At 64.5% G+C, this 57,671-nt stretch carries 49 protein-coding genes (1 of these 49 cut by a window edge); 21 read left to right on the forward strand and 28 right to left on the reverse strand.

From position 1 onward, the window contains the following. Positions 1–224: 224 nt before the first annotated feature. The 4 genes from NO347_RS15800 (at position 225) to NO347_RS15815 (ending at position 3,625) form a co-directional block, all read left to right on the forward strand. A complete protein-coding gene (locus tag NO347_RS15800) occupies positions 225–1,355 on the forward strand; it encodes a LolA family protein (protein WP_256290636.1) in 1,131 nt (376 codons plus the stop codon). Between the two features lie 91 nt (positions 1,356–1,446). Continuing rightward, entirely contained in the window at positions 1,447–2,319 is an 873-nt protein-coding gene (locus NO347_RS15805) for a geranylgeranylglycerol-phosphate geranylgeranyltransferase (protein WP_256290637.1), read from the forward strand. A 209-nt stretch (positions 2,320–2,528) separates the two neighbouring features. Next, positions 2,529–3,140: an RAD55 family ATPase gene (locus tag NO347_RS15810; protein WP_256290638.1), complete on the forward strand. Its 612-nt coding sequence runs from the start codon at positions 2,529–2,531 to the stop codon at positions 3,138–3,140. Between the two features lie 56 nt (positions 3,141–3,196). After that, positions 3,197–3,625: a CoA-binding protein gene (locus tag NO347_RS15815; RefSeq protein WP_256290639.1), complete on the forward strand. Its 429-nt coding sequence runs from the start codon at positions 3,197–3,199 to the stop codon at positions 3,623–3,625. A gap of 40 nt (positions 3,626–3,665) precedes the next feature. Here the strand turns inward: NO347_RS15815 and NO347_RS15820 are convergent, their stop codons facing one another. The 4 genes from NO347_RS15820 to NO347_RS15835 all read right to left on the reverse strand — a co-directional run bounded on the left by NO347_RS15820 (position 3,666) and on the right by NO347_RS15835 (position 8,031). Further along, a complete protein-coding gene (locus tag NO347_RS15820; protein WP_256290640.1) occupies positions 3,666–4,028 on the reverse strand; it encodes a DUF5798 family protein in 363 nt (120 codons plus the stop codon). A gap of 94 nt (positions 4,029–4,122) precedes the next feature. Then, complete coding sequence (locus tag NO347_RS15825) at positions 4,123–5,190, reverse strand: ABC transporter permease (protein ID WP_256290641.1); 1,068 nt, start codon at positions 5,188–5,190, stop codon at positions 4,123–4,125. Further along, on the reverse strand, positions 5,183–7,012 hold the full coding sequence (locus tag NO347_RS15830; protein ID WP_256290642.1) for a PrsW family intramembrane metalloprotease: 1,830 nt from the start codon (positions 7,010–7,012) through the stop codon (positions 5,183–5,185). Before NO347_RS15830 ends, NO347_RS15825 begins: the two co-directional genes overlap by 8 nt. Further along, on the reverse strand, positions 7,009–8,031 hold the full coding sequence (locus NO347_RS15835) for an ABC transporter ATP-binding protein (protein ID WP_256290688.1): 1,023 nt from the start codon (positions 8,029–8,031) through the stop codon (positions 7,009–7,011). The genes NO347_RS15830 and NO347_RS15835 overlap by 4 nt, the downstream gene beginning before the upstream one ends. Before the next feature lie 180 nt (positions 8,032–8,211). Here NO347_RS15835 and NO347_RS15840 point away from each other — a divergent pair, with 180 nt between their 5' ends. Both NO347_RS15840 and NO347_RS15845 read left to right on the forward strand, forming a co-directional pair. Further along, complete coding sequence (locus NO347_RS15840; protein ID WP_256290643.1) at positions 8,212–9,276, forward strand: helix-hairpin-helix domain-containing protein; 1,065 nt, start codon at positions 8,212–8,214, stop codon at positions 9,274–9,276. Positions 9,277–9,485: 209 nt separating this feature from the next. Continuing rightward, a complete protein-coding gene (locus NO347_RS15845) occupies positions 9,486–10,388 on the forward strand; it encodes a class 1 fructose-bisphosphatase (RefSeq protein ID WP_256290644.1) in 903 nt (300 codons plus the stop codon). 152 nt (positions 10,389–10,540) lie between these two features. Here NO347_RS15845 and NO347_RS15850 read toward each other — a convergent pair whose 3' ends face one another. The 3 genes from NO347_RS15850 to NO347_RS15860 all read right to left on the reverse strand — a co-directional run bounded on the left by NO347_RS15850 (position 10,541) and on the right by NO347_RS15860 (position 13,874). Further along, positions 10,541–12,025 carry a sodium:solute symporter family protein gene (locus NO347_RS15850; protein ID WP_256290645.1) on the reverse strand — a complete coding sequence of 495 codons (1,485 nt, stop codon included), beginning with the start codon at positions 12,023–12,025 and terminating at the stop codon, positions 10,541–10,543. Between the two features lie 9 nt (positions 12,026–12,034). Next, positions 12,035–12,310, reverse strand: coding sequence for a hypothetical protein (locus tag NO347_RS15855; RefSeq protein ID WP_256290646.1), 276 nt, complete (start codon positions 12,308–12,310; stop codon positions 12,035–12,037). An 85-nt stretch (positions 12,311–12,395) separates the two neighbouring features. Next, the gene (locus NO347_RS15860) at positions 12,396–13,874 is read right to left on the reverse strand and encodes a DUF3179 domain-containing (seleno)protein (protein ID WP_256290647.1); all 1,479 of its coding nucleotides are present in this window, start codon (positions 13,872–13,874) and stop codon (positions 12,396–12,398) included. Between the two features lie 136 nt (positions 13,875–14,010). Between NO347_RS15860 and NO347_RS15865 the strand changes: the two genes are divergently transcribed. Next, complete coding sequence (locus NO347_RS15865) at positions 14,011–17,097, forward strand: FAD-binding and (Fe-S)-binding domain-containing protein (protein WP_256290648.1); 3,087 nt, start codon at positions 14,011–14,013, stop codon at positions 17,095–17,097. Between the two features lie 75 nt (positions 17,098–17,172). On the opposite strand, the gene NO347_RS15870 is transcribed toward NO347_RS15865, so the two are convergent. After that, on the reverse strand, positions 17,173–18,375 hold the full coding sequence (locus tag NO347_RS15870) for an MFS transporter (protein WP_256290649.1): 1,203 nt from the start codon (positions 18,373–18,375) through the stop codon (positions 17,173–17,175). Between the two features lie 257 nt (positions 18,376–18,632). Between NO347_RS15870 and NO347_RS15875 the strand changes: the two genes are divergently transcribed. The 4 genes from NO347_RS15875 to NO347_RS15890 all read left to right on the forward strand — a co-directional run bounded on the left by NO347_RS15875 (position 18,633) and on the right by NO347_RS15890 (position 22,904). Continuing rightward, entirely contained in the window at positions 18,633–20,132 is a 1,500-nt protein-coding gene (locus tag NO347_RS15875) for an aldehyde dehydrogenase family protein (RefSeq protein WP_256290650.1), read from the forward strand. 1 nt (position 20,133) lies between these two features. Next, positions 20,134–21,033, forward strand: coding sequence for an SDR family oxidoreductase (locus NO347_RS15880; protein WP_256290651.1), 900 nt, complete (start codon positions 20,134–20,136; stop codon positions 21,031–21,033). Between the two features lie 127 nt (positions 21,034–21,160). Next, entirely contained in the window at positions 21,161–22,039 is an 879-nt protein-coding gene (locus NO347_RS15885; RefSeq protein WP_121570199.1) for a fumarylacetoacetate hydrolase family protein, read from the forward strand. 160 nt (positions 22,040–22,199) lie between these two features. Next, positions 22,200–22,904: an ABC transporter ATP-binding protein gene (locus NO347_RS15890; RefSeq protein WP_256290652.1), complete on the forward strand. Its 705-nt coding sequence runs from the start codon at positions 22,200–22,202 to the stop codon at positions 22,902–22,904. 172 nt (positions 22,905–23,076) lie between these two features. Here NO347_RS15890 and NO347_RS15895 read toward each other — a convergent pair whose 3' ends face one another. From NO347_RS15895 to NO347_RS15930, 8 genes are all read right to left on the reverse strand, one after another. After that, positions 23,077–24,099 carry a branched-chain amino acid ABC transporter permease gene (locus NO347_RS15895; RefSeq protein ID WP_256290653.1) on the reverse strand — a complete coding sequence of 341 codons (1,023 nt, stop codon included), beginning with the start codon at positions 24,097–24,099 and terminating at the stop codon, positions 23,077–23,079. Further along, a complete protein-coding gene (locus NO347_RS15900; protein WP_121570202.1) occupies positions 24,099–24,980 on the reverse strand; it encodes a branched-chain amino acid ABC transporter permease in 882 nt (293 codons plus the stop codon). The genes NO347_RS15895 and NO347_RS15900 overlap by 1 nt, the downstream gene beginning before the upstream one ends. Before the next feature lie 34 nt (positions 24,981–25,014). After that, positions 25,015–26,331: an ABC transporter substrate-binding protein gene (locus NO347_RS15905; RefSeq protein ID WP_256290654.1), complete on the reverse strand. Its 1,317-nt coding sequence runs from the start codon at positions 26,329–26,331 to the stop codon at positions 25,015–25,017. 177 nt (positions 26,332–26,508) lie between these two features. Next, positions 26,509–27,585 carry a cupin domain-containing protein gene (locus tag NO347_RS15910; RefSeq protein ID WP_256290655.1) on the reverse strand — a complete coding sequence of 359 codons (1,077 nt, stop codon included), beginning with the start codon at positions 27,583–27,585 and terminating at the stop codon, positions 26,509–26,511. A gap of 147 nt (positions 27,586–27,732) precedes the next feature. Then, positions 27,733–27,930, reverse strand: a complete 198-nt coding sequence (locus NO347_RS15915; protein ID WP_256290656.1) for a hypothetical protein — start codon at positions 27,928–27,930, stop codon at positions 27,733–27,735. 274 nt (positions 27,931–28,204) lie between these two features. Next, positions 28,205–28,606 carry an acyl-CoA thioesterase gene (locus tag NO347_RS15920; protein WP_256290657.1) on the reverse strand — a complete coding sequence of 134 codons (402 nt, stop codon included), beginning with the start codon at positions 28,604–28,606 and terminating at the stop codon, positions 28,205–28,207. After that, positions 28,606–29,313, reverse strand: coding sequence for an acetate--CoA ligase family protein (locus tag NO347_RS15925; protein ID WP_256290658.1), 708 nt, complete (start codon positions 29,311–29,313; stop codon positions 28,606–28,608). Before NO347_RS15925 ends, NO347_RS15920 begins: the two co-directional genes overlap by 1 nt. After that, positions 29,306–30,715, reverse strand: coding sequence for a CoA-binding protein (locus tag NO347_RS15930; protein WP_256290660.1), 1,410 nt, complete (start codon positions 30,713–30,715; stop codon positions 29,306–29,308). The genes NO347_RS15925 and NO347_RS15930 overlap by 8 nt, the downstream gene beginning before the upstream one ends. A 201-nt stretch (positions 30,716–30,916) precedes the next feature. Between NO347_RS15930 and NO347_RS15935 the strand changes: the two genes are divergently transcribed. Beyond that, positions 30,917–31,666: an ABC transporter ATP-binding protein gene (locus NO347_RS15935; RefSeq protein ID WP_121570207.1), complete on the forward strand. Its 750-nt coding sequence runs from the start codon at positions 30,917–30,919 to the stop codon at positions 31,664–31,666. Positions 31,667–31,780: 114 nt separating this feature from the next. On the opposite strand, the gene NO347_RS15940 is transcribed toward NO347_RS15935, so the two are convergent. Beyond that, the gene (locus NO347_RS15940) at positions 31,781–32,416 is read right to left on the reverse strand and encodes an MBL fold metallo-hydrolase (protein ID WP_256290661.1); all 636 of its coding nucleotides are present in this window, start codon (positions 32,414–32,416) and stop codon (positions 31,781–31,783) included. A gap of 133 nt (positions 32,417–32,549) precedes the next feature. Between NO347_RS15940 and NO347_RS15945 the strand changes: the two genes are divergently transcribed. Further along, on the forward strand, positions 32,550–33,959 hold the full coding sequence (locus NO347_RS15945) for an SLC13 family permease (protein ID WP_256290662.1): 1,410 nt from the start codon (positions 32,550–32,552) through the stop codon (positions 33,957–33,959). A gap of 88 nt (positions 33,960–34,047) precedes the next feature. Here NO347_RS15945 and NO347_RS15950 read toward each other — a convergent pair whose 3' ends face one another. Beyond that, positions 34,048–35,601, reverse strand: coding sequence for a class I adenylate-forming enzyme family protein (locus NO347_RS15950; RefSeq protein WP_256290663.1), 1,554 nt, complete (start codon positions 35,599–35,601; stop codon positions 34,048–34,050). A 206-nt stretch (positions 35,602–35,807) separates the two neighbouring features. Between NO347_RS15950 and NO347_RS15955 the strand changes: the two genes are divergently transcribed. Further along, positions 35,808–36,716 (forward strand): UbiA prenyltransferase family protein, encoded by a 909-nt coding sequence (locus NO347_RS15955; protein ID WP_256290664.1) that lies wholly within the window; start codon positions 35,808–35,810, stop codon positions 36,714–36,716. 17 nt (positions 36,717–36,733) lie between these two features. On the opposite strand, the gene NO347_RS15960 is transcribed toward NO347_RS15955, so the two are convergent. Further along, positions 36,734–37,501, reverse strand: a complete 768-nt coding sequence (locus tag NO347_RS15960; protein ID WP_256290665.1) for an IclR family transcriptional regulator — start codon at positions 37,499–37,501, stop codon at positions 36,734–36,736. A 286-nt stretch (positions 37,502–37,787) separates the two neighbouring features. Continuing rightward, positions 37,788–38,300 carry a gamma carbonic anhydrase family protein gene (locus NO347_RS15965; protein WP_256290666.1) on the reverse strand — a complete coding sequence of 171 codons (513 nt, stop codon included), beginning with the start codon at positions 38,298–38,300 and terminating at the stop codon, positions 37,788–37,790. A 212-nt stretch (positions 38,301–38,512) separates the two neighbouring features. Between NO347_RS15965 and NO347_RS15970 the strand changes: the two genes are divergently transcribed. Beyond that, a complete protein-coding gene (locus NO347_RS15970) occupies positions 38,513–38,920 on the forward strand; it encodes a universal stress protein (protein WP_121570212.1) in 408 nt (135 codons plus the stop codon). 68 nt (positions 38,921–38,988) lie between these two features. Here the strand turns inward: NO347_RS15970 and NO347_RS15975 are convergent, their stop codons facing one another. Beyond that, entirely contained in the window at positions 38,989–40,344 is a 1,356-nt protein-coding gene (locus NO347_RS15975; RefSeq protein ID WP_256290667.1) for a methyl-accepting chemotaxis protein, read from the reverse strand. Positions 40,345–40,486: 142 nt separating this feature from the next. Further along, positions 40,487–40,930 (reverse strand): MaoC family dehydratase, encoded by a 444-nt coding sequence (locus NO347_RS15980; RefSeq protein WP_256290668.1) that lies wholly within the window; start codon positions 40,928–40,930, stop codon positions 40,487–40,489. Between the two features lie 141 nt (positions 40,931–41,071). Between NO347_RS15980 and NO347_RS15985 the strand changes: the two genes are divergently transcribed. After that, positions 41,072–41,395 (forward strand): hypothetical protein, encoded by a 324-nt coding sequence (locus NO347_RS15985; protein WP_256290669.1) that lies wholly within the window; start codon positions 41,072–41,074, stop codon positions 41,393–41,395. 147 nt (positions 41,396–41,542) lie between these two features. After that, a complete protein-coding gene (locus NO347_RS15990; RefSeq protein WP_256290671.1) occupies positions 41,543–42,790 on the forward strand; it encodes an FAD-dependent monooxygenase in 1,248 nt (415 codons plus the stop codon). A gap of 162 nt (positions 42,791–42,952) precedes the next feature. Here the strand turns inward: NO347_RS15990 and NO347_RS15995 are convergent, their stop codons facing one another. The 6 genes from NO347_RS15995 to NO347_RS16020 all read right to left on the reverse strand — a co-directional run bounded on the left by NO347_RS15995 (position 42,953) and on the right by NO347_RS16020 (position 50,403). Beyond that, positions 42,953–44,104 carry an acyl-CoA dehydrogenase family protein gene (locus NO347_RS15995; RefSeq protein WP_256290672.1) on the reverse strand — a complete coding sequence of 384 codons (1,152 nt, stop codon included), beginning with the start codon at positions 44,102–44,104 and terminating at the stop codon, positions 42,953–42,955. A 52-nt stretch (positions 44,105–44,156) separates the two neighbouring features. Then, the gene (locus NO347_RS16000; RefSeq protein WP_256290673.1) at positions 44,157–45,782 is read right to left on the reverse strand and encodes a long-chain fatty acid--CoA ligase; all 1,626 of its coding nucleotides are present in this window, start codon (positions 45,780–45,782) and stop codon (positions 44,157–44,159) included. After that, positions 45,779–46,279 (reverse strand): Zn-ribbon domain-containing OB-fold protein, encoded by a 501-nt coding sequence (locus NO347_RS16005; RefSeq protein ID WP_256290674.1) that lies wholly within the window; start codon positions 46,277–46,279, stop codon positions 45,779–45,781. The genes NO347_RS16000 and NO347_RS16005 overlap by 4 nt, the downstream gene beginning before the upstream one ends. Further along, positions 46,276–47,469, reverse strand: a complete 1,194-nt coding sequence (locus NO347_RS16010) for a thiolase C-terminal domain-containing protein (protein ID WP_121570220.1) — start codon at positions 47,467–47,469, stop codon at positions 46,276–46,278. Before NO347_RS16010 ends, NO347_RS16005 begins: the two co-directional genes overlap by 4 nt. 1 nt (position 47,470) lies before the next feature. Beyond that, positions 47,471–49,417 carry a 3-hydroxyacyl-CoA dehydrogenase/enoyl-CoA hydratase family protein gene (locus NO347_RS16015; RefSeq protein ID WP_256290675.1) on the reverse strand — a complete coding sequence of 649 codons (1,947 nt, stop codon included), beginning with the start codon at positions 49,415–49,417 and terminating at the stop codon, positions 47,471–47,473. Between the two features lie 224 nt (positions 49,418–49,641). After that, complete coding sequence (locus tag NO347_RS16020; RefSeq protein WP_256290676.1) at positions 49,642–50,403, reverse strand: IclR family transcriptional regulator; 762 nt, start codon at positions 50,401–50,403, stop codon at positions 49,642–49,644. Positions 50,404–51,111: 708 nt separating this feature from the next. Here NO347_RS16020 and NO347_RS16025 point away from each other — a divergent pair. The 4 genes from NO347_RS16025 to NO347_RS16040 all read left to right on the forward strand — a co-directional run. Further along, the gene (locus tag NO347_RS16025; RefSeq protein ID WP_256290677.1) at positions 51,112–53,058 is read left to right on the forward strand and encodes an archaea-specific SMC-related protein; all 1,947 of its coding nucleotides are present in this window, start codon (positions 51,112–51,114) and stop codon (positions 53,056–53,058) included. Between the two features lie 58 nt (positions 53,059–53,116). Beyond that, the gene (gene rdfA / locus NO347_RS16030; RefSeq protein ID WP_256290678.1) at positions 53,117–53,734 is read left to right on the forward strand and encodes a rod-determining factor RdfA; all 618 of its coding nucleotides are present in this window, start codon (positions 53,117–53,119) and stop codon (positions 53,732–53,734) included. A gap of 861 nt (positions 53,735–54,595) precedes the next feature. Next, positions 54,596–55,993 carry an SLC13 family permease gene (locus tag NO347_RS16035; RefSeq protein WP_256290679.1) on the forward strand — a complete coding sequence of 466 codons (1,398 nt, stop codon included), beginning with the start codon at positions 54,596–54,598 and terminating at the stop codon, positions 55,991–55,993. A gap of 96 nt (positions 55,994–56,089) precedes the next feature. Next, positions 56,090–57,671: the 5' portion of an aldehyde ferredoxin oxidoreductase family protein gene (locus NO347_RS16040; protein WP_256290680.1), read on the forward strand. The gene runs 89 nt beyond the window's last position; the window shows 1,582 of its 1,671 coding nt (coding positions 1–1,582); the start codon lies at positions 56,090–56,092; its stop codon lies off the right edge, out of view.

Genomic DNA, 57,671 nt, shown 5'->3' on the forward strand with positions numbered 1-57,671 from the left:
GGCGCACGCTCGCTTGCTTCCGAGGGGGGTGATTCGTCGGCACCGGCGACCCCAGTGGCCGGCGAATCGTTCGACACAGGACTCACTACGAGCGGTTGGGTTCGAACGGTGAAAAACTCACGGCTGTCCGCGGTATGGGGGACGCCGTGTCGTCCAATCTGCCGGAACAGCACATAATGGCGCCGGCCGCAGCGCATTTACAGACGAAGTCCCTATCGCTGATAATGGTGGGAACTGACGGCGAGGACAGAGGCGGCATCGGAATCGGAGTCGTCCTCGGGGTGGTCGCTCTCTTGGGCGTTGCGACGATAGCCGGGATGGCGGTCACCGACGTCGGTGCGCCTTCCGGAGCGGAGATTCTCGACGACGCGGAGCAGCGATACGAGAGTGCCGAGACCGTCGTCGGCGCGGCGACCGTAACCGCGACGAACGAGACGGCGACGCGAACGTACGAGGTCTCGTTCACCGTCGCCGAGGAGAATCGATCTCGCGTGTCGATTTCGAGCGACAATCGGACGGCCGTTCTCGGAACGAACGGCAGCGTCGGCTGGATCCACGACGAGCGAACGGGCGTGACCCGGATCGTCTCGAATGCGTCGATGCCGGCCGACGGGGCGATGCACGACTCGGACGCGATGCACGGGACGGAGTATGCGCTCAACGAGAGTCAGAAGCAGGCGTGGCAGGACGCGAGCGAGCGGGCTCGCACCGTAATGTATGATTGGACCGCGGAGAACACGACCGCGACTCGGACGGGCCGTGAGACCGTGGACGGAACCGACGCCTGGGTCGTCGAAGTGACGTCCGAAAACGAGAGCCGCACGGGTACCGTCACCAACTGGATCGCCGTCGACTCCTCGAAGGTTCTCAAACAGGAGCTCAGCGGCGAACACGGCACCGTGACGATTACCTACTCCGAGGCGCGGTTCGACATCAGCGTCGCCGACAGCACGTTCCAGCCGCCGAGCGCGGAACTGCCGGCCGGCGCGGAGATCGACTCCTTCGACGTGCTCCAGAACGCGACCGACGTGACCGTCCCCGAAGTCACCGACTCGGCGTACGAATTCAGTGAGGGCGCCGTGTTGAACTACGGCGGCGAGACGGCTGTCGCCCGCTACGTGGGTCCCGAGAACGTGACGGTCTTCGCCAGCAACACGGAGACGCTCCCGTACGCGAGCGGTGACGCGACCGAAACTGAGATCGGTGGCGTGAGCGCGAGCGTGACCGAGATGGACGGCCGAGTCGCGGTGACGTGGGAGACGGACGGCGGCACGGTCGCCCTCGTGACTGACTCCGACCGCGAGACGGCGATCGAACTCGCGGAGTCGCTCCTCGCACAGACGACCGCCTCCTGATCCGCGCGCGAATCGACCCCGCCCCGGCGAGCGCAGCGTCGCTCGCCGGACTCCGCGCCCTTTATCTCGAAGCCGCGGACACGAGGTACGTATGGCATCTGGCGGACGTGAGCGGACAGCGACGTTTCGGGGACTCCTCGAACTCACCCGTCCCGGCAACGCCGTCGCCGCTGGCGTTCTCACGTTCACCGGTGCGTTCGTCGCCTCGGGGTTCGGCTCGGGGCCGGTCGCCGTCGTCGCTGCCGTGCTCGCGACCGTCTTCGCGACGGGCGCCGGAAACGCGATCAACGACTACTTCGATCGGGAGATCGACCGGATCAACCGGCCGGACAGACCGATCCCTCGCGGCGCGGTGTCGCCCCGCGGCGCGCTCGTCTTCAGCGTCGTGTTGTTTCTCGGTGCGGTCGTGGCTGCACTCGTGCTCCCGCTGGCGGCGATCGCGATCGCGGTCGCGAATCTCCTTGCGCTGCTCGCGTACACGGAACTGTTCAAGGGGCTTCCGGGCGTCGGCAACGTCGTCGTCGCGTACCTGACTGGCTCGACGTTCCTCTTCGGTGCCGCGGCAGTCGGTCGGCTCGGTGATCCGGCGGCACTCGTGTTGTTCGCGCTCGCCGCGCTGGCGACGCTGACGCGGGAGATCGTCAAGGACGTAGAGGACATCGCAGGCGATAGAGAGGAGGGACTTCGGACGCTCCCCATCGTCGTCGGCGAACCGACGGCACTCCGAATCGGGGCCGTCGTCTTGCTCGTCGCCGTGGCGGCGAGCGCGCTCCCGTACGTGATGGGTACGTTCGGGCTCGCGTATCTGCTCTTGGTCGTCCCCGCGGACGGCGTGATGCTCGCCGCGTTGCGGCAGTCCTTCGATCGCCCGTCGATCGCCCAGCAGCGACTGAAGCGGGGAATGTTTCTCGCGACTGCGGCGTTCGTCGCCGGCCGAGTGGCTGAGACCGGTCTCGTGTTCTAAAACCCCAACAAACTAGCGCTACCTCCTGATAGTCTGGTGTACAGCGCCGGTTCATTCGGACGGCGATTGCCGTACCGCACACCGGAGCAATCAAAAAGAATATTATCTGCACCCGATATGGTCTACTCGTCTAATGACTCCCGGCGAGTCGATCCATCGGACGATCAACACCTTCCTTGTAGCTAGCGGCTCGACGCCGAGGAGATCAGATGTATGACCTCGGCCCGGACCTCGATGCAGAGGTCCCCCCGGGAACGAACATCCTGGTGAGCGGTCCACCTCTCTCGGGGAAACGATCGCTCTGTCTCGACATCCTCGCGTCGGGCACGGAGAAAGGTGAGGGAGCGATCATCGTCACTACCAAGGACGGCGCCGACCGCGTACTCAGAGACTTCGAGACGCGGATCGCGTACGAGGACCGCCCGGTGGCCGTCGTAGACTGTGTCACGCGCCAGCAGGGCGTCGGCGACATTCGCGACGACGAACGGATCAAATACACCTCCTCACCCGTCGATATGACCGGGATCGGGATCAAACTCTCCGAGTTCCTCCAGGCGTTCTATCAGGATCAGGGAATCCAGCAGAACCGCGTGATGCTGCACTCGCTATCGACGCTTCTGATGTACGCGGATCTCCAGACGGTGTTCCGGTTCCTGCACGTCTTCACCGGCCGCATCCAGAGCGTCGACGGCCTCGGCGTGTTCGCCATCGACGCGAGCGCCCACGACGACCAGACGATGAACACGCTGAAGCAGTTGTTCGACGGCATCGTCACCACTCAAGAGGACGGACCGCCGTCGGTTCGGCTGGCGGGCGACTGAGCCGACCACGACGATCACGGCAGACGTTTTATCCCGGTCGCGTCTCTCCTCCACGTATGCCTATCAGCGACGACGACGGACTGCGGTCGGTACTGGCTCACGAGACGGTCGCCGTAGTCGGGTGCTCGACGACGCCTGGAAAGGCCGCCCACGACATCCCGGCGTATCTCCAGCGGCACGGGTATCACGTCGTGCCGGTCAATCCCTTCGCCGACGAGATCCTCGGCGAAACCGCCTACGACTCGCTTGCGGACGTTCCAGAGTCGATCGACGTCGACGTCGTCAACGTCTTCCGGCCGAGCGACGAGGCTGGCGACATCGTCGAGGCGGCGATCGAGCGCAACAACGTCGTCGGCGACGTCGACGTAGTGTGGCTCCAGCTCGACATCACCGACGACGAGGCGGGCGAGCGGGCCTGCGACGCCGGCCTCGACTTCGTTCAGGACAAGTGTATGAAAGTCGAGCACGCACGGCTCGTCGACTGACCGCGGAGAATTGCTTCCCGCCTCTGTTCGGCGTCAGCCGCTATTTGGACGACGCAGAGCCGCTCTCGGTCGTCTCAGAGGCGGACTCGCTCTCGGTCGTCTCCGACGTCGACTCGCCTTCGTCCGTCTCCGAGGCAGCCTCCTCGTCGGTCTGCTCTGCTTCGGCGATGTGTGCTTCGGCGGTGACGCTCTCGACGTCGATCCCCTCCTTCTCGGCGAGGGCGTCGAGTAGCGCGCGCATCTCCGCGGCCTCGCGTTCGAGGCGGTCGACGCGGTCGCTGGTCTCCTGGGTCGTCTCACGCATCTGGACGACCTGATCGCGGAGGTCGTTCAGGCGCGTGTAGACGTCCTCGGCCATCTCTGTCACCTTCTGGAGCTTCTTCGCCGTGCCTCCTAGTCCCATACGGCCCTCTGTGCGCCCCGGCTTTGTGTGCGTTCCGGCTTTGTCTGCGGAGCGGTATCCCTCCAGCGCAGACCGTCTCACGGCGCCGGCGGGCTCAGAGGTCATCGGCGTCGATGCGGCCGACGAGCCGACGCAGACCGACGTAGATCGCGACGGAGATGGCAACGGCGACCCCGACAGCGGCCACTTCTGCACGCCCGGCGCTCCCGATTGCGAGCCGTGAGGCAGCGTTGATCGGCCCGTTCGGCAGGAGCGTCGTCCCGCCGAAGACGAACAGCACCCCGACGGAGTAGAGGAACTGGGCGGCCCGCCGTTCGGGCGCGAGCAACGCGATCGCCGCCCCGAGTCCACAGATCAGAAGCGCCATCGCAGCGACGAGCGCGAGGAGCGCGGGCACGTTCTGCACGCTCGTTCCGTTGAGTTCGAGGAGGCCGATCCACAGCGCGGCCTGCACCGGCGCGAGACCGGCGGCCGCGAGCAGTTTCCCGTCGACGACGTCGGAGAGCGAGACGGGTGCAACGCGGAGCAGTTCGAGCGTGCCGCGGTCGATCTCCTCGGTCAGAGAGTCGACGGCGACTGACCCGGAGATGAACACCGGTAGGAAGAGCAACAGCGGCAGCAGGATGGTGTAGGTGAAGCTAAAGTACGGGCTGGAGGTCGCTTCCGGCGGCAGTTCGAGGGGGAGCGAGTCCAGATACGCAGCCCGGTCAGTACGCTCGGCGCGCTCGAACGAGCGGACCACGTCGCGCAGCTGGACGACGACGATGGTCGTCTGGACGTTCGAGTCGGGCGCGACGGCCCTGACGAACACCCGCTGATCCCGCGTCTCCGCGACGAGGACGGCGTCGATGCCGGTCGCTCGATACTCCTGGAACGCCCGCATCGCCGTCTCCTCGGAGCGGTAGAACTGTGCGTCGACGCCGCGCACCTCCTGTGACGCCCGGATCAGGTCCTCAGCGGCGTCGCCGGTGACCGCGACGTCGACCTCGTAGCCGTCGACCTGTCCCGGATCGTACAGCGAGACGAGCCCCACGACGAGGAACGAGGAGAACGCCGCGATGAATAACTGGAGCGCGAGCGCGAGCACGATCGTCTTCTCCTTTCGGAGGCTCCCCAGTTCGCGGCGCGCGATCGTCAGCCGCGGGTCGGTGCGATCACCCAAGGCGGCTCACCACCGTGAGATTGTAGGCCGTGTGAACGAGCACGCTGCCGACGAAGGCGGCCGCATACCAGCGGACGTCACGCCGCGCGCCGAGCGCGGTCAGTCCCGCGGTGACGACATGGAGCACGAGCGGCGCGAACAGCAGTCCCGCCGCCGAGAACACGCCGATGCCCGAGGGCGCGAATGCGGCCTGTCCGAGCGCCAGCTCGGGGAGCCCGACCACCTGCGCGACCGCGGTGAACTTCTCGCCGACGAAGAACCCGAGGCCGGAGAGCGCGCCGAGGACGAGCGCGACGCGTCGCGTTCGCGGGAACGTGTCGCTCTCGAAGACCGCGTAGACGTGCAGACTCTTGGCGAGTTCCTCGACGAGTGCGACGACCACGAGGAGGAGGGGCACAGTGAGCGAGACCGGTAGGGCGAAAAGCACCGCGATCGCGAGCAGTTCCGCGACGAAGACGAACGGAATCGACAGCCCCGAGAGGACAGCGACGTCCCGCGGGCGCGACACCTGCGCGTCGAGCGCGTCGAGGAATTTCAGCGGGACGGGACGCTGGGTGAACAGGTCCTCTTCTCTGTAGATGCCGACGCCGAGCAGGAACAACACGCCGGCACAGAGGACGAACGGTCCCGTCGCGAAGAGGAACGCGCCCGGTGTCACCGACTCCAGCGGCTGGAGATCCCGGACCACGACCGTCAGCGGCGAGATGAGCGCAATCGGCGTGACGTTCGCGAAGATCGCGGGCACGAACGTGTACGCAGTCAGGAACACCGACACCGTGACCGTGACGAACGTGAGTTCCTTGAACGAACGCGCGAACATCGCGCCGGCGAACGTCGCCGCGAGAAACACCAACGCGATGGGTATCACGGCCGCGACGGCGACGACGCTGCCGCCGACGCCTAACGCGACGAGCGCCGTCAGCGCGAGCATCGCGGCGAGATACGGGAGGGTCTTGCCGGCGACGATGTCGCCCGGCGAGATGGGGGCCACGAGCAGGAGTTCGCCGCGGCGGTTGATCCGCTCGTTGAGCATCGTGCTCCCGTAGGCCTGCACCACGAAGTTCATCGGAACCAGAAAGGCGAACGCCAAGACGAGCGAGCCGAAGGGGAAGGGCGGTTGGATCTCCGCCGGCGACCCGGAGCTTCCGCCGCCGAGCGGATTGATTCCACTCAGCGCGGGGACGCCGAGCGGGCCGCCAGATCCAGTCGACGCGGCTGTCTCCTCGTCGTCTGTGGTGCCGTCAGAGCCGGTCTCCGCGCCGTCGGTCGCGCCGCCCGCACCGCCGTCGGCTCCGCTTCCGATCCCACTTCCGGATCCGCCATCGTCGTCAGCGACAGCAGCGTCCGGGATCCCCGCCGAGCGCGAGACGTACTGGAGGACGACGACGACCGGAAACGCCGCTGAGCCGTTCTCCTGAGAGCGCATCAGGCCGACGTTGTACGCCCGAACCGCAGACCGAAGTTCCGAGAGCGCCGCGCGTCCCTTCGGCGTGTCGGCGGCGCGGAATTGTCCCTCTCGCACGAGGACGTCGACGTCGCCGTCGCGGAGCGCGTCCGGATCCGGGGGGCGCGCGTCGAGTGCGACGCTCCGCTCGACGGGCTCTCGATACGGGCTGTCCTGGTCGACGCCGACACGGTAGATGTCGCGGTCGAGTGCGACCCCACCGGCGAACGCGCCGGCCCCGAGGATCGTTCCCGCGAGTACGAGCGCGAGCACGCCGAGCACCGCCGTTCGACGGTCGACGATCCCCGCCGAGCGTTCGACCTCCCAGCGGGCGATCCGGACGACCGCCGCGACGCGTTCGCGCAGCGAGCGCGTCACTGCCGGCGACCCCCCTCAGGGTCGGTCTGGATGGCGTCGGCGTCGACGTCGGAAGGTGCTCGCCCGTCGCTCTCTGCCCGCGCTCGCGTGCCGCTCGCTTTCGGCTCTCGGCCCTGCCCCTCGGCCGCGGCGGGCGGCGTCTCGCGGGCGAGGTCGAGGAAGATGTCTTCGAGGCTCTGCTCTCGCGTGCGGATGTCGACGACCTCGCCTCCGGCCGCGGTGGCTTGCTCCCGGACCGCCTCGACGGCGTCCATATCGGGGACGACGGTGCGGTAGCGCTCCGCCCCCGATTCCGACCGTCGGTCGGGCGTCGCGCCGTCGACCGAGACAGTGGTGAACACGTGGTAGTCGGTGCTCCCGTGGGCCGCGCGGATTTCGGGGACGGTCCCGCGGGCGATGATCTCTCCCCGATTCATAATCACGACCCGGTCGCAGACGCTCTCGACGTGATAGAGGTTGTGCGCGCTGAAGAGGACGGTCTTGCCCTGATCGGCGAGTTCGCGAGTGAACTCCAGCACGTAGTTCGTCGTCAGCGGGTCCAGCCCCGAGGCGGGCTCGTCGTAGATGAGGAGGTCGGGATCGTTGACCAGCGAGCGGGCGATCGCGACCTTCCGCTTCATCCCCTTCGACATATCGCCTAAGCGCCGCTCGCGGTGTTCGAGTTCGAGGCGGTCGAGCGTCGATTCGGTTCGCTCTGTCGCCGCCTCGCGCGGGACGTCGTAGAGGTCGGCGAAGAACTGCAGATACGACCGCGGCGTCATATCCTCGTACAGCGGTGATTCCTCCGGGAGGAAGCCGAGGTTCCGACGCATCTCCGGGTCGCCGGCGTCGCGACCGGCGACCTCGGCAGTCCCACTCGTGGGCTCGACGAGCCCGGCGAGCATCTTCAGCGTCGTCGTCTTGCCCGCGCCGTTCGGGCCGACGACGCCGAATATTTCCCCCGTCTCGACCTCGAAGTCGCTGCCGACGACGGCGGGAAAGTCACCGTACGTCTTCCGCAGCCCTTCGACCCGTATCATCGCCATTGTCGAGCGCCACGGAGGCTCCCAAAATAAAACCCGTCGGCGAGTGGCCCATTCGACCGCATCACTGCGGGGAAGAAGGCGAGATCACGGGAGCCCAGCATATCGAGCGTGTTGGTGTGCTGACGGAAATACTCAAGTTGCCGACTGCGGAGATACTACTCGACGGAGGCAAGTGTGAACGAGGATGGGGAGTCTGAAGGGGGGGAGCGAGAACCGATCGGCAGCGACGCCGCCGAACCGGACGCGACCGACGAGGCTCCTGGTGTGTTCAGCGGGACGATCGGTCCCGACGGACTCGACCGTGAGGCAGGCGAGAACAGTGCAGCGGGCGAGGGTGGAGACGGGGGAGAAGACGACGGCGGCCTCGACATTCCGCTCCCGTGGAACACCATTCCGAGCGACGACGATGCGGACGGGACAGACGACGACGCCGATTCGGCCGGTGAATCGACCGCCGAAGACGAAGGCGGCGGTGAGAGACGCGAGACAGCCGCCGATCCCGATTGCTTCCAGGATCTTCACTTCGTCGGGCCGAAGACCGCGGCTCTGCTCCGGGATTCGGAGATTTCGCTCACGGACTTTCTCGAGAAGCGCATCGCCTACCGCGATCTAACGGCGGCGGGCGTCAACCCGGGCGTCGCCGCCAAGATTCGCCGTGAGCACTCCCTCTCGTGGTCGCTCGATGGCGGCGGTACCGACCTCGGTCGGCGCTCCTCGCAGGTGCGCGGCCTCGACGACGACGAACGCGCCTGGATCGCCGCCTCCTCTGGGTGGTCGGACGACGAAGCCGAGACCGACGGGTCTGGCGACGGAACAGCGGGCGAAGCGGCGTGGCGTGAACAGACGGCGAGCGGAAACGACACCGTAGGTCGGACGGCTGACCGCGGCGTCGACGACGGTTCCTCCGCCACGGACGGTGAGGCGGCGTGGCGGGCCGGCGGAAGCGACGACCTGCTGGATTCGGACGACGGAGGCTCGGAAAACACAGCCGATACGGGCGGAGACGGGTCGTCGGCAGCGCGAGATGCGGAGTCTGCCTGGCGGCGACAGAGCGCGCCGACGCCGCTAACCGCGGTCGACGGTCTCGACGAGGAGGCAGCGGCCACCCTTCATCGGGCAGGCATCGGCTCGGTCCGCCGGCTCACGACTGCCGACCTCGAAAGCGTCGCCGACGCGCTCGACGTCGACCGCGAACGGGTCGAATCCTGGTACCGACTCGCGCGCGAACACGAGTCCTGACGAGCACCCTGAGGGAACCGCCACCTGACGAGTTATTTACTCGCCGAGTAAATATCGTCCGGATTTCGAGATGGCCGTCAAAGCCATTTTTAGAGATCATATCGTGGTTCTGCGGTCGAATCCGGTTCGTCTGCAGTAACAAAGATTTTATGGCTTTTGTAACCGCACACTGAATTACCGATTCCGCTGTCCCCGGAATGAGTGATCCGATGGCTACGAGAGACAATCCTGCGCCGACCGAACCCGAATCGACCAGCGCCACCATCGACGCCGTCCTCGACGTCGTCGCGCGCTCTGCACCGGACGTCCGCAGCGGCCTCCCCGGCCGCCGCGTCGCCATCGAGGGCGAGAATCCCTCCGGAGAGTCCCAAAAAGCGGCCGACGTGTACGCCGACGAACTCTTCCTCGATCGGATCGGCTCGATCTCTAACGTCGGCGTGTACGCCAGCGAGGAGCGCGCCGAGGGCATCGACGTCGGCAGCGGCCTCTCCGTCTGCGTCGACCCGCTCGACGGCTCGTCGAACCTCGAACCCAACGCCGCGATGGGGACGATCGTCGCGATCTACGACGGTCCCCTGCCGGCGAGCGGCGACGACATCGTCGCCGCCGCGTACGTGCTCTACGGTGCGACAACGACGATGATCGTCGCCCGTGAGGACAGCGTCACCGAGTACGTCATCCACCAGGACGGCGAGTACGAGGTCGCTCGCGAGGACGTGACGCTACCGGAAGATCCGACGGTCTACGGATTCGGCGGGCGCGTCCCCCACTGGGTCGAGGCGTTCCAGTCGTTCGTCGACGACATCGAGTCAGACCCGTCGATGAAACTCCGCTACGGCGGTGCGATGATCGGCGACGTGAATCAGGTGCTCACCTACGGCGGGATCTTCGGCTACCCGACGCTGACGAACGCCCCAGAGGGCAAACTACGGGTCCAGTTCGAGGGCTACCCCGTCGGCTACATCGTCGAAACCGCCGGCGGTGCGACCTCCGACGGTCACCAGTCGCTGCTCGACGTCGAGAAGGACGACCTCCACGCCCGGACACCGGTCTACGTTGGCAACGAGGAACTGATCGACGATCTCGAATCCGCTTTTTCGGATCACGAGTAACTCGCTCTGGAGATAGATACTCCAGACAGCACGTCGTTATTCTTTATCTCTTTCTTAGTGTATTATAGCGCTGTAAACTCAACTCTTGGAGCATCTGTAGCGCTTTCCAGTTTTTAGTATAATAAAATGTAGTATAGCGGATTAGTGGTAGGTTACCAGGAATCTTCGAACAGATTCCGGTACGCGTCGATCCGATCTTCGCTGGGCGGCGACGTCGCAAGCGTCACCACGAGCATCAACGCGATCTGAAGGACCAAGAGGGGGATGACCGGAAGGAAACCGAAGGTGAGACTTCCCGGCAGCAGACCCAACTGGAACCCCCAGATCCCGGCGAAGCCGACCGCGAGCCCGAGGGCCGAGGCTTCTTTCGTCACGCGTTCGGAGTAGAACGACGAGACGATCGGGAAGAACATCAGCGCGTAGCCGCTGAACGCGAAGATCGTCGTATCGATGATCGATTCCCGCGTGAGAAGCGCCGCGACGTAGGCGATCGCGAGGATGAGGACGATAAAGATCCGCGTGGCGAAGACCTCAGCGCGGTCGGTGATGTCGACGAACGGCCGGAGGATGTCCTCGGTGAGCATCGTCGCCAGCGTGAGCACCTGGCCGTCAAGCGTAGACATCAGTGCCGCGAGGATCCCCGCCAGTGCGAGGCCGACCAGCCACGTCGGGAAGTTCGCCTGAATCAGTGCCGGGAGGATGAAGTCGGGGTTGTCGATGTTCGGGAACTGCCCGACGCCCCAGAATCCGAGCATCACCGCCGGGCCCCACGTCAGCATCAACGCGATTGGGTAGACGACGGCAGTCCGCTGGAGTTTGCGACTGGAGCGGCCGGTCATATACCGAATGAACAGGTGCGGGAGGATGAACGTCTCAATCGAGACCAAGACCGCGACCGACACGTAACTCTTCCACTGCAGCGGCGGGAGATCCGCGCGGTTCAAGAGCGCTGGATTGACTTCGAGCGCGGCGCTGGTCGCCGCTCGGAAGCCGCCGAGTTGCTGCGGGATGACGAGCGCGAATCCGACGAGCGCGACGACGAAGATCGCACCCTGGAAGGCGTTCGTCCACCCTGTTCCGCGCATCCCGCCGGTTGAGACGTACGCCAAGACGACGAGCGTGATGATCAGGCCACCAGCCCAGTACGGGACGAATCCGTCGGTGAGTGACTGGAACGCGATGCCGCCGCCCTGGATGCCGACGAGCAGGTACGGCACCGTCCAGAACGTGAAAAGCAACATCGCGAACAGGCCGAGATACTTCGACTCAAAGCGGTGATTCAACACCTGCGCGGGCGTGATGTGCCCGAAACGCTTCCCGATGAGCCAGATGCGGTGACCGATCGTCATCATCAACAGCGGGAAGGTGAACACGAGGAGGCCAATGAAGTAGCCGTAGGCGTTGGGGCCGATATTGTAAGCCAGCCCCGGCGCGCCGATCATCACGACGGCGGACATATTCGTCGCGAACAGTGCGGCCAGGAGGACAATCGTGCCGAACGAGCGACTCGCCATCAGGTACTCCTCGCGAGATCCGCCCGTTCGACTGGACGCGTACTGTCCGACCCCGAGGACGAGAGTCAGGTAACCGACGATGATGGCGAGGATCAACGCGATATCAGAGGTAAGTGCAACCATCGTCGTCACCTACTGATTGGGATCCATCGGGTTGTCGTTCGGCGTGCTCACGTCGTCGCGCTCCTCACCCTTCGGCGCGACCGTGTACACCCAGTACAGGAGGATCACCGCGAGGACGGTGTACGCCAGATCGAAGGCCAACTGAACGGGCAGCCAGCCGAACAGCAGTCCGGCGTCCATCAGTCCGATCACTGACGAGTGGTGTAGAACCACCATCCCAACGAGCATTACGACGATTGCCGCATTCCGCGGCGTATTCGGATACCACACGCTATCTTTGAACATACGCGTTCTGACATTCCAATACTCAAACATAATAAGCGTTCCTCCGATTACAAGTCGGTACGAATCGGGGGGCGAGGTAGAGCCGTTACTGCAGCACGTGCGCTGTCTCGTAGTGCGTCCGGAACGCGAACCAGAGCCCGTGGCGGCCGGGGATACGGGCGCGCGTCTCGCCGTCGTCGGATCGAAGCTCGTTGCGCGTCAGTTCCCAGCGGGTACCCGCCTTGTCGACGAGGGCGACGCCATCTCCATCTTCGACGCGTTCGACCGACGTCGACGGCGCTTCGTAGACGGCGACGTCGTCTGTAGCATCCAGGAGGACGACGACGTCGCGACCGGCGACCTCGGCTTCCAGGACGTCCCCGTCACGCTCACGCAGGTCGTCGATCGGGACGGCCCACACCTCGTCGGGGTCGTCGCCGGTGATCCCGTAGACCGACGCCTTCTCGGGAAGTGGTCCGTCCTCGCGACGCACGCCGGGTTGGACGATCTCCTCGCGGTTCCAGTAGTGCTCGAAGAAGTCGATGTTGCCGTCGTAGTGCGAGTAGTCGTAGCCGTAGCCCGTCTCGATGTCGAGCGCGAGCGTGTCGGGGTACTGCTCTTTCCAATCGCCCCACTCGGTCTGTGTGACGGCGAACTGATTCAGGAAGCGATCGGGGTCCTCGGCGAGCATCTCTCCGCCGATCGGCGTGCCGGCGTGCTGGTCCCACAGCGTCTCGGTCTCCTCGTCGTACATCACCTTGTTACCGGATGCCAGCATCCCAGTGCTGCCGAACGTTCGGACTCTCTTCTCGCCGTCGACCTCGACCCGTCGGTCGTAGAGGATCGGCGCGTTACAGAGCGTGCAGTACGTGAGACTCACCGGCACGCCGTCGAGTTCGGCGTTCAGCAGTTCGTGCGGAAACAGGACCCAGCGCGGCACTGCATACTGTGTCCCCTCGATCTCGAAACCGAACACGACGTGGTCGTCGTCGAGATAGCGTTCGGGAGTGTGGTCCTGCTGGTCCGTGCTGTCGCCGCTCGCGTCGGTCTCCACCGCATCGCCGGGGACGAACGATGGGGCGTTCAGCGCGGCGAGGAACGAGCGATCGCAGTTACCCCAGCGGATTCCCTGGAGATCGAACTCACGCGGCTCACAATCGAGGAGGCCACCGACCGGCGGGAGATACGATCGATAGAGCCGGAGTTTCCATTCGTCGAACCCCGCCAGCGGGTCGATCTCCTGCTGGGAGTACCACGACTCCCACTCGACCCACGCGTGCTCGGAGTCGAAATTCGGTTCGGCGAGCGTCGCGAGGGCGTCGCGAACGCCCGGCCACCGAACTTCGGGGAGTTCGAGGTAGCGCGGTGGGTCCCGATCGCGGAGCACCGCGGGAAAGCCGAACCGCTCCCAGTTGTTCGCGATGCCGTCGATGACGAGTACTTCGAGGAGGTGGGGGACGACTCGCTCGTCGCCCTCCTCGGCGAGCGCGTCGATGGCGGCAGCGTGTGCGTCGGCGTCGCGATCGAGTAACTGATCGACCAGTTCTTGCAACCGCTCGGTGGAAGGCTCGGATGACTGTGTCACGGTACCATACCGAATGTCGATACCGTGTGAAAACAGTATCTATGGCGGTTGTCCGTGATAGAGACCGTCACGAGAAGTGTTCACGGTGTGCCGACAACGGCGGGTATAAGTGATAGTTACCCTCAGTAGTACGCATATGTCTGACCGCGACAGCGATGCCGTTCCCGACGGCGGTGTAGCCACCGCCGACCCGGCGAGAGACGCCCGTTCGAACTACCAGTACGTCTCCGAGGAGGTCGAACGGCCGGATCTGGTCGACGCGCTCTCGAAACGCGTCGACGGTGAAGTCCGCTTCGACACCTACACTCGGCAGATGTACGCGACCGACGCCAGCGCGTTCGAGGTGACGCCTATCGGCGTCGTCTTCCCGACCTCGACCGACGACGTCGCGAGCGTCGTCTCCTACTGCGCCAAAGAGGAGATTCCGGTGCTCCCGCGCGGCGGCGGGACGAGCCTCGCCGGCCAGACGGTCAACGAGGCCGTCGTCCTCGACTTCTCGCGCCATATGGACGCCGTTTACGACGTCGACCCCGACGCGCGAGAGGCGCACGTTCAGTCTGGGGCCATCCTCGCGACGCTCAACGATCAGGCGGCCGAGTACGGCCTGACGTTCGGCCCCGACCCGGCGGCCGGCAACCGAAGCGCCATCGGCGGCGCGATCGGCAACAACTCCACCGGCGCGCACTCGCTCGTCTACGAGAAGACCGATCACTACGTCGAGGAAGTCGAGGTCGTCCTCTCGGACGGCACGGTCACGACCTTCGGTGAGGTCAGCGTCGACGAATTACGCGAGCGGGCCGACCCCGACGGCGACGCCGAGGCGAAGATCGCCGCCGGGGTGATCGAGGTCCTCGACGAACAGGCCAAGGAGATCCACAAGCGCTACCCCGAGATGAAGCGGAACGTCTCGGGCTACAACCTCGACCGCCTGCTCGCCGAAGCCGAGGGCGAATACGGCGAGGAGGGCGTCGTCAACCTCGCGCGCCTGCTCGCCGGCTCCGAAGGGACGCTCGCGGTCGTCACCGAGGCGACCGTCTCGCTGGAACCGCTTCCGGAGACGAAGTCGGTCGCGCTCTTGACGTACGACAGCGTCGTCGACACCGTCAGCGACGTCGTGCACGTGCTGGAGCACGATCCCGCGGCGGTCGAGCTCATCGACGACGTACTCATCGGGCTGGCCTCGAACACGACGGAGTTCGCCGACGCCGCCGGGAAACTCCCCGACCGGACGGAGGCCGCACTCCTCGTGGAGTTCTACGCCGAAGACGACGAGGACGGCCGCGAGAAGGTTCGGAAGCTCCTCGAAGACCGCGTACCCGGTCGCGGCGACGGCGACGACGCGGCGGACGCCGACGCCGAACGCTTCGCGTTCGACGCGCTAGAGGCCCACGAGAAGGCGGACCGAAAGGAACTCTGGAAGCTTCGGAAGTCCGGCCTCCCGATCCTGCTGGGGCGCACCAGCGACGCGAAACACATCAGTTTCCTCGAAGACTGCGCCGTCCCGCCGGAGCACCTCCCGAGGTTCGTCACCGAGTTCCAGTCGGTCCTCGAAGAGCACGACACCTTCGCGTCGTTCTACGCCCACGCCGGCCCCGGCGTCCTGCACGTCCGCCCGCTCGTCAACACGAAGTCGCAGGCGGATCTGGACGCGATGCAGGCCATCGGCGAGGCCGTGACCGACCTCGTCGTCGAACTCGGTGGCTCGGTCTCCGGCGAGCACGGCGACGGCCGCGCGCGGACCCAGTGGAACCGGAAGCTCTACGGCGATCAGCTCTGGGACGCGTTCCAGGATCTCAAGACCGCGTTCGACCCCGACTGGCTGCTCAACCCCGGCCAGGTCTGCGGCGACGTCTCGCTCACCGAGAACCTCCGGTTCGATCCCGAGTACGAGTTCGACGCCGGCTTCGACTCGGCGCTGGAGTGGGACAACGAGAACGGAATGCAGGGGATGGTCGAACTCTGTCACGGCTGCGGTGGCTGCCGCACCCAGCAGACCGAGGGCGGCGTGATGTGTCCGACCTACCGCGCGGCCGACGAGGAGATTACCGCCACGCGCGGCCGAGCGAATATGCTCCGGCAGGCGATGAGCGGCGACCTCCCGGACGACCCGACCGACGAGGAGTTCGTCACCGAGGTGATGGACCTCTGTATCGGCTGTAAGGGCTGTGCGAACGACTGTCCGAGCGAGGTCGACCTCGCGAAGCTCAAAGCCGAGGTGACTCACGCCTACCACGAGGAACACGGCTCCTCGCTGCGCTCGAAGATGTTCGCCAACTTCGACGTCTTAGCGAAACTCGGGAGCACGTTCGCACCCGTCTCGAACTGGGCGTCGAAGGTGCCCGGCGCGCGCGCCGTGATGGAACAGACCATCGGCATCGCGAGCGACCGCACGCTCCCCACGTTCGAGCGCGAGACGGTCCAGAAGTGGTTCAAAAAGCGCGGTGGATCCCGGGTCACCGCCGACGAGGCCGACCGCCACGTCCTCCTGATCCCGGACACGTACACGAACTACAGTCACCCCGACGTCGGGAAGGCGTCCGTGGAAGTGCTCGAAGCCGCGGGCGTCCACGTCGAAGTCGCAGACGTCACCGACGTGGGGCGGCCGGCGTTCTCGAAAGGCTTCCTCGACGTCGCCCGCGAGACGGCCGCGGAGACGGTCGACGCGCTCGTCCCGCGGATCGAGAACGGGTGGGACGTCGTCGTCCCCGAACCCTCCGACGCGGTGATGCTGCAGTCAGACTACGGCGACCTGCTCTCGGGCAGCGACGTCGAGACGGTACAGGCGAACAGTTACGGCGTCTGTGAGTACCTCGACACGTATCGACTCGACGAGCAGATCGACTTCGACGCCCCCGACCGCTCGATCGCGTACCACGGACATTGCCACCAGAAGGCGACGAAGAAAGACCACCACGCGGTCGGCGTGCTCCGGCGGGCGGGCTACCGCGTGGATCCGCTGGACTCGGGCTGCTGTGGGATGGCCGGGACGTTCGGCTACGAGTCCGAACACCGCGCGATGAGCGAGGCGATCGGCGAGACGCTCAAGGGCCAGGTCGACGCCAGCGAGGCGGAATCGGTCGTCGCACCCGGCGCGTCCTGCCGGACCCAACTCAACGATCTCGGGGCGACCGTCGACCCGGCGCTGTTCCCCGATCACGACGGAAGCCACGACGAGCCGCCGACGCCGATCGAGGCGCTCGCGGCCGGACTGGCCGGTCGGTAGTCGGTCCGAGGCGGTAGCCGGAACGCGATTCGTCGCGGCCGCGGTCGCGGGCGTTCTCGTCCGGTGCGATTGCAGTTACAGTTGCGGACTCGTTTTCGGAGCCGTCCCCCGGTAGAACAGCCCCGCACCGAGGAGCGTCAGCCCGCCGACGGTGAGCAGCGGGACGACGTACCCGTTCGTCACTCCCAAGAGGAGGTTCAGCCCGATCGGGACGAGGAAGGCGGTCGCCGCTTCGGCGACCGTGAACACCCCGACGATGGCGGTCGCGTTCGCCGGGCCGAACCGCTCGATGATGATCGGCGAGAACAGCGGCGCGATCGCTCCGAGTCCGATCCCGAACGTCACGAGCAGCACGTACATCAGCGGTTCCGTGCCCGTCCACGGGAGGACGACCATCCCGGCCGCCGCGAGGAGCGTTCCGACGGCCAGCGTCACCCGCATCCCGATGCGATCGGCGAACTCACCGCTGGCGACGCGGGCGACGACGCTGACGCCGCCCACGATGCCGAACGCAGTGGCGGCGACCGCTCGGGAGATCCCGCCCGTGGTGAGAATGCCCACGAGGTCCGCCGAGAGGAGGAAGTACCAACTCCACAGGAGCGCGAAGCCGACGAGGCTGGACACGAATCGGCCGTCGGTCAGGTTCGACCGGAGCCACGCGACGTCGACCGGTGCGGTACCCTGCGCGCGGAGTTCCGGCGGCCGGCGGTAGACGACGGCGGCGACGAGGATTACGAGTACCGTCGCGCCCCCGACGACGACGAACGCCTCCCGGATGCCCGTCCGTTCGAGCAACCACACCCAGACCGGCGGCAACACGAAAATCCCGAGGCCGTTGCCGGCCATCGTGATCCCCATTGCGCGGCCCTCGTACTGCTCGAACCACTGCGGCACGAGCGAGATGACGATCACGAACATCGTGCCCCCGGCCGTCCCCAAGAGCCCGAATACGACGGCGAGTCCGAGATACGACGACGAGATCTGCAAGAGTCCGATCGCGACACCGAAGACCGCGCCGGCCGTGGCGACGACCGGGCGAAGCGGCACGCGCGCGATCAGGATCCCGATCGTCCCGCCCGCGATGTAGAACGCCGCCGTCGTGATCGAAAAGATGGACGAGAGCCGGAGACTCGACAGTCCGAACGCGTCGCCGAGTGCCTGTGAGTAGACGGTAAACGTGAAGATCACACCCCAGACGAGCACGAGTACGAGCAGTCCGAGCGCCGCAACGATCCAACTAGTCACCGAATCGAACGCGGAGTCGTGTTCGTCGTTCATCGCTGGGACCTGTCGCATCTCGATCGCGGGTGCCTCTGCGAGTCGCCGGACAGCGACCGCGAATCGAGGGCTCTGGCGTAAGAACCCTCCAGTGTCTCTTATTATTTTCCCATACAGAGGTGTGTCCCAAATGGCGGGAAGATCCGGCACGTCGTCTCACCAGTCGGTACGAGAATTCGACAGTGTAGCCCGACGACAGCCGGTAAAAACGGCTATCTGACCAAACTTTCATTAGTGAATCCCGAGACTCTAGGAGTATGGCACTCGAAGGCCAGTCAGGATACAGTATCGACGACGACTGGAGTCAACTCTATATCGGCGGCGAGTGGGTCGACGCTGAGAGCGGCGAGACGCTCGAAGTCGAGGACCCCTCGACGCGCGAGGTCGTCACGGAGGTCCCCCGCGCCACCGAGGCGGACGTCGACGCCGCCTACGAAGCCGCGGCGGAGGCCCAGTCCGAATGGGCCCAGACGCCGCCGGCCGAGCGCGAACAGCTCATCCACAGCCTCCAGCAGGTGATGGCAGAGCACAAAGAGGAGATCCTCGAGCTCTACACCACCGAAGCGGGTGCAATGCAAGGTGTATCGGACACCGGGTTCGAGCTCACGCAGGACCAGATCGGTGAGGCCGCGACGCTTCCGCGCCGGATGAAGGGCGAGCACGCCGCCTCGAACATCCCCGGCAAGGAGAACATCGTCGAGCGCGAGGCGAAAGGCGTCGTCACGGTCATCTCGCCGTGGAACTTCCCGCTGAACCTCTCCGCGCGCGCGGTCGTCCCCGCCGTCGCGGCCGGTAACACGGTCGTCCTCAAGCCGGCGACGAACACCCCGGTCATCGGCGGACTGCTGTTCGCGCGCCTGTTCGAGGAGGCCGGCTTCCCCGAGGGCGTCGTCAACGTCGTCACCGGCAAGGGCTCCGAAATCGGCGACCGCGTCGCCGGCCACGAGGAGAGCGACGTCGTCGCGTTCACCGGTTCGACCGAGGTCGGTCGCCGCGTCGCCGCCACCGCAGCGGAGAACCTCGCCGTCCCGGCGATGGAACTCGGCGGCAACAACGCCCACATCGTCACCGACGAGGCCGACGTCGACGCCGCGGTCGACGCCGGCGTCTTCGGGTCGTTCATCCACCAGGGGCAGGTCTGCATCTCCATCAACCGCCACCTCGTCCACGAGGACGTCTACGACGAGTACGTCGAGAAGCTAACCGAGCGCGCCTCCCAGCTCCCGGCCGGGAGCGCTCACGAGCACGTCGTCGTCGGCCCCATCATCGACGAGTCACAGCGCGACGAGATGCTCGACTACGTCGAGCGCACGGTCGAAGCGGGCGCGACGCTCGAAACCGGCGGCGACGTCGTCGAAATCGACGGCGTCGAGGACTCGCTGGTCGTCGAGCCGACGGTGCTCTCGGACGCGACGAACGATATGGCGGCCGCCTGCAACGAGCACTTCGGCCCCATCGCCCCCGTGATTCCGTTCTCGAACGTCGACGAGGCGATCGAACTCGCAAACGACACCGAGTACGGCCTCTCCGGTTCGGTCCACGCCGGCGACGTCGGCGCGGGCAAGCGCATCGCGAACCAGCTCGAGACGGGAATGGTCCACGTCAACGACCAGCCTGTCAACGACGAGGCGCACGTCCCGTTCAGCGGGACGGGCGCGTCGGGCATCGGCGGCTACAACAGCGAGGACTTCCTCGACGAGGTCACCGAGAAGAAGTGGATCTCGCTGCAGCACGAGCCGCGCGAGTTCCCGTTCTAAGATGATCGAAGACGCGGTGTGTATCGTTGCCGGCGGCGGCAACGGCCTCGGCGAGCAGGCGGCATACGAACTCGCAGACCACGGCGCGCGCGTTGTGGTCAACGACCTCGGCACTGCGGTCGACGGGACAGGCAGCGACCCGTCCGTCCCCGAGGGCGTCGCCGCCGAGATCCGCGAGCGCGGCGGAACCGCGATGGCCCACCACGGCGACGTGAGCGACTTCGCGTACGCGGAGACGCTCATCGCGGACACCGTCGCGGAGTACGGCCGCGTCGACTTCGTCTGTAACTTCGCGGGCATTCTCCGGGACGGGCTCAGCTACAAGCTCTCGCCGGAGGACTGGACGGCCGTCATCGAGAACAACCTCACCGGCCAGTTTGCACCGCTCCGCGCCGCCGCCGCCCACTGGCGCGAGGCGAACAAGGCCGCCGGCGACGACGGCTTCGACCGACAGCGCTCGTATCTCGCGGTCAGCGCCGGGGCGGCCCGCGGCAGCCTCGGGCAGGCCAACTACGCTGCGGCGAAAGCAGGGATCCTCGGGATGGTTCGTTCAGTTTCGACTGAACTGGTCCGCTCGGACGTCCGGGTCAACACCCTGATCCCGAACGGCTACACGCGGATGACCGAGACGGTGCCCGAAGAGCACCGCCCCTACACCGAGGCGGAGATGCCGCCCGAGAAGGTCGCACCGCTCGTCGCGTACCTGGCCAGCGAGCACGCCGAAGACCTCACGGGGTGTACGCTGTACGCCGGGGGCGACCGCGTCGGCGTCTTCTCGGACCCGGCGATGGAGGCCGTCGGCGTCAATCCCGAAGGGTGGACGCTCGATTCGCTCGTCGAGCACTTCCGCGAGGACGTCGCCGCGGACGTCGAGTTGGCGCGAACCGACAGCTACCTGTGAGAACGCCGGCGTTCGGCCCGCTATTCCCGTAAGTGCGGGCGCGTCGGCGCCGACGCCACTCTCTAGCCACCGCCGCTCGGAGAGGCGAAAGGCATCTTTTATCACTGATTCCGACGATGAATTGCGTATGCGCTTCGTCCGCTACGACGACGATAAACTCGGACTGCTTACAGACGATGGAGAGGGCGTCATCGACCTCTCGGACCGACTCGGTCTCGAGGGCGACGAGCCGCTCGTCGAGTATATGGAGGGCGACTACGACGCCTCCGAGTACGAAGACGAAGACCCCGACTACGACGTCGAAGACGTCGAGATCGGCTCGCCCGTCGGCCGCCCGGGCAAGGTCATCGCCGCGCCGCTGAACTACGAGAACCACATTGAGGAGGCCATCTCCGACAAGGACATTACCACCGAAGAGTGGTTCTCGATCAAGGACAAGGGCTACTTCCTGAAAGCGCCCTCCAGCGTCGTCGGCCCCGATCACGGTATCGAACTGCCCTTCAACGACCGTCGGACGGACCACGAGATCGAACTCGCGTTCGTAATGGGTGAGGAGGCGAAGGACGTCTCCGCCGAAGAAGCGTGGGACCACATCTTCGGATACACGATCCTGCTCGACATCTCTCTGCGCGGCGATCAGGACCGCTCGAACCGCAAGTCCTACGACACGTTCACCGTCATCGGTCCGTGCGTCGTCACGGCCGACGAGATCGACGACCCCCAGGACCTCCAGATGGAGCTCCAGCTCAACGGCGAGCGCCGCCAGTACGAGAACACCGGCGATATGGTCTACACGTGCGCGGACGTCGTTCAGTACGCCTCCCTCGGCGCGACGCTTGAAGTCGGCGACGTCATCACGACGGGCACGCCCGAAGGCGTGAGCGAACTCCACGACGGCGACACCATCGACGCCGAAATCGAAGACGTCGGCTCGATGACCGTCGACGTCACCGGTCGCGACGTCAGCTACGCCGAAGCCGACGTCCAGAAGGGCGGACAGGAGTAACTCCCTCGCGCCGCTCGCCGCGGTGACGTTCGAACGGTTCTTCGTTTTTTCCAGGCACAGCCGACAGAGCGGCAGCGCTACCTCGACGCGTAGTCTATCATAGATCTGCATCTCCGAAAGGTAGGCTTAAGAAAGGTCACGACGAATGACGTGGTATTCGATGCCACTGCTCGAAGTAGATTCGATAGACGTCGCGTACGGCAACGTACAGGTGCTGTGGGACGTGAGCCTCACGGTCGAGGAGGGAGAGACCGTGGCCTTGCTCGGCGCGAACGGGGCTGGAAAGACGACGACGCTGAAGACCATCTGTGGCGACCTCGTCCCGATGGACGGCGAGATACGCTACAAGAGCGAATCGATCGGCGACCTCCCCCACGAGGAGGTTGTCGCCAGGGGCGTCGCCCACGTCCCCGAGGGCCGCGAGGTGTTCACCGAGAGTACCGTTCGCGAGAACCTCGAACTGGGCGCGTATCTCGATCGCAGTCGGCTGAAAGAACGCCTCGAAGACATCTACGACATCTTCCCACGGCTCGAAGAGCGCTCGAACCAGCAGGCCGGGACGCTCTCGGGCGGCGAGCAGCAGATGCTCGCGATCGGTCGCGGTCTGATGAGCGAACCCGATCTCCTGCTGCTCGACGAGGCCAGTCTCGGACTCGCGCCCGTCCTCGTCGACGACGTCTTCGAGGCCATCCAGCGCATCAACGACGAGGGGACGACCGTTCTCCTCGTCGAGCAGGACATCTACAACGCACTCCGCGTCGCCGACCGCGGCTACGTGATCAAGACCGGCGAAATCGCGCTGTCAGGAACGGCCGAAGAACTCGCACGCGACGAACGCGTCGAAGAATCCTACCTCGGCGCCTGAGCGGAGCAGTCTTTTCTGCGATCAGTTTGGCCGTCACTCACAGTCGCTTTCTCGCGGATCGTCCTGAGAGACCACCTCGAATCTCACAGAGCGGCTGCGATAGCGCACCGAGAGCGCAGAGCAAACGGAGAAAACGAGAGGCTCGTAACGACGTCGGGAGTGACACGCCGACCTACTCGGTCGCGGCGTCCGTGTCGGTGGTTTCCTCGACGAGATAGTCCTTGATGAGGCCGTAGAGCCCCGTGGGGAGGAAGATGATGAAGAGGATGATGAGAATCCCCTCGACCGCAGAGGAGAACCCACCAACGATCGCCGAGAGACCGTTGTCGAGGAGCAAGAACAGCGCCGCGCCGAAGAACGGCCCGGCGAAGGTTCCCATCCCGCCAAGAATGACGATGACGAGCGAGTCGATCGTCCACGTGACGGCGAGCGTCGACTGGGCGTTGATGTAGAGCGTGTAGTGGCCATACAGCGCGCCGGCGATCCCCGCGAAGAACGAGGAGACGACGAACGCGTACATCTTGTACTTGAGCGGGTTGACGCCGAGACTGCTCGCGGCGTCCTCGTCGTCGTGGATCGCTTTCATCCCCAGTCCGGCCGGACCGCGGACGATGACGTACGTGGCCGCGACCGTGATGATCGTAGCGATGAGCGTCAGGAAGAACATCGTGTCGCCGTGGGAGACGGCCTCGCCGATCGAGAGGTCGCCGCTGACGTAGTAGCCGGTCGCGCCGCCGGTCAGGTCCCGTCGGTCCAGCATCACCAGTTCGATGACGGCCGCCAGCGCGAGCGTCCCGATGGCGAAGTAGTGGCCGCTCAGGCGGAAGATGATCGGCCCGATGACGAGCGAGATGAGCGCCGCGGTGACTCCCCCGACGACGACCGCCGCGAGGATCGGCAACTGGATCGATTCGGGAAAGCCCGCTGCGGCGGGCGTCGTCAGCCACGCCGAAACGAATGCGCCCATCCCGAAGAACGCCGCGTGCCCCAGAGAAATCTGGCCGGCGTATCCGGCGAGCAGATTCCAGGAGACGCCGAGCATCACGAAGACGAGACCCGTCAGGATGAGCCCCGTCAGAGAGTCGGTCGTGGTGAACGGGACGACTGCGAGCGCTAGCACGGCGACGACGCCGAGCGCCTGGACGCGACGGTCCTCGGCGAGCGATTCCCCGGGAGAGCGCTGGAAGATGCTCATTACTCACCACCTCCGGAGCTACCGAACAGCCCTTCTGGTTTGACGAGCAGCACGCCCAAGAAGATGAGCAGGCTCACGACGTTGCGGTAGCCGCCACCGAGATAGAGCGCGCCGAGGTTCTCCGAGACGCCGAGCACGAGGCCACCGACGAGCGTCCCGACGACGCTGCCGACCCCACCGAGGACGACCACGGCGAACGTTTTGAGCAGGTACGACCAGCCGACGTAGGGGTCGATCGGGAACAGCATCGAGAGCAGCGCGCCGGCCGCGCCGGCGAGTGCGGTCCCGATGCCGAGCGTGATGACGTAGATCTGGTCGGTGTCGATGCCCATATACTTCGCCGCCGTGCGGTTCTGGGCGGTCGCGCGGATGGCCTGACCCGTCTTGGTGTACTGCAGGAACGCCCAGGTGGCGACGATGAGCAGGACGGCGACGACGAACGTGACCGTCCGCGGGAACGACATAAACGCGATGCCGATGTCGAACCCGTTACCGGGGATCCCGATGTCGGCCGTTCGGGCGTCGCCGCCGAGGATGACGCGCCCGAGGTTCTGCAAGACGAGCGCGAGGCCGAACAGCACGATGATCGGCTGTTCTAACCCCTCGTCGACGACGTGCTTGAGCAGCACTTTCTGCAAGAGGACGCCGAGGCCGAACATCAGCGCCATCGCGAGCAGCATCCCGACGAGCGGGGTGATGCCGGTCGCCGTGAACACGAGAATCGCGACGTAGGCGCCGACCATCAGCATATGGCCGTGCGCGAGATTCACGATGTCCATAATCCCGAAGACGAGCGAGAGGCCCAGGGCTGCGAGGGCGTAGATCCCGCCCAACAGCAGCCCGTTGACGACCGACTGCGTCAGAAGATCGCTTGCAACCATCGTCAGGCCGTGGGTACGAAGGTGTCCCCCGCGTTCATCGCTCGCTCCACGGCGGGATGGGGTACTTGAAGTCGAGCGCGCGTTCGGAGTCCGTGTTCGGGTACGCGAGGCGCTGGGCGCCCTCCCACCACTGGCCGGTCGGGGCCGTCAGTTGGCCTTCCGTCGGCAGTCCGTTGTCCTCGAAGCCGAACGTGCCGATGACGGTCTGGAACTCCTCGTTGCGGAGCGCCTCCCGAATGGCCTCCGGTTCGACGGAGCCAGCCGCGGCGACGGCCTGTTCGGCGACCTGCGTCAGGTTGTACGAGCCGCCGACGTTCGCCGGCATATACTGGCTCTCGGTCTCGTAGGTCGACATATACGTCTCTCGGAGCTGTTGGTTGCCGTTGCCCGTGAGGCCGGGGACCCAGCCGGGACACATCAGCGCGTACGCGCCGTCCTGACCGAGTGCGGACCACCACGCCGAGGGGTCGGCACCGCGGACGAACTTGAGCATCTTCGGCGCCCAGTTGTTCGACTTCATCTGGTTGACCGCGGTGATGCCGCCGCCCGGCGTCGGGTTCGACAGCAGCACCTCGACGTTGGCGCTTTGGGCCTGCGAGATGAGCGTCGAGAAGTCCGAGGCACCGATCTCGAAGGTCTCGCGCATCACGATTTCGTAGCCCGCGTCGCCGAGCGTCTCCTCCCAGTAGTCGGCCTGCTCTTTCCCCCACCCGGAGTTGGGCTCCCAGATGCCGATGTTGGTCGGTCGGTCCTCCTCGGGGACGAGTTCGATCGTCCCGAGCGTCGAGCGGGCGACGTCACGGGACTTCGGGAACGGAGCGAACGTCCACTCGTAGTTGCTGTTGCGGTGGGGTCCTTCGTACGCGAAGGCGATGCCGAGGAACGGGAGCCCCTGATTCTCGGCGAAGGCGCTCCCAGCCGTGACGAGCAGGCTGGAGAAGCTCCCCCAGATCATATTCACGTCGTTGTTGCTGACGATGGCCTGAAGCTGCTCGCGCAGCGTCTGGGCGTCGCTCTCGTCGTCGCGGAGAATGAGCTCGACCTCGCGGTCGAGTGTCTCGTTCATCCGCTCGACGCCGAGTTCGTACCCGCGCTTGAGGTCCTGCCCGAGCGAAGAGAAACTCCCGGTCTCGGGGACGGTCCCAGCGATCGTCAGTGGGGTGGTGTCCTCGCCGCTGTCGGTGCTTCCACCGGTTCCCGTATCGCCACCGCCACCGCCGTCGCCGTCGCCACCGTCGCCGTCACCGCCGCCGCCGAGCGTACACCCAGCGAGGCCAGTTAGTGCGACCGTACCGGAAGCCCCGGCACCTTTGAGATACGTCCGTCGTGGAAATGTGTCATCACGAGCCATACCGTGTGGGACAATAATTATAACGGAATATAAAACTGTATGGTATAGACCAGGTCGTTAACGCGTCTATCCAGTGATATCTCTGAAAGACTATTCTCCGGTAGTTCGCGTTCGCTCGTTCCGAAACGATGCCGGACGTCCGAAGCGAGGACGTCCGATCGGGGAGTAGCCCAGGAATTACGAGGAGGGTTCGGCTTCGGCGTAGAGATTGAACGCCTCGAAGACCGGCCGATCGGTCATCGCGAGCAGCGTCGCTTCGCCGTCCGGTTCGTGATGGTGGATCTCGTCCGGCGGGACGATGAAGATGTCCCACTGACTCCACTCGAACGCCTCGTCACCGATGTGGGTCGCGCCCTCACCGTCGATGACGAAGAACACTTCCGTCATATTGTGGAAGTGCGGATCGGTCGCTTCCTGCATCAACTGCGCGCGGAACGACATCGTCGGGAACAGCGGCGGCTGACCCGTCGCCGGGTTGACGTACGAGAGGCTGTAGCCGTCGTTGGGGTCGGGATCGTCGTTGTCAGCGCGCTGGTGGAGCGACTGGACCATATCCGCCCACTTGAAGCGGTACGGCGGCGTCGGCTCCATATTGCCCTCGAACGGGCCGGGGATGTCGTCGGACTTCACGTCTTCCTGCGGCCGGCCGCGGCCGTACTGAGACTCCCAGTAGCCCTGGCTCTTCGTGACGGGCTGGCGTTCGAGTTCGTGGTACTCGAAGGTGTTCTTCGCGTTGAGGGAGTCGAGGACGAGCGGGAGGTCGAGGACGTCGAGCCACGCGGCGGTCTCGTCGCCGTCGTTGACGTGGTCGTGCCACTCCCACTGCGGCGTCGTGATGAGGTCGTTGTCCTTCATCGGGAACTCCTCGCCCGCGACGACCGTCTTCATATCCTCGTGGCCGTCGATCGTGAACCGCAGCGCGTTAGCGCCGTGGCGGTGCGAGGGTGCCGTCTCGCCCGGCGACACCGTCTGGACGCCCACGTAGATCGTGTTCGAGATGGCGTTGGCGGTGTTGATCGGGACGGCGACGCGTCGCTGGAATCCCGGCGGCAGATCCGCGATCGGGACGTCGCGCTCGATGGCGTCGATCGCCTCTTGGATGTCTTCCCACTTCCAGATGTCCGCCTCCGGGTCCTCGAGAACGTGCCCCATATCGTCCTCGACTTCCCAGAGCGGCTGGAGGTCGTGCTCCTCGAGAATACTCCGGGTGTTGGAACTCATCTCTAGGAGTTCCTCTGGCTCTTGCTCTGCCATAGTGAAATAATTGTGAAACGCGATAATAAGTGTGTTGGACGTGGCCACGTTGCACGATCGACGGACCCGTCGCTGCGGGGGCTGTGAGGCTGTCAAATGCCGATTTCGCTATCCGATCGTCTCCTGGACCGACCGCCCCGTCGGTTCTCAGGCTTCCGCTTCTGCTTCCGCGTTCGCTTTGGCCTGCTCGAATACTTCCTCCGTCGAGAAGACCGCTCGGCAGTCTTCACAGACCATCTGCCGCTGGATCCCGTACTCCCAGAGTTTCCCGCCGCAGTTCAGACAATCGAAGTGCGCCTCGACGAACGGATCCTCCGTTGCGTATGGATTCTCGAACTCCGCCATACCCTCACGTACCCACGTAATTCCTAAAAGCGTATCGCTACCTTCGATGATCGACACGGCGAATCCGCGGCGAGTTGCAGGCGCGAAAGTAGCGTTTGTAGGTCTTCAGGCCCCCCATCGAACACTGTCTTCGGTCGGGCGTACGGTCTTGTGAATACACGAGAGATGGCTGAGCAGGGAGTCGCGACGGGCTTATACTGTCGGATGGAGGTTCGTGAACCATTTTGGCACCCACGGGGTGCCGATGATTTTCACATCGTTCTGGCCGACAGTATTAGTCGTCGGCGTATTCGAGAAGCGATTCTCGGAGGTCTTCGGGCAGTTCGATCGCGCTCCCGCCGCCGACCTCCGCACAGACTCGCTGTTCGTAGCCCTCGAACGCGAGCGTGTCATCGACGTAGGCCTCGTACTTGAAGCGAACGCTGCGACTCCCGACGTCCGGCGTCAGCGTGACTCGAACGTCGTCGCCGGCGTTGATGGGGTTCCTGAACTCGAAGTTCATCTCAACCAGCGGCAGCCCGAAGTCGTGCTCCTGCGAGAGCTCCCAGAATGGGTAGCCGATCTCCTGCATAAACATATCTGACGTCTCGTGGAGCGCGTCCACGATACGCGGATAGTGGGCGATGCCGAAGGGATCGGTGTCCGAGAATCGGACAGTCCAGATACGTTCGAACATTAGTGATCCTCCAGTACGACGAGCGCGTCGAGTGCTATCACTCCATCGGTTGTCGCCAAGACGGGATTGACGTCCAGTTCGGCGATCGGGTGCTCGGTGACGAGGTCGCCGACGGTGGCGATCGCATCCGCGAGCGCATCGACGTCCGCCGGCTCGCTTCCCCTGTACCCTTCGAGTAGCGGCAGGGACTGGAGTTCCTCGATCGCCGAGCGGGCCTCGGCGCGGTCGATCGGGGCGATCCGGTGGCTGGTGTCCTCGAATATCTCCGTGAACACGCCTCCGAGCCCCGTGAGTACGACCGGCCCAAAGGACGGATCGCGGATACCGCCGACGATCACTTCGGTCCCGCGGTCGAGATCCATCGCCTCCTCGACGAGGACGTCGGCGTCGATCCCGCGCTCGTCTGCAGTCGTGAGGATCTCGTCTGCGGCATCCCGAACCGCGTCAGCCGAGTCGAGTCCGACCGCGACACCGATGCCGCCGGCCCAGTCGCTCTTGTGCGTGACCGCGGGCGAGGAGACCTTTACGACGACCGGGTAGCCGATATCCTCGGCCGCGTCGACGGCGGCGTCGGCGTCGGCACACACCGCGAACGAGGGCGTGTCGATGCCGGCCGACGCGAGGAGTTCCTTCCCCTCGGCCTCGGTCAGCGTGTGACGGCCATCTTCCCGTGCGGCCGCGATGGGCGCCGGCGTCTCCTCACTCATCGGCGGTCACCTCCGGTTCGGCGGCGTCGCCTACAGTGGGCGTGGTCCCGGTCCCCCCGTCAGTCGCGGGCTGGCCCGCCTGGAGTTGCGCGTAGCGAGCCAGCGTGCCCGCGGCGTCGGCGGCGCGCTCGGGCGTCGCAAACGTCGGGACGCCGGCGGCTTCGAGCGCCTCGCGCTCCTCGGCGAGCGTCTCCTCGATTCCCTCGGTCGCGAACAGGACCGGCTTGCCGACCCGCTCGGCGAGCCCGTCGAGGTCCTCGACTGGGAGGCCCAGTGCCTCCTCGAACAGTTCGTAGACGAGCACGATGTCGATGCGGTCGTCCTCGGCGACGGCCGTCACGATCTCGCCGAACTCGGGCATCGGCCGACCGGTGTCGACGGGGTTGTCGGCGTAGGTCACGCCCGGCAGGATCTCGTCGACGCGCTCTTGGGTCGATTCCGAGAGCTTCGGCAGCCGGCCGCCGGCGCGCTGGATCCGATCGGTGATGATGATCCCCGGGCCGGCCTGCGCGGTGACGACACCGACGTTCGGTCCGTCCGGCGTCGGACAGTCGCCCAGCGCCGCGGCCGCGTCCATCAGGTCGTCGGTGGCGTCGACCGTCGGCGTGCCGTACTGCGCGAAGCCCGCGGTGTAGAGTTCGTGGTCGCCCGTGAGCGCGCCCGTGTGGGACTCCGCGAAGTCGCCGACGTCGGATTGACCGACCTTGTAGGCGATGACCGGCGTGTCGCTCGCGCGGCAGGCTTCGAGGAGACCCCGACCGTCGTCGGTCCCCTCGACGTGCAGGACGATGGCGTCCGTGTTCTCGTCCCCGTCGAAGTACTCGATCGTCTCGGCGAAGCCGACGTTGGCGCGGTTCCCGAGTCCGACCATCGCCGAGATGCCGCGGCCCTGGCGTCGCGACTGGTACGCGAGCGTATGCGCGACGCCACCGCTTTGCGCGAGGATTGCGGTGTTCCCGGCCGGGATCTCCTCGACGCCGCTGGCGAACGAACAGCGGAGGTTTCGCGCCGGCACCAGGAAGCCGCTCGTGTTCGGCCCGAGCAGTGAGATACCGTGTTCATCGGCGATTTCGACGATCGTCTCCTGTAGCTCCTCGCCTTCGTCGCCCGCTTCGGCGAAGCCGCTCGAATAGAGGACGACGGCGCCGACGCCCGCCTCACCGCACTCTTCGAGCACGTCGGGGACGGCCGGTCCCGGGACACAGCAGAGCGCGAGATCCACGTCGTCGTCGATGTCGGTCACTGACGAGACGAACTCCGATCCGAACAGCTCGCCCGACGCTGAGGGGTTCACCGGATACACCGGTCCGTCGAATAGGGCGGCGTTCGCCATCGCTTCGTACCCGATCTTTCCCTCGACCTTCGAGGCGCCGACGACGGCGACCGCCGAGGGTTCGAACATCTGTGTTAGAGTCACGCTCGCACATATACTCAACACCATCAAAGCGTTTTCCCTACTGTTCACAGTCGGCGACTGTCCGACTCGTTGACGGGCGAACCGTCAGCGAGCAAGCAGCCGGGGATCCAGTTGACGTGCTTTCCACAGTGTGAACTGCTTGCACATTCCGTAAGTTTATCTGCGTGGCTTGGATACCGATCGATAATGACGTTGTTGGAAGGACGAGGGCTGACGAAGAAGTTCGGCGGGGTCGTCGCCATCGAAGACGTCTCCTTCACTGTCGATCGGGGTGAGGCAGTCGGCCTCATTGGGCCGAACGGAGCAGGAAAGAGTACGCTGTTCCGAACGATCTCGGGAGTCCATCCGCCGACGGAGGGACAGGTGTTCTTCGACGGGGAAGACATCACGGGCAAGACCCAATACGAGATCTGTCACCGCGGACTCGCGAAGACCCACCAGATCGTTCGGCCCTTCGAGAGCCTCTCGCTCCTGGAGAACGTCGCTGTCGGCGCCGAGTTCGGCGGCCGCGAGTTCGACGACACGCGTGGCCGGGCGGCCGAGATGCTCGAGTTCGTCGGCCTCGAAGAGCAGATGCACGCCGATCCGGGCGAACTCAGCGTCGGTCAGCTCAAACGCCTCGAAATTGCCCGCGTGCTCGCAACTGACCCCGAGATCGTCCTCTTCGACGAGGTCGCCGGCGGTCTCGACCCCGAGGAGACCGAAGGCATCATCGACCTCGTCGGCGACATCATCGACGAGGGCAAGACCGTCTTCCTCATCGACCACGTGATGCGCGCGCTGATGACCGTCAGCGAGCGCGTGATGGTGCTGGACAACGGGAAACTCATCGCCGAAGGCACGCCCGAAGAGATTCAAAACGACGACCAGGTCATCGAAGCCTACCTCGGCGAACACGCCGGCAAGGACCTCTCCGACGCGGTCGCTGGCGACTGATAACGGTTATCGCACCCACTGTGAGCGGTCGCTGTTTCTCTTCGTTCTCCCCTCGTTTTCAGTTCCGAAACGGACGTCGTCGCGTCCGGCGACAGCCGCGTCAGTCGCCCGCGACTACCGCTTGCCGGCGAAGTCGACGAACGCCGCGATCTTTTCGCTCGCGTCCTCGGTCACGCTCGATCCGTGAAAGACGAGGCCGACGTCGAAGTCGTATTCGAGGAGGTTCGACAGCTCCGCGTCGGCGGTCGCGAGGTCTTCGGAGTAGTACGCCGTCGGCAGGACGAAGTAGCCGGCCGGGAGGCCGCGGGCGTCCGATCCGAACAGCGCGTCCCCAATGACGGCGATCCCACGCGACTCGTCGACAAGCGAGTGGTGGCCCGTCGCGTGCCCGGCGACGGAGACGGCGGTGAACGGCCCGACGTGGTCACCGTCGCCGAAGCGGTGATCCACGTCGACGTCGACCTCGACGCCCTCAGGAACCCACGTTTCGAGGTCGAAGCGCGCGACGAGGCCGGCGAGACCGCCCACGTGGTCGGGATCGCCGTGCGTGATGACGACCCGCTTGGGCGTGATACCCAGTTCTTCGGCGGCGCCAGCGACGACGTCGACGGTGTCCTCGAAGCCGGCGTCGACGAGCGTCGGCGTCTCGCCGTCGAAGAGGAAGACGCGCCAGCGCGCGTCGTCGGCTACCTTCACGGTGATGTCGTACACGTCCGGTGCGATCTCTGTGATCTCTCGCGCTTCTGTCATCGTCTCTGCATACGCCACCGTCCTTGATAAACGTACACCGACACCGACGACGGCGGCAGCGGGGACCGGGCGACGGCGAACGCATCGACAATCTCATTGTGATTCACGGTGACACGAGTGACAACGAATACGTATGTCTGATGGAATTTCGGCACGGGCATCCGAGACGCTCCCGGTCGATGCGGCCTGGCTCGCGCTCCCCGCGGGCCTCCTCGCGGCGGGTAGCGTCGTCCAGTTCGCGCCGTTGGCGCCCGACGCCGCGCGGATGCTCGCGATCACGCTCTTCTGTGTCGTGCTGTGGATCGGATCGCCGGTCGACCCCTGGTTCACCGCGCTGCTCGGCATCGGCCTGATCGGCGTCGGCTTCTCGACGGAACTCGCGCTGACGGGCTTTCGCTCGCCGGCGACGTGGCTCGTCGTCGTCGGCCTGCTCATCGGCGAAGCGGCGAGTGCAAGCGGCCTCGCGGAACTCGTCGAGCGGACGGCGCTGTCGTGGATGCCCGATCGCATCGCCACCGACGCAGTCGCCGTCTATCGGTATCTGCTCGTCGTCCTCTCGGTCGGGAGCCTCGCTCTCGCGGTGCTCGTTCCCTCTTCGCTCGTGCGCGTCCTCATCCTTGCACCGATCCTCAGCTCGATGGGTGATATGTTCGAAGAGCGCGGCGCGAAGGTCGGCATCTTCCTCGGCCCGCTCTTTGCGACGTACTACGGTGCCTCGGGGATTCTGACCGGAGCGCTCCCGAACATCATCGTCACGGGACTCGTCGAGTCCGGCGGCGGCCCGGCGATCAGTTGGACCCAGTGGACGCTGTGGATGGGACCTGTAATGGGGATCGGGCGCGTCGTCGTCGTCGTCGCCGTCACGTATCTGCTGTATCGACCCAGTGACCGCGAGGCGATAGCCTCGCTCGGACAGCGCGACTCGAAGGGGCTCTCCTCGCGGGAGCGCCGAATGCTCGTGTTCCTGCTCGTCGGCGTCGCGATCTGGGCGACAGACTTCATTCACGGCCTGCACCCGCTCTTCGGCGCGGTCGTGGTCGCGCTGCTCTCGTTCACCCCCCGGATCGGCGTCATCGATCACGAGGCGATCGGTGAGACGGACTTCTCGATCATCTTTTTCCTCGGTGCGATCTTCGCCATCGCCGAAGGCCTCCAGCGGACGAACTTCACCGACCTCGCCGCGGAGACGATGCTGTCGTATCTCCCAGCCGACCCGTCGCTGCCGCTCGTGCTCGTCTTCGTCGTGGCCGTCTCGATGCTCCTGGCGTTCGTGATGGAGGGGATGGCCGTTGCGAGCGTCATCACGCCCATCTTCGTCACGTTCGCGAACAGTGCCGGAATCCCGCTCGTGCCGGTCGCGATGATCGAGAGCGTGGCACTGAACGCCTACTTCTTCCCGTACCAGTCGGCCGTCCTCGTCGCGATCCTCGGCCTCGGCGTCGTCGACTCGATCGAACTGAGCCGGATGGCGAGCGTCTGTACGATCGCGACGCTCGTGTTCTTGGTCCCGATACAGATCGCGCTGTTCGTACTCTTCTTCTGAATCTCCGCCCGATTCCGCCCGTGTCGGCAGCGCTTCGGCCCGGAAAAACACAGTCGCCGCAGCCGGATTTTGTATCTGAAAACGCGCGTTATGAGAAGTGCTTTTCGACCAACTGCTCGCGCATAATTGTCCCCGTATCCGTTCTCGGGAGCGCATCGTGGGTGATCGCGTACTCGCGAGGACGCTTGAAGTCCGCCAGGCCGTCGTGTTGCAGGCAGTACTGGTCGAGATCCTCGTCTGAGACGTCGGCTCCCTCTGCGACGACCACGACAGCCGTGACGACCTCGCCCCACTGGTCGTCGTCCCGACCGAAGACGCACGCCTCCTCGACGTCCGGGTGGTTGCCGAGGACGCGTTCGACCTCAGCGGGGTAGACGTTCTCGCCGCCGCTGACGATCATATTGTCGACGCGGTCGACGATGTAGAGGTAGCCCTCCTCGTCGACGCGGGCGACGTCCCGCGTCCGGAGCCAGCCGTCGAAGTACGTCTTCTCGTCGGCGTCCGGGTTGTCGATGTAGCCGTCCGACATCCCCGGACCGCGGGCGATGATCTCGCCGCGTTCGCCAGCATCGACGGTCGCCTCGGGGTCGGGGTCCTCGGCGAGCGAGACGGACTCGACGACGCGGATCTCCCAGGAGAACGACTCCTTGCCGATCGTCCCCGGGTGCTCCTCCTGAACCTCCGGGTGCGCGAACGTGAGGTCCGGTCCGGCTTCGGTCATCCCGTAGGTGTTGTACACGTGCTCGCTGAGGTACTCGTGAGTCTCCTCGATGAGGTCGTCGGTGACGATCGACCCGCCGGTGCGGATGTACGACAACGAGTCGGTGTCGTAGGGCTCGCCGCCCTCGCGCTGGATGCCGTTGAGGGATTTGAGCTGTGTGGGGACGGCCAGCAGTCCGGTCACGTCGTGGTCGTCGATGAGTTCGAGCGCTTCCTCGGGGTCGAACGCCGAGTGCAGGACGACGGTCGCGCCCGCGACGAAGTGCGGATAGAGCCACGCGTCGGTCGTGACCATATGGTACCACGGCGAGGTACACAGCGCGACGTCGGTCTCGTCGATGCCGTGCTCCATTATCACCTGGATCGCACCGTACCAGAGCTTTTCTTGGTCGAACGAGACGGCTTTCGGGACGCTCGTCGTCCCGCTCGTGTACAGGACGGCACACTCATCACCCGCCGGGAGCGACGCGTCGAGATCGGCGTCGGCGTCGGCGAGGACCGCCTCGTAGGATTCGACGTCCTCGTGGTCGACGTCCCGGTCGCCGGCGTGGATGGCGACGTCGAACGCGCCGCGGTCGAGGAGTTCCAGCGCGTCGTCGGCGTTGGCGTCGTCGAAGAGGAGCGCTTCCGCCGCCGCGGTCTCGGACATTCGTTCCAGTTCGCCGACGGTCGCCCGATAAGAGAGTTGCGCCGTCGCGACGCCCCGTTTGTTGCCGGCCAGCATCGCCTCGATAGCCGACACGTGGTTGATTGCGAGCACGGCGCACCGCTCGGTACCGACCCGTTCTGTGAGCGCGTTCGCCAGCCGCGTGCTCCGCTCGTCCAGTTCGGCGTACGTGAACGAGCGGCCGTCGTCGGTCACGAGGGCGAGTTTGTCGGGATAACAGCGAACCGTCCGTTCGAGGGCGTCACCAAGTCTCATAGTAGGTCTGTTAGAAACCACCAAGCCTACCGCGACATTAATTGTTTTGATTGTCTCATATCAGTATTTGCACGTTTCAGCCGCCGACACGGCGCGATACGGGCTGTATACAGTATTGTTTGCACCGGGCGACGTGCGATATCGGCCCCGCAGGGACGCCAAGACGACGCGTCGAACTTATCACCGACGGCACGGAATCGGCGCGTATGGCACCGACGTGGGAGGACTTCGGGGCGCTCGGCCGCCTGCTCGCGTACGTCCGACCGACGTTTATGCTCCCCGCAGTCGGGATGTCCGCCTACGGTGCCGCGCTCGCTCCCGCGTCGTCGTTCGCTCTCGTCCTCGCCGTGCTCCACGCCGTGACTGTCGGCCTCGCGCTGTTCGTCGCACACCTTCGGGACGGACTCGTCGATGGCCACCAGCGCGGCGAGGAAACGCCGCTGCTCTCCGTCGCAGGGTTTCGCTGGAGCATCGGTGTCGGCGCCGCCGTCGTTCTCGCGCTCGCCGCGATACTGCTGGTCGCTGGAGGCGTGATCGCCGCGGCCTCCGCCATCGCGCTGCTCGCGCTCGCACTGTTGCACGCGCCATACCTCGATCGACACCCGCTGACGGTGACAGTGGACTATCCGTTCGGGATTGGTATCGCGCTCGTTGGCGGCTACGCGACGCAGACCGGCGGCGTCGCCGTGGCCGTCGTCGCCGTCGCGGCCGCCTTCGGCGCGTTGCTCTCCGGCATCAAGATCGGGATCGACCGCCTCGACGCGGCGTTCGATAGCACCATCGACAAGCGGACGATCCCCGTCGCGTACGGGGCTGCGAACGCTGACAGAATCGCGTTTGGCGTCTTCGGTGGGACCGCACTCCTCACTGTTGGGTTCGGGGCCGCTGGCGTCGCCGGCACGGTCGCACTCGTCCCGGCGTTCGCGTTCGCCGCTGCGGCCGTCCCAGTCGGGTGTCTCGCGGCGACAGCGCTCGCGACCGACGAGCGCGCCGTCCAGATCCAGATGGCACTCACGTACGTCTTCGCCGTGCTCCTGTTTCTGTCGACCTGCGGCGGCGAGTGTGCGGGCCTAGACCTCCTGCAGCGGGCGCTCGAAGCGCTCTCCGGCTCCTAATGGGGTCGGAACGACACTCAGCGATATGCGAGTGTCAGATCGATCTCGTCGGTCGCCGCTCGCAGGTGATCGAGAATCTCGCCCTCACACCGCTCTTTCGACATCCGGTGGGCGGGCCCGGCGACGCTCAGCGCACCCTGTATCTCGCCGTTGACCATCAGCGGGACGCCGATCGCCTGGATCCCTTCGAGGTCCTCACTGAGGTTGAGGGCGTAGCCCTGCTCGCGGATCTGTTCGAGTTCGTCGTAGAGACGCTCCCGATCGGTGATCGTGTTCTCCGTGCGTGCAGGGAGCCCGTGCTCGTCGACGATCCGTTCGACTTCCTCGTCCGGCAGGTGCGCGAGGATCGCTTTCCCGCCGGAGTTGAAGTGCATATGGACCTGCGTGCCCAGAATCGTGTTGACGTCGATGTCGTTGTCGCCGCCGCGGCCGTAGACGTAGATCGCTTTGCCGTTCTGATGGGTGATGAGCCACGACATCTCGCCAGTCTCCGCTTCGAGTCGGTCGACGGCGAACATCCCCGACTGGAAGATGTCGAGTTGGCTGCGGACGTACTGCCCGTACTCGAAGAACTTCAGCCCGAGGTGGTACTGTTGGCCTCGTTTGACGACCAGGCCACGGTCCCGCAGCGTCGTCAGGTGACCGTGAACCGTGCTCTTGGCGATATCGAGCCCCTCAGCCAGTTCGGTGACTCCGGCACCGTCGAGATCTTGGATGTGTTCGACGATGTCGAATAGCGTCTCGTCGGACTTGATCCCTCGTCCTTCGTTCGGTCCCTGTTCCATACCAACTCTCACTGGACGATAGACAAGTATTTGTCGTGTACGTGGCAGTCGGTACTTCAGTACAATTTCACCGGGAGACAGAACTATTATTCGATGTCATCGAACACAGAAGCGGTACAGCAGCGAACATAACAACCGTACGGGTGTTACCACGAGCGTGTTCGGGATTTTCGAACGGGATTCTCGACTCGGCGCGCGAAATTCGACGGTTCAGCTATGTTCACTCATTGCACGACAACCTGTCCCGTGTTAAGGGACAGCAATTCGTTCGACAGCATCGAACAGATCAGGGCGAGGCGTCTCGTCCCAGCCCAGCGTCACGGAACCGCGCAGCCAGTTCGACGTACGTCTCGTTCGTCTCCTCGATCTGCGCCAGTTGTGAGTCGGTGAGAGGACGCGTTTCCGCGGGCGTGCCGTACGCCAAGTGTCCAGAGGGAATGGTCTGATCTTGCAGTACGACTGCGTTGGCGGCGACGATACAGTGATCTTCGACGGTCGCACCACCCATCACCGCGCTCTGCATCCCGATCAGCGAGTGATCCTCGACGTCGGCGTAGTCGACGACGGCTCCGTGGCCGACAGTCACGTTGTCGCCCAGCGACGCGCCGTGAAGCGTCGTGAACTCCTGGACGTTCGTCTCTTTCCCCACGTCGACCATCGTCCCGTGGCCACGCAAGCAGACGTACGGCCAGATGCTCGCTCGCTCGTCGACGGCGACGTCGCCGACGAGATACGCCATCTCGGAGACAAAAGCACTGTCTGCGACCTCGGGTTCGGACCCCTCGAACGCTCGTTGCATACGTCTGCTACCCAGATCCGTGAGTATAAACCCAGGTGCCGTCCGGTGACGTGTGGTGTCCGCTCTGCCGTCCCGTTATCCGAGACAGAGTTCGGTCACATCGAACAGTATTCAACAGTATTCGAGAGAGTACAGTGCTGTCGTCGGATTCGAAGCGGGGAATCGCCGAAACCACCGCCGAAATATAAGTAGGTGGCCGATGCAGAGAGGGTATGGTTCGAGTACTACTCGCACTCGACGACGACATCCCGCAGGCGCACGCACAGACGAACGCGATCGAAGATATGGTCGAGACGGCCAGCGGCGCGGAAGTGTTCATCCTGCACGTCTTCAGCGACAATCCGGAAGGCGCGTCAGTCCAGCAGGTCGAAGCCGTCCGCGAAGCCCAGGACCGACTCGAAGCCCTCGGTGTCGACGTCGAACTGCTCGAAGCGAGCGGGTCGCCCTCCGAAGAGATTCTGGAGTACGCAGCGGAGTACGACGTGGATCAGATCTGCGTCGGCGGTCGAAAGCGCTCGCCAGCGGGGAAAGCCCTCTTCGGCAGCGTGACGCAGGACGTGATTCTCGGGACACACAAACCCGTGCTCGTCTGCGGAAGCGAAGAGGAAGACGAAGAGTAACTCGGCGCAGGGTCGATCGGCCCCGGTCCCGTTCGCCGCTCGTCCGAGATATCCGACGACGACCGTCGCTACTGGTCGCCGATCGCCGAGTCGAGGTTCCGTTCGAGCGCCTCGACGCTCCGACGGATCTCTGTGACCTGTTCGGTCTGTTGTTGGTTCGCCGCCGCGAGTTCTGCGACTTCGTCGGCGATCCGTTCGACGCCTTCGACCGTGGTGCCGAGCATCGCAGAGATGTCTTCAGCGCTCGTCGCCTGCTCGTCGGTCGCGGTCGCGATCTGCTCTAACTGCTCTGAGACGTCCGCGATCGCCGACTGGATCTCCCGTTGGTTCTCGTTGACCGTCTCGATCTGGCGTTCGATTTCGTCGACCCGTTCTGTGGTCCGTTCGATGCCGTCGATCGTGTCGGTCGCGATCGTCGCGATCGACTCGACGAGCCCCTCGATCCGATCGGCTTCGGTCTTCGACTCGGCCGCAAGCGACTTCACTTCGTCCGCGACGACGGCGAATCCGTCGCCCGCTTCGCCGGCTCGGGCCGCTTCGATCGACGCGTTCAGCGCGAGGATGTTGATCTGATCCGCAATGTCGTCGATCACGGCGACGACGTCGTCGATCTCTTCGACGCGTTCGGCGAGGTTCGCGGCGTCGTCGGCCATCCGGTCACTCGCGTCGGCGACATCTTCGACGGTCCGTAGCAGTTCCGCGGTCGACTCCTCGGACTCGGTCGCGAGATCGGCCGTCTCGGAACTCTGTGAACTGATCGTCTCGACGCTGGCGGCCACTTCCTCGGTCGTGGCGCTGAACGTCTGGATGTCGTCGTCGACCTCTCTGACGTGTGCCGCTTCCTGTTCGGCGACGTCGGCGATCACGTCGACGTTCGTCGTGACCTGTGAGGACGCCGCTTCGAGTTCGCCGACCGTATCTTCGAGGTCCTCACTGACTTGTTTCTGGACGTGCTCCATCGACTTGCGCTGTTCGACGATGTCCGTCACGCGGCTCACGACCTCGAACGCGCCGACGACGTCGCCGTCGGGAGCTGACAGCGGGATGCCGGTCGCGCGGACGTGCCACTCCTCTCCCTCCTCGTTAGTCCCGGACCTGATCTCTGACTCGCGGACGGTTTCGCCGGTGCGAGCGACCTCCTCGGCGAGCGTTTCTGTCGTGCTCTCAGTGCCGATGATTTCGTTTGCGGGTCGCCCGAGCACTTCCTCAGGGGAGAGACCCATAAACTCCGCGTGCTCGTCGTTCCAGTGAGTCAGTCGGCCGTCGTCGTCGACGACGAGCACCGGCTCGGGAAACTCCGCGGCGAGTTCGTCGAAGAGGTGTCGCCAGTAATCGCGTTCTGCGCGATACCGCTCGGCCTCGTCGTAGTCGTCCGGGACGTCCGGAGCGAGAGAGGCTGTCTCGATCGGGGGTGATTGTGTCATTGCGAGGTGCGTATCCGTGTCACTATTTAACTGATTCGCACAGTTTTCACAGCTGATATTCGTATCTGGCCCAGGGGAACGCCGCTAGAGGGTAGTGCACGAACGGGGGACTCGTTTCTGCGGTGGCTCGACAGCGCAGACGCTACTCGTAACTCCGCCGCTTGACGAGCGCAGTGGCCTCGTAGCTGACGACGACGTCGTCCTCTTGGTTCAGCCCCTCGAAGTGGGTAGTGACGTAGCCTCGGTCGTCGTGTTCCGAGGACGGACGTTTGTCGATGATCTCGGTATGGAGCTGTAGTCGGTCGCCCGGTACAACCGGTTCGCGCCAGCGGATGTTGTCGGCACCGACGCCGGCCAGCGCCGCCAGCGGGTCGGGATCCTCCGTGAGCAGTCGCATACACATCGCCATCGTGTGCCATCCCGAGGCGACGAGTTCCCCGAAGACCGAGTCTGCGGCGGCCTCCTCGTCCGTATGAAACGGCTGAGGGTCGTACTTTCCGGCGAACTCCTTGATCTCTGCTGCCGTCACGTCGTAGGCGCCGAACGTCGCCATCGAACCGACCTCGACGTCCTCGTAGTACCGCATATTCTTCGCACGCTCGCCCACGACGAAAACCCTTCGACCCCCGGAACGGGTAGGGGCGGGGCCGAGCGCGAACTACGTTCAGCGGCGGATGTGCAGCAGCGTACCGCAAAGGTTTACGTGGGGTAGTCCGAACGGTGTGGTATGGCGCAACAGTTCGACCTCGAAGAGGCTGCTGAGGAGGCTGAGGACCTACCGGACCCGCGAGAGATCGTCTCGAAGGACGAGGAGATCCCGATCGAAGAGCTGTTCGACGAGGACTTTATGCAGGAAAACACCGACTTCGACACCTTCGAGGAGATGGTCGCAGCGAGTCCCTCCGACGCGACGTCGGTGGACGACCTCGAACTGGTGCCCGACGGTGAGTGGGACGAGTTCGTCGCCGAGACCACCGTCTTCGACGACGAGGAGGAGATGGTGTTCGCCGTGCGCGACCACTGGGTCGCCGAGAAGCTCGGTCTGAACTAACCACGCTGGCCGGCGGCGCGGATCGCGACGCCATTTTCACGCCGACAGCGCTCGCTGTATCCAACAAAAACGGCCGTGTTCGGCCGTCTCCGCCCGAGTCAACCACAACGATTATGAGGTACGTGTGGTAACAGATGCATAGACACGATGAGTTCAAACGATGCCGACCAGCCAGTGTTGATCGCCGGTGCCGGACCCACCGGAATGACTGCGGCCCTCGCGCTTCACGCCCGCGGCGTGCCCGCAGCGATCATCGAGGCGGACTCCGAAGATCGTGACCGCGCCGGCAGCCGCGCGATCTACGTTCACGGATCGACGCTCCGGACGCTCGAACGGATCCACCCCGGACTTGGAACCGACCTCGTCGAGGAAGGCCTCGTCTGGCCGACCCGTCACACGATGTGGCGCGGCAAGACCGTCTTCCGACGCACCTACGATAACCCCGGCGGCGACGGCGAGATCCCGCACTTCACGAGCCTGCCGCAGGTCGTCACCGAGGAATATATGCACGAAGCTCTCGACGAAGTCGGCATCGACATCCACTGGGACGCCGGCGTCGAGAGCGTCGAATCGACGCCCGACGGCGTGCACGTCGAGACCGCAGACGGCCAGGAGTGGGAGACGCCGTACCTGATCGGTGCCGACGGTGGTGGCTCGCAGGTCCGCAGAGAGATCGGTGCGGAGTTCCAGGGTGAACAGTCCGAGAACTCCTTCATCATCGTCGACGTCGAGACGCTCGACGACAACACGATCGAAGAGGAGCCGATCCCGTTCGAGCGCCTGTTCCACTACGACTCCCCCAACGCCGACGGCCGCAACGTGATGCTCGTGCCGTTCACCGGCGGCTGGCGGCTCGACATCCAGTGTCTCGGCGACGACGACCCCGAGGAGATCTCCAGCGACGAGCAGATGCGGGAGTTCGTCGGCGAGATCATGGGCGAGGAGTACAAGGACAACATCCAGTGGACCTCGACGTACAAGTTCCTACAGGTCCAGGCCGACACGTTCATCGACGAGCACCGCCGCGTCCTGCTCGCCGGTGAGGCCGCACACCTGCTCGCGCCGTTCGGCGCCCGCGGGATGAACTCCTGCGTCGCCGACGCCGACGAGGCCGCCTCGGCCGTCGCCGTCGCGACGCGCTCGAACGACGCCGTCGCTCGCGACGAGGTCGAACTCTACGCCGCCCGCCGAGAGCGCGCGGCCGAGTACAACATCGAGGCCGCCGGTCAGGCGCTCGATTACCTCCAGGGCGACACGCCCGTCACCGTGCTCCGCAAGGAGGCCGCGGCGTCGCTCGCAGATTACTTCGAGCCGGCCGGCGAGTACCTCGACGACGCGCCGTACGGTCCGCACACCCCGCCGCCGATCGCCTCGACCGGCCGCGGAAACTACTGAATCGCCCGCGTCACATCGGCGGTCGAGATCCGCCGTTCGTTTCTGACCCGGCAGCGAGGAGCGCAGCTCCGCAGGTCCGTCTCGTGTAGACGGTAACTCGGGTCGCGATCTGTCGTCTGTCTACTATGTGTCCAAAAGAGACGAGTGAGCCGACGGCTCCCCTCAGTAGTTCCGGTAGATGAGATCGCGCTGAATCGCGCCGACGCCCTCGTAGATCATCGGCATCCTCGCGTCGCGATAGACGCGAGCGATTCGGTTCTCGTCGAGGAGGCCCTGTCCACCGTGGAGCTTCATCCCCGTTTCGGCGCACTCGGCGGCGACCTCAGTGGCCTTGGCTTTCGCCATCGCGGCCCACCGCTCGGCGTCTTCGCCTGCCATCACGTGTTCGACGGCTCGCCAAAGCAGCGCCCGGGCGCTCTCGAACTCCATCCGCATCTCCGCGAGATCGTGCTGGACCGACTGGAAATCCGAGACGGTGCGACCGAACTCCTCGCGGTCGTGAACGTAGTCCCACGCCTCTTCGATGGCGGCCGCGGCGAGTCCGATCCCTTGGGCGGCGACGCGGACGCGCCCGTGGTTGAAGAACTCCGCGACCATCCGGAACCCATCACCGCGTTCGCCGATGAGGTTCTCCGCGGGCACGCGGCAGTCGTCGAACGTGATGTGAGCCTGCTCGGATGCGCGCATCCCCATCTTCTCGGGGATGTGCTCGGCCTCGTACCCCTCGGCGTCGGTTGGGACGATCAAGAGCGAGTGGTTGCCGTGTCGGTCGTCGGTGTCCTCGGTGCGGACGTAGACGGTGATCCAGTCGCCCGAGATTCCGTTCCCGATCCAGTACTTCTCGCCGTTGATGACCCACTCGTCGCCGTCGCGGTGGGCAGTGGTTTCCATCCCGGCGAGGTCGCTGCCGGTGTCGGGTTCGGAGATTGCCATCCCGGTCCGCTGATCGTACTCGGCGATGGATCTGAGGTAGGTCTCTTTCTTCTCTTCGCTGCCGAACGCTTCGATGATGTTGGTCCCGAAGCTCTGACCCATCAACGCGAGTCCGATCCCGGCGTCCGCCCGGAAGAACTCCTCGGCGGTCGCGACGACTTCCGCGAGCGAGCGCCCGAGCCCCCCGTAGGCGGGGTCGATTTCCTGCGCAACGAGTTCGGCGTCGCGTCCGGCCTCGACGACGTCGACCGGGTACGATCCCGACTCGAAGTACTCGGCTGCGACGGGACGGATGTGTTCGTTTGCAAACGAACGAGCCTGCGATTTCACGTCGTGTGCGTCCTCGGGGACGACGGCATCTGTGAGTATATCGGATTTCATATCTTTGTGTTGTGGTGTTTAGTATTCGTAATCTATTTTCGTGGACTTTCGGTCACTCGTCGAGCGGGAGTTCACCCTCTGTCTCGATGAACTGCTCGCGGAGGTCCTTCTTGTCGAACTTGTGCGTCGTGGTCTTGGGAATCTCGTCGACGAACCGGAAGACGTCCGGGAGCCACCACTTCGGGAACGTGTCGAGCAGGTGTTCCCGTAGTGACTCCTCGTCGACGGCTGGATCTTCGGTCACGACGAACGCGACCGGCCGTTCCTGCCACTTCTCGTGCGGCACGCTGACGACGGCCGCCTCGGCGACGCCGTCGGCGTCGATGAGCGAGTTCTCTAGCTCGACCGAGGAGATCCACTCGCCGCCGCTCTTGATCGCGTCGTCGATGCGGTCGACGATGTCGAGGTAGCCGTACTCGTCGATCGTGCCGACGTCGCCCGTCTTGAACCACCCGTCGTCGGTGAACGAGTTCGCGTTCGCGTCGGGGCGCTCGAAGTAGCCGTCGGTGAGCCACGGCGACCGCGCGTGGATCTCGCCTGGCGTCTCCCCGTCGTGCGGAACGGGATCGCCGTCTTGGGTCCGCAGGCGTATACGCGCACCCGGCGCGGGGATCCCAGCCTTCCGCTTGAGTTCGTAGCGCTTCTCCTCTGGGAGGTCCTGCATCTCCGTCGTCTCGAAAGTGTTCGCCAGGTGCGGCGAGGCCTCTGTCATCCCGTAGCCCTGGTAGATGGGCGCCTCGTACACTTCCTCGTACTTCTGCATCAGCGACGCCGGCGGGGCGCTCCCGCCTGTCAGCACGCGGTCTAAGCTGTCGAGCGGTTCGCCTGGGACGGATTCGAGGTAACTGTCCATCTCGATCCAGATCGTCGGGACCGCGGCCGCGGCCGTCACGTCCTCGGCGTCGATGAGGTCGGCGACGTCCTGGGGGCCGGTGTGTTGCCCCGGTAAGACCAGCTTCGACCCGTAGAACGTCGCCGAGTACGGGAAGCCCCAGCCGTTGACGTGGAACATCGGCACGACCGGCATCACCGTGTCGTTCTCGCCGACGCCGAAGACGTCGACGTGGCCGTGGACCAGCGTGTGCAGGAACATCCGCCGGTGGCGGTACTGGACGCCCTTCGGGAGGCCCGTCGTTCCCGAAGTGTAACACAGCGCGAACTCGCGCTCTTCGTCGAGTTCGGGCCAGTCGTACTCGGTGTCGTAGCCCGCGATGAACGACTCGTAGTCGACGACCGATTCCAGCGAGGTCTCGGGCACCTCGTCGTCGATGACGACGTACTGCTCGACGGTTTCGAGGTCGTCGGCGATGGCCTCGACCGTGTCGAGGAACGCGGGGTCGACGAACAGCATCTTGTCCTCGGCCTCGTTGATGATCTCGACGAGGTGGTGTTCCGGCAGCCGGTGGTTCGTCGTGTGGATGCTCCGGCCGCTGCAGGAGGGTCCGAAGTACAGTTCGTAGTGGCGGTAGTGGTTGACCGCCATCACCGACACGCGATCACCGAGGTCGAGACCGTAGTCGTCGAGTGCGTGCGCGAGCTGGCAGATGCGCTCGTAGGCGTCCGCGTAGGTGTAGCGGTGGAGCGAGCCGTCTGAGAGCTTCGAGACGATCTCTTTGTGGTCGAAGAGATCGACCGCGCGTTGCAGGAACTTCGTGATCGTGAGCTCGTAGTCCTTCATTGCTCTGCGGGCTCGAATCGGTAGAACACTCGTTCCTGGTCGGTCGGGCCGTCGATGTCGACGATCTTCAACTGCACGGGGTCGCCGATTTCGAGGTCGTCGTACTCCGCGTCGTCGATGCGAGCCGACAGGCGCACGTCGCCGATGTCGACGACGCCGACGACGAACGGTACGTCGTCTTCCATCCCGATCGGCGCGCCCGCGCGGAGCGTCGAGAACGCGAACAGCGTCCCCTCGTGTGGCAGGTCCACGTATTCGAGATCGTCGCTCTGGCACTCCGGACAGACGATCCGGGGCGGGAACTGCAGGTCGCCGCAGTCCCGACACTGCGTCGTCGTCAACTGGCCGTCGCGGAGATTGTCGTAGAACTCGTGGATCTCCGTGTTCGCCTCGTCCTGCAGCTCGTAGAAGTCGAGCAGTCGCGGTAGCTCGATCGTCTCCGGAATCTCGACGACGTCTCTGTCCGTCCCGTGGTCGTTGTGGTTTTCGTCGCTCATTGTGGTCGCCCTCGCGCGAGAGTCATCACGCTGTGCACCGAGGCGCTGCCGCTGAGGTTGTGGATGAGTCCGGTCTCGGGGTCCGGCACCTGCCGTTCGTCCTCGACGGTTCCGCGGAACTGATTGAAGATTTCGAGCGCCTGTGAGACGCCGGTCGCGCCCAGCGGGTGCCCGCAGCCGAGCAGCCCGCCGCGCGGATTGACGCCGATGTCGCCGTCGAGTTCGCTGCGCCCGTCCTCGATGAACTGTCCGCCTTCGCCCTTCTCGACCCAGCCGAGGTCTTCGTACTCGATGATCTCGCTGATCGTGAAGCAATCGTGGACCTCCGCGACGTCGAGTTCGGCGAGCGGGTCGTCGATCCCGGCCTGTTCGTAGGCCTGCTCTGCGGCGGTCGTCGCCTGCGGCCACGCCGACATCGACGGGAGATTGTTGATGGAGTTGCTCGCCATACACGCCTGACCGCTGCCCGTGATCCAGGCGGCCTCGTCTGTCACCTCGCGGGCTTTCTCTTCGCTCATTAGGATCAGCCCGGCCGCGCCGTCGGTGACGCCGCTGCAGTCGTACAGACACAGCGGCGGCGACAACTCGAAGGAGTCGACGACGTCGTCGACGGATATCTCCTTTTGGTAGTGCGCGAACTCGTTGTGGGCGGCGTGGCTCTTGTTCTTCGCGCTGACGCGCGCCATCTGTTCGCGCGTGGTGTCGTACTCGTGCATATGCCGCTGGGCGATCATCGCGAAGTACGGCGGCGCGTTCAGCCCGTTTACGCCGTCGAACTCCCGGTCCATCACGTTCGTCATACTGGCCTGCGTCTCGGCCATATGCTCTCGCGGGAGGTTCATCTTCTCGACGCCGAGCACGAGCGCGGTGTCGAGTTGCCCGGACGCGATCGCCAGCCAGGCGTAGCGCAGCGCGGCCTGCCCGCTCGCGCACGCGAGTTCGGTCCGCGCGATCATACTGTCGACGTCGACGCCGAGGAGTTCCGCCACCATCGGCGCGACGTGCGTCTGGAAGGCGAACCGTTCGGGCTGGACGGAGCCGACGAACAGGCCTTCGATGTCTTTCGGTCCCACATCTGGGACGTCATCGAACGTCGCCTTGCCGGCCTCCTGAATGAGGTCCTTGTAGCTCGCCTCGCGGACGCCCCACTTCGCGTGGCCGCCGCCGACGATGCCGACGTTACGCGTCATCTCAGTCACCCCCGAAGTCCGGCTCTCGATCCTGGTTGAACGCCGCGACCCCTTCGAGCATATCGTCGGTGGTCGCGAGCAGGCCGAAGGCCTGACTCTCCATCGCGATTCCAGTCTTGAGGCTCGCGTTCTGCCCCTCGGTGATGACGCGCTTTGCCACTTCGAGCGCGGTCTGCGGGCCGTTCGCGAGGTCGGAGACGACGTCGTCGAGCGTCTCCTCGAACTCGTCCTCGTCGAGAGCGCGGTTGAGGATGCCCCAGTCTTCGGCCCGTTCGGCTGAGATCTGCATCCCGCGGTAGACCATCTCCTTCGTCCGTGGTTCGCCGATGAGGCGGACGAGCCGCTGGGTGCCGCCACCACCCGGGATCAGTCCGAGGTCGATCTCGGGGCTGCCGAGCGTGGAGCCTTCGGTCGCATAGCGGAGGTCGCACGCGAGCGTGATCTCTAGCCCCGCACCGAGACAGAAGCCGTCGATCTTCGCGATCGTCGGTCGCGGATAGTCGTAGATCGCTTCGACGGTCTCGTCGACGGTGGCCAGTTCCGTCGGCTCGGCCGTCGTGAAGCCGGTGATGTCCGCGCCGGCACTGAACGCGCGGTCGCCCGCGCCCTCGAAGACGACACAGCTGACTTCTTCGTCGTCGACGGTGTCGAGCAGGCGCTTGACCTCGTCGAACATATCCGTCGAGAAGGCGTTGAGTCGTTCTTCGCGGTCGAAGACGACGTTGAGGACGCCCTCGTCGGTCAGTTCGTGGCTCACGTAGTGGTAGGGGCCGCCGTCGCTGTAGTCGTAGAAGCCCCGCCCAGCGTCCTCGCCGGTGTGGCCATTCTCGACCAGTTCGACGAGATACTCGGCCGGCTCGTAGCGCTCCGCGCCGGTCCGCTCGTGGAGGTCGCGGAGCTTTTCCACCACTCGATCGAGCCCGAGTTTGTCCGCGGTCCGGCAGGTCCCTTCGGGGAGGCCGCCGCCGAGACGCATTCCGATGTCGATGTCCTCGGGGTCGGCGACGTCGTCACCGATCAGCTTCGCCGCTTCGTTGATCATCCGGGCCTCGATGCGGAGCGTGTCGACGCCCTCGCCGTCTGTGGGTTCGTACTCGACGCCCTCGCCGTCCTCGTAGTCGTAAAAGCCCTTGCCGGTCTTCCGGCCGAGGTCGTCGTCTTCGACCCGGGACCGGATCGAATCCGGGACGGGCATATCCCACTGGTCGCGGGTGTGGGTGAAGATGTCGAGGCCGCCGAAGTCGTTGAGCTCGAACGGTCCCATCGGGTACCCGCGCTGGAAGACCATCGCGGCGTCGACGTCTTGGATGTCGACGTCGCCCTCGTCGAGCATAAACCCGGCTTCGCCCATCAGCGGCGTCAGCACGTTGTTGACGACGAACTGGGGGACGTCCTTGCGGACCCGGATCGGCGTCTTCTCGAGCGACTCGACGAACTCGATACCCGCGTCGACGACGTCCGCTCGCGTCTGTTCGCCGGAGACGACTTCGACGAGGTCCATCTTGACCGGGGGATTGAAAAAGTGCATCCCGCAGACGTACTCGGGTCGGTCAGTGGCCATCGCGATGTCGCTGACCCGGAGACTCGACGTGTTCGTCGCCATAATCGTCTCCGCACCAGTGGCGGCGTCCACGTCCGCGAAGACGTCGCGCTTGATGTCGAGATCCTCGGGCGCGGCCTCGATCACGAGGTCGGCATCGGCGACCGCGGCCTCCAGATCGACCGTCGTCGAAATCCGATCGAGGACGGTGTCTGCGTCCTCTTCGATCTGGTTTTTCTCTGCGAGTTTGCCGAGACTCCACTCGATCTGCTCGTACCCGTCCTCTACGAGTTCTTCTTCGATATCGCGCATCACGACCTCGTAGCCCGCAATTGCGGCCACTTCGGTGATTCCGTGGCCCATATTGCCGGCTCCGAGAACCGCGACATTCTCGATTGCTTCGTCCATCGAGTGATAGTTCGGAGCTACCATAATTAATTTATCGGAGGTTTGCAGTATAATGTGGAAACAGTGGCCGCCGAAATCGGCACGCGGATAAAGGTACGCGGATCTCGTACGGTAGTATGTGACAGGGGTCGTGGAACGTGCCCTCCAGTTTCGCGTGTCCGCGAGTGACACCAAATTTGTACGAGATGTACTGTTCCGTCTCCGTACGATATACTCGGACGCTTTCAGGGCGCGTATTGGTAGTTGACCGAGACGATGTTCGCAGACTTTTGGACCTCTCTGACGAACTCGTCTCGCTGCTCGTCGTCGAGGAGTCGATCGCTCGGACAGACGATCCCGACCGAGCCGAGAACGCGATCCTCGACGCGGACGGGTGCCGCCACCGCGCCCATCCCGACGACCTGCTCGTCACGGTCGATACTGTATCCCCGCTCGCGGACTGCTTCGAGTTCGGCGGTCAGTTCCTCGGGATCGGTGATCGAGTTCGCGGTCTGCGCTGGTAGCCCGCGCGTCTCGATGATGCGCTCGATGGACTCCTCGCCGAGATGGGCCAGAATGGCTTTGCCACCCGCGTGTGTGTGAATCGGGGTCCGGAAACCGGGATAGATCCCCAGTTGGAGGGAGTCCGATCCGAATTCCGTGTGGAGAATAACGAATTCGCCCCGCTCTTCGACGTTGACGCTGGCCTGTTCTCCGGTCTTTTCCACCAGACGTTCGAGTTCGGGTTTAGCGACGTGAAATAGCCGATTCCGGTACTTCACCTGGCCACCCAGTTCGAGCAGTTGGAATCCGAGCCGGTAGGTACCGTCGTCGTTGACCACGTAGCCCATCGTTCGCAGCGTCCGCAGGTAGTCGTGGACGGTGCTCTTCGGGAGATCGAGTCGTCGTGCCAGGTCGGCGACCCCGACCTGTTTCTCCTCTTTGAGTACTTCCATTATCTCGAACGCTCGTTGGACCGTCTTCAGCGGTGGTGTGTCGTCGCTCATTCTTACGCTGTGCATCAGACTCGACGGACCTAAAGACACCGGTTATTTCGGACAGTACGTCGGTCGAATCAGAGGAGCCACTCTCGCGACGAAATTGGTGTATAGAGGTTCCTTTTCCGTACTAAGACAGGACTAACAGACAGTGTGGCCCGACAATCGGATCGGCTAATAGTAAAGAAGCAGACGCGCTGAGTGTGAGAAAGTAGAGTTAGGATTCCGTCCGACATCCTCAGACGCTACGCTGGACATTTCAGACACACGTTCTGGCCAGAGGTGATGGGGCGCTTGCGGTTGTCCGGCAACGAACGCGGCCCTCCCACGTGCCGAACGCAGACGTGATTCGGCGAACTGTCAGCCGTTCACCGAGGCGAAGGCTGTGGACCTTTCGTGGCCAGGACGTGCGGAGAATTATTACTCGGAATCGTGTTTCGTCCCACGGGTCGGTCAGCAAATTAACCCCACCACTGTCGCGGGGTCCTAACGGAAGTACAATTGTTATTCTCTCCGTGACGGAACGTCTGGAGCGAAGGACGTGTCCCACTCTTGTCCGGCGTCTCTGATCGGCGCATTCCGGCGGTTTGGGTCTGGGTGTGGCACCGGCCGTCCAACGCTGTTCGGCGATATTGGACACGAGACCGACGAGGGCATCTGTCCGGGGCCAGATAATAGTACACAAAGTATATATACGCAAGAGAAAATAAGACAGGTATGGCTACATCCGAGCAACTGACTGACTCCGCTCACTTCTCGGTCGAGAACATCGGTGGGATCGACCAGACTGAGATCGATATTCCGCCCGGCGTGACGGTTCTCACCGGTAAGAACGCGACGAACCGGACCTCCTTCCTCCGATCGATTATGTGTGCGATGGGGAGCCAGCGGGCCTCTCTGAAAGGCGACGCAGACGAGGGTCGCGTCGAGATGACGCTCGACGGCGACACTTACGAGCGAACGCTCAAGCGAGTGGGTGACGACGTCACCTTCGAGGGCGACGGCTACCTCGACGATCCCGAAGTTGCCGATCTGTTCGCATTCCTGCTCGAAACCAACGACGCCCGGCAGGCGGCCGCCCGTGGCGACCAGCTTCGTGACGTCATTATGCGACCTGTCGACGTCGACGCGATCCGCGCGGAGATCCGCCGACTCGAAACCGAGAAGGGCGACATCAACGACGAGTTGGCTAACATCGAGTCGCGAAAGCGCGACCTCCCGCAACTCGAACAGCGGCGCAACACCCTCCGTGAGAAGATCGAGGACAAGCGCGAGGAACTCGCCGAGCTCGAAGACGAGATCGACGACAGCAGCCGGGACGTCGAGCAGGGACGGAAAGAGCAGGCCGAGCTCGAAGAGAAACTCCAAGAGCTGCGGCAGACCCGCTCGGAACTCGAAACCATCCGCCGCAAGATCGAGCGCCAAGAGGAGAGCATCTCGTCGCTGAAGCGCGAACGCAGCGACCTCGAGTCGGATCTCGACGATCTGCCGGAGACGCCGATGGGCGACCACCGGGACCTCGAATCCGAGATCGATCGGCTCCGTACGGAACGGCAGGATCTGAACACGGAGATCAACGAACTCCGCAGTCTGATCCAGTACAACGAAGAGCGCCTCGAAGCCGAGGACTACGAACTGCTGCAGGATGGGGGCGCGGCCGCCGAGGAGAGCGGCGGCTCGCTCACCGACCAGTTGGTCGACTCCGACTCCGAGACGGTCGTCTGCTGGACCTGTGGCTCCTCGGTCGAGCGCGAGCAGATCGAATCGACGATCGACCGGCTGAAATCGCTCCGCACCGAGAAGGTCGACGCGCTCAACGACGTCAAAAGCCAGCTCGAAGAGCTGAAACAGGAGCAGCGAGAGGCGACCAAGAAGCAGCGTCGTCGAACCGAAATCGAACGCAAACTCGACGATATCGAGGCGGAACTCGACCGGCGTGACGAGCAGATCGACGCGCTGAAAGCGAACCGCGAAGGCCTGACCGACGAGGTCGAGTCTCTGGAGTCCGAAGTGGAGAGCCTCGAATCGGCGGACTTCGACGAGATCCTCACGCTGCACAAAGAGGCGAATCAGCTGGAGTTCGAGATCGACAGCCTCGAATCCGACCTCGACGACGTGACGAGCGAGATCGAAGAGATCGAAGCCGACGTCGAGCGCGCGGACGACCTCCGGGAACAGCGCACGGAACTCGTCGACGAACTCACCGACCAGCGGACGAAGATCGACCAGATCGAGGCCGAAGCGGTCGACTCGTTCAACGAGCATATGGAGTCGATCCTCGACCTGTTGGGATATGAGAACATCGAGCGTATCTGGATCGAGCGGATCGAGGACGCGGGCTCGACGAACGGGCAGACGCGCTTCGAGCTGCACATCGTGCGGACGACCGAGAACGGCGCGGCCTACGAGGACACGATCGACCACCTCTCGGAGAGCGAACGAGAGGTAACGGGACTGATCTTCGCGCTCGCGGGCTATCTCGTCCACGACCTCCACGAGTCGGTGCCGTTCATGGTGCTCGACTCGCTGGAAGCGATCGACTCCGACCGGATCGCCGCGCTCGTCGAGTACTTCGCGGACTACGCGGACTTCCTCGTCGTCGCGCTGCTGCCGGAAGACGCCCAGGCTCTCGACGACCGGTTCACGCGCGTGACTTCGATCTGAGCCCGGTCGGGACCGACAGCCCAGTACATTTTTCAGACCCTTCGGCGAAAGAACCCCAATGTCAAACACGACCGACAATCGACCATCGAGCAAGGTGGCGCGGCTGATCTCCGAATACGGCCTCGACGGCCTCGGAGACGAGCTCGAAGCCCGCTGGACGGGCGACGGCGTCGAGCGGACGAGCCTGCGCGACCTCGCGGACTACTTCAACGAACGACTCCTGGAGCAAGCCCTCATCGACGCCGGAATGAGCGCGCTCGAGAGCGATGTCTCCTCGACGTACGAGAATCTGACCGACGATGACGTCAGTACAGGTGTCAGAACAGACACGCGCAATCGCCTCGAACAGAACGGCGTCGACGTCGACGCGCTCGAATCCGACTTCGTCAGTTACCAGGCGATCAGATCGTACCTCACCGAGTACCGCGACGCCGAGTACCGGCGACTCTCCGACGAGGAGAAAGTGGAGAAGGACCTCCAGAGCATCCAGCGACTGATGACGCGGACGCTCTCCGTTACCGAAGAACGCATCGAGAAGCTTCGCGAGACCGGCCGGATCGACGTCGACGAGTTCGAGGTGCTCTTGGACGTGCAGGTGCTCTGTCAGAACTGCGGCGAACAGTACTCTATCTCGGAGTTCCTCGAACAGCGCGGCTGTGAGTGTCAGCGCGACTGACGCTGACTGTCGTTCACTCTGCACTCAGAGAGTTCCTGTTGGTTGCGCTAAAATTCGAGTTCGGCGGCGACCCAACGCAGAACGTATGTCGGACTCCGCGTCCCCCTGGACGGCTATCGTCGCGTTCGAAAGTGATTACGCAGCCGATCACGCTGTCGTGCAATTACGTTCGTGACGACGTGCGAATGATACGGAAGTTCTGTATATGAAAACAAATCTCGGAACACGACGCTGACTGAACGCCAATCGGAGTATGCAAACAACAGTACATCTGTTATTCGAGGCGCAGTTACGAGCGCTTTCAGTGACGGTACGTCATCGATTTTCCAGTAGAATATTAAATATGTTAGCGTATGAGCGAATTATTTACTAACTTCTACCACTACTTGCGCCCTAACATTTTGAGAAAATGCGCCCAAATCCTGATTTATCTAATTAATATCCAAAATCCATCTCTGGGCCAATTGTTTTGACATTGAAAATCCTCCACTTTCGTCGTAACTGCTTCAATCAGACAGTGATCGAACAGAGACTCGCTCTCCCGGCGCCGTCCTCCGGCACTACTCGACGTCGAGTCTGACATCGACGACGGCTGTACGGTCGTCAGTTCGGTCGGCGTCGTTCCTGGGGACCGTATGAAATCTGGTGTGACCTACGGCCCTCTCTGGGTTGGTCGTGTACAGGGGACACAGTCGAAAGACGAATATGTGCATAATGAGAGTTGTTGAATAATTCGCCCCCCGTCACGTGCATCGAATCCGGAACCGTCGACCACGTCGAAGTCCGAACATATATACAACCGATCGTCGATAACTCATCCGTGTTGAAACGGGAGCCAGCGGCGGGGGGCACAGCGCGGCGATGACGAACGTCGCTACCGCTATCGTTCGTGACCGCGCGGCCCTGTCGGTCCCGATCGGGCTCGTTGCAGCGGCGGGTGTGCGGCTCGGAGCGCCGTTCGATCCCGCAGGGGCGACGATGCTCGCCATTACCGCGTTCTGCATCGCGCTGTGGATCGGAAACCTCATTTCGCCCGCCTACACCGGCGTACTCTGTCTCGGACTCGTCGGCCTCGCGTTCTCGCTCGACCTCGCTCTCTCGGGGTTCCGCTCGCCTGCGACGTGGCTCATCGCGTTCGGTCTCGTGATGGGCGAGGCGACCCGGCGGAGCGGACTCGCCGAGTGGACGGGCCGCTGGATCGTCCACCGCGTCACGGTCGATGACCCCGCTGCGCATCCGGTCCGGACGTACCGTCGCTTACTGGCCGGCCTGTCGCTCGCCGGACTCGCTCTCGTCCTCGTGATCCCGGTCGGGATCGTCCGCGTGCTCGTCCTCGCGCCGGTCGCACTCGAAGTCGGCGACCGGTTCGACGCCCGGGACGCGAAGCTCGGGCTGTTCTTCGGTCCGATTCTGATCACGTATCTCGGGACCGTCGCGGTGCTCACCGGTGGCTCGCCGAACATCGTCGTGCTCGGGATCTTCGAGTCGATCACGGGGGCGTCGATCGCTTGGACCGAGTGGTTCGTCCTGCTCTTTCCCGTGATGGGCGTCGGTCGACTGCTCGTGATCCTCGGCGTCGTCTACGCGCTCTATCGGCCGCAGGCCGACTGGACGATCGAGGAACAGACGTCGACGTTGCGGTCGATGACGGGTTCCGAACGCCGGATGCTCACGTTCCTCCTGGCGGGCGTCGCCCTCTGGGTGACTGACGTGTTCCACGGACTGCACCCGGTGTACGGCGCGATGTTCGTAGCGGTGCTCGCGTTTCTCCCGGGAATCGGCATCGCGGATTTCGAGGACACCGTCGGCGATATCGACTTCTCGATTCTGTTCTTCATCGCCGCCGTGCTGGCGATCGGCGAGGGGCTGACTCGGACGAACGTCGCGTCCGCACTCGCCGAACGCCTCCTGACCATCGTCCCGACTGAGGCACCGCTTTTTGCGGTGCTCGCGATCGTCTTTTTGTTTACGGTGGGGCTGATGTTCGTCATCAGCGGCTTGGCCGCTGCGAGCGTCGTGACGCCCGTCGTCGTCGCGTTCGCCGCCGATGCGGGCCTCCCAGTCGTACCGATCACGTTGACGGAAGCGGTTGCGCTCCAGATGCCGTTCTTCCCCTATCAGTCGGCCGTCCTCGTCGTCATCTTAGCGTACGAAATCGTCGAGGCGCGAGAACTGATCCGCGTCGTCTCCGCGGTCACGCTCGCGACGATTCTCATCTTGGTGCCGATCCAACTCGGAATCCTGGCGATGGCCGGGTGAGTGACGGACGCAAGCACGTGACGGCAGCGTGCGCGTGAACACTGCTCGCGATCCGTGGGCGACGGGTTTTTGTATTCGCTTGCGTATTTGCGTACGATGCTACACGCACACGGATCGCTGCTGACGGTCGACGTCGGCGACCGCACAGCGGAGACGACGAACATCGACGAGGAACTCTCGGAGTTCATCGGCGGTCGCGGCGTCTCGACCAAGTTGGCGCACGACCGGATCCCCTACGACGCGGATCCCCTCGCCCCGGAGAACCGGGTCTACCTCGCCTCCGGGCCGCTTCAGCAGTCCTCGATGAGCTTCACGGGGCGGATGAATATGACCGGCCTCTCGCCGCTCACTGACGGGATCCTCTCTTCGAACGCCGGCGGCTACCTCTCGCGAAACTTCGTCGGCACCGGCCACTCGGTCGTGGAGGTCGCAGGCGCGAGCGACGAACTCCTCGCCGTGCACGTCCGCGACGACGGCGTCGAGTTCGAGGCCGTCCCCGAACTGGAAGGGGCGACCGTTCCCGAGGTCACGGAGGCGATGAACGAGCGCTACGGCCTCGAGAGCGAGAACCTCGTGACGATCGGTCCGGCGGGCGAAAACGAGGTCCGGTTCGCCTCGGCGATGACCTACGACGAGCGCGCCTTCGGTCGCGGCGGACTCGGCGCAATCTTGGGCTCGAAGAACGTCAAGTGTCTCACGTTCGAGGGCGACTCCGCGCCCGAGATCGAGATGCCCAACGAGGACGTCCAGATGGACGTTCACCGCCAGGCCGCGACCAGCGACGACATCTTCCGCCGACAGGGGACGACTCATCTCGTCCAGATTCTCAACGACAACTTCTCGCTGCCGACGCGATACTTCTCGGAGCTCTCCTTCGAGAACGCCGAGAAGATCAACGGCGACCGCGTCGAGGAGAAGAAGTACAAGAAGGCAGCCTGTTCGGTGTGCGCGTTCGCGTGTAAGCTTCCGACCCGCGACGAGGCGAGTGGGCTGGAGACCGAAGGGCCGGAGTTCGAGACGATTATGGCCTTCGGCAGCAACTCCGGCGTCGACGATATCGTCGACGTGATGAAGTCCAACGATATGTGCGACGACCTCGGGATGGACACCATCTCCTGCGGCAACACCATCGCCGCGTACCTCGCCAGCGAGGACGAGTTCGGCAACGTCGAACTGATTCACGAACTCGTCGAGAAGATCGCCTACCGCGAGGGCGTCGGCGACAAACTCGCAGAGGGCATCGACCGCATCTACGAGGACCTCGGCGTCGACAACTGGACCGTGAAGGGAATGGACTTCGCCGCCCACGACGGCCGCGTCGTCCACGGCCAGGGGCTCTCCTACGCCGTCGCGAACCGCGGCGCCGACCATATGTACTCGACGACGATGATCGCCGAGTACAACGACGTCATCCCCGCGGAGGGTACCGCCGGCAAAGCGGAGTTCATCATCGACAACGAGAACCGCAACGCCGTCCGCGACAGCGCCGTCCTCTGTCAGTTCGGTCTCGGTCGCGTCATCGAAGAGGAGATCTTCGAGGCGCTCTTCGACGTGGACTACGAGGACCTGCTCGCGGTCGGCGATCGGGTCGTGAACCTCGAACGGCACTTCAGCAATCAGCGCGGCCGCGACGCCGACGACGACACGCTCCCCTACGACCTGCCCGATCTGGAGTCCT

Source organism: Halobellus inordinatus, assembly GCF_024464655.1.
GTDB lineage: Archaea > Halobacteriota > Halobacteria > Halobacteriales > Haloferacaceae > Haloquadratum > Haloquadratum inordinatus.

What these genes read in the sequence shown, in the direction of transcription:
- NO347_RS15975 (WP_256290667.1), bottom strand. Translation starts at nt 40,344, where the DNA reads ATGACACAATCACCCCCGATCGAGACAGCCTCTCTCGCTCCGGACGTC.
- NO347_RS15835 (WP_256290688.1), bottom strand. Translation starts at nt 8,031, where the DNA reads ATGATACGGGTCGAAGGGCTGCGGAAGACGTACGGTGACTTTCCCGCC.
- NO347_RS15930 (WP_256290660.1), bottom strand. Translation starts at nt 30,715, where the DNA reads ATGTTCGAACCCTCGGCGGTCGCCGTCGTCGGCGCCTCGAAGGTCGAG.
- rdfA (WP_256290678.1), top strand. Translation starts at nt 53,117, where the DNA reads ATGTCAAACACGACCGACAATCGACCATCGAGCAAGGTGGCGCGGCTG.
- NO347_RS16035 (WP_256290679.1), top strand. Translation starts at nt 54,596, where the DNA reads ATGACGAACGTCGCTACCGCTATCGTTCGTGACCGCGCGGCCCTGTCG.
- NO347_RS15850 (WP_256290645.1), bottom strand. Translation starts at nt 12,025, where the DNA reads ATGGTTGCACTTACCTCTGATATCGCGTTGATCCTCGCCATCATCGTC.
- NO347_RS15865 (WP_256290648.1), top strand. Translation starts at nt 14,011, where the DNA reads ATGTCTGACCGCGACAGCGATGCCGTTCCCGACGGCGGTGTAGCCACC.
- NO347_RS16005 (WP_256290674.1), bottom strand. Translation starts at nt 46,279, where the DNA reads ATGAGCGACGAAAACCACAACGACCACGGGACGGACAGAGACGTCGTC.
- NO347_RS15955 (WP_256290664.1), top strand. Translation starts at nt 35,808, where the DNA reads ATGGCACCGACGTGGGAGGACTTCGGGGCGCTCGGCCGCCTGCTCGCG.
- NO347_RS15960 (WP_256290665.1), bottom strand. Translation starts at nt 37,501, where the DNA reads ATGGAACAGGGACCGAACGAAGGACGAGGGATCAAGTCCGACGAGACG.
- NO347_RS15970 (WP_121570212.1), top strand. Translation starts at nt 38,513, where the DNA reads ATGGTTCGAGTACTACTCGCACTCGACGACGACATCCCGCAGGCGCAC.
- NO347_RS16020 (WP_256290676.1), bottom strand. Translation starts at nt 50,403, where the DNA reads ATGAGCGACGACACACCACCGCTGAAGACGGTCCAACGAGCGTTCGAG.
- NO347_RS15945 (WP_256290662.1), top strand. Translation starts at nt 32,550, where the DNA reads ATGTCTGATGGAATTTCGGCACGGGCATCCGAGACGCTCCCGGTCGAT.
- NO347_RS15895 (WP_256290653.1), bottom strand. Translation starts at nt 24,099, where the DNA reads ATGAGCATCTTCCAGCGCTCTCCCGGGGAATCGCTCGCCGAGGACCGT.
- NO347_RS15890 (WP_256290652.1), top strand. Translation starts at nt 22,200, where the DNA reads ATGCCACTGCTCGAAGTAGATTCGATAGACGTCGCGTACGGCAACGTA.
- NO347_RS15910 (WP_256290655.1), bottom strand. Translation starts at nt 27,585, where the DNA reads ATGGCAGAGCAAGAGCCAGAGGAACTCCTAGAGATGAGTTCCAACACC.
- NO347_RS16015 (WP_256290675.1), bottom strand. Translation starts at nt 49,417, where the DNA reads ATGGACGAAGCAATCGAGAATGTCGCGGTTCTCGGAGCCGGCAATATG.
- NO347_RS15800 (WP_256290636.1), top strand. Translation starts at nt 225, where the DNA reads ATGGTGGGAACTGACGGCGAGGACAGAGGCGGCATCGGAATCGGAGTC.
- NO347_RS15935 (WP_121570207.1), top strand. Translation starts at nt 30,917, where the DNA reads ATGACGTTGTTGGAAGGACGAGGGCTGACGAAGAAGTTCGGCGGGGTC.
- NO347_RS15805 (WP_256290637.1), top strand. Translation starts at nt 1,447, where the DNA reads ATGGCATCTGGCGGACGTGAGCGGACAGCGACGTTTCGGGGACTCCTC.
- NO347_RS15870 (WP_256290649.1), bottom strand. Translation starts at nt 18,375, where the DNA reads ATGAACGACGAACACGACTCCGCGTTCGATTCGGTGACTAGTTGGATC.
- NO347_RS15925 (WP_256290658.1), bottom strand. Translation starts at nt 29,313, where the DNA reads ATGAGTGAGGAGACGCCGGCGCCCATCGCGGCCGCACGGGAAGATGGC.
- NO347_RS15940 (WP_256290661.1), bottom strand. Translation starts at nt 32,416, where the DNA reads ATGACAGAAGCGCGAGAGATCACAGAGATCGCACCGGACGTGTACGAC.
- NO347_RS15985 (WP_256290669.1), top strand. Translation starts at nt 41,072, where the DNA reads ATGGCGCAACAGTTCGACCTCGAAGAGGCTGCTGAGGAGGCTGAGGAC.
- NO347_RS15980 (WP_256290668.1), bottom strand. Translation starts at nt 40,930, where the DNA reads ATGCGGTACTACGAGGACGTCGAGGTCGGTTCGATGGCGACGTTCGGC.
- NO347_RS15855 (WP_256290646.1), bottom strand. Translation starts at nt 12,310, where the DNA reads ATGTTCAAAGATAGCGTGTGGTATCCGAATACGCCGCGGAATGCGGCA.
- NO347_RS15965 (WP_256290666.1), bottom strand. Translation starts at nt 38,300, where the DNA reads ATGCAACGAGCGTTCGAGGGGTCCGAACCCGAGGTCGCAGACAGTGCT.
- NO347_RS15990 (WP_256290671.1), top strand. Translation starts at nt 41,543, where the DNA reads ATGAGTTCAAACGATGCCGACCAGCCAGTGTTGATCGCCGGTGCCGGA.
- NO347_RS15900 (WP_121570202.1), bottom strand. Translation starts at nt 24,980, where the DNA reads ATGGTTGCAAGCGATCTTCTGACGCAGTCGGTCGTCAACGGGCTGCTG.
- NO347_RS15815 (WP_256290639.1), top strand. Translation starts at nt 3,197, where the DNA reads ATGCCTATCAGCGACGACGACGGACTGCGGTCGGTACTGGCTCACGAG.
- NO347_RS15880 (WP_256290651.1), top strand. Translation starts at nt 20,134, where the DNA reads ATGATCGAAGACGCGGTGTGTATCGTTGCCGGCGGCGGCAACGGCCTC.
- NO347_RS16000 (WP_256290673.1), bottom strand. Translation starts at nt 45,782, where the DNA reads ATGAAGGACTACGAGCTCACGATCACGAAGTTCCTGCAACGCGCGGTC.
- NO347_RS16025 (WP_256290677.1), top strand. Translation starts at nt 51,112, where the DNA reads ATGGCTACATCCGAGCAACTGACTGACTCCGCTCACTTCTCGGTCGAG.
- NO347_RS15875 (WP_256290650.1), top strand. Translation starts at nt 18,633, where the DNA reads ATGGCACTCGAAGGCCAGTCAGGATACAGTATCGACGACGACTGGAGT.
- NO347_RS15820 (WP_256290640.1), bottom strand. Translation starts at nt 4,028, where the DNA reads ATGGGACTAGGAGGCACGGCGAAGAAGCTCCAGAAGGTGACAGAGATG.
- NO347_RS16010 (WP_121570220.1), bottom strand. Translation starts at nt 47,469, where the DNA reads ATGACGCGTAACGTCGGCATCGTCGGCGGCGGCCACGCGAAGTGGGGC.
- NO347_RS15810 (WP_256290638.1), top strand. Translation starts at nt 2,529, where the DNA reads ATGTATGACCTCGGCCCGGACCTCGATGCAGAGGTCCCCCCGGGAACG.
- NO347_RS15920 (WP_256290657.1), bottom strand. Translation starts at nt 28,606, where the DNA reads ATGTTCGAACGTATCTGGACTGTCCGATTCTCGGACACCGATCCCTTC.
- NO347_RS15885 (WP_121570199.1), top strand. Translation starts at nt 21,161, where the DNA reads ATGCGCTTCGTCCGCTACGACGACGATAAACTCGGACTGCTTACAGAC.
- NO347_RS15905 (WP_256290654.1), bottom strand. Translation starts at nt 26,331, where the DNA reads ATGGCTCGTGATGACACATTTCCACGACGGACGTATCTCAAAGGTGCC.
- NO347_RS15950 (WP_256290663.1), bottom strand. Translation starts at nt 35,601, where the DNA reads ATGAGACTTGGTGACGCCCTCGAACGGACGGTTCGCTGTTATCCCGAC.
- NO347_RS15995 (WP_256290672.1), bottom strand. Translation starts at nt 44,104, where the DNA reads ATGAAATCCGATATACTCACAGATGCCGTCGTCCCCGAGGACGCACAC.
- NO347_RS15915 (WP_256290656.1), bottom strand. Translation starts at nt 27,930, where the DNA reads ATGGCGGAGTTCGAGAATCCATACGCAACGGAGGATCCGTTCGTCGAG.
- NO347_RS15845 (WP_256290644.1), top strand. Translation starts at nt 9,486, where the DNA reads ATGGCTACGAGAGACAATCCTGCGCCGACCGAACCCGAATCGACCAGC.